The organism is Chlamydia gallinacea 08-1274/3 (assembly GCF_000471025.2).
GTDB classification, from domain to species: Bacteria; Chlamydiota; Chlamydiia; order Chlamydiales; family Chlamydiaceae; genus Chlamydia; species Chlamydia gallinacea.
This window is the reverse complement of the sequence record NZ_CP015840.1, coordinates 634384-692054: the sequence shown is the minus strand read 5'-3', so window position 1 is coordinate 692054 and position 57671 is coordinate 634384. Positions and strand designations below refer to the sequence as shown.

The following is a 57671-nucleotide window of genomic DNA, read 5'->3' as shown; positions in this document are numbered from 1 at the left end:
ACCAGCCTGATGTATCTATTGTTGATCTTTCCATAGGGAACACAACACAACCTTTAGACGGTTCTGTCGTACATGCCTTTACTCAATCTATAAACAAATTAAGCAATCCTAAAACGTATTCGGGTTATGGTCCTGAACTCGGACTTCCCATGTTAAGAGAACACATTGCTCATGTCCTCTACCAAGACAATGTCTCTCCTAAAGAAGTATTCATTTCTGATGGTGCAAAAACAGACATTTTTCGTTTGCTTTCCTTATTTGGTCCTGGGAAAACCGTAGCAATTCAAGATCCTTCCTATCCTGTTTATAGTGACGTAGCCTATTTAACAGGAGCAAGAAAAGTTATCAAATTGCCTTGTACTAAACAGACCAATTTCTTTCCTCAAATTCCTTCTGAAGAATCTATTGATATCTTTTGCCTTTGTTCTCCAAATAATCCTACGGGAACTGTATTAACAAAAGAACAGTTAAGTACCCTGGTAAACTATGCTAACAATCAAGGAAGTATTATCCTTTTTGATGCTGCTTATAGTGCATTTATTTCCAATTCTTCTTTACCAAAAAGTATTTTTGAAATTCCTGGAGCACGTTCTTGCGCTATAGAAGTTAATTCCTTTTCCAAATCCTTAGGATTCTCCGGAGTACGTCTAGGATGGAATGTAGTTCCTGAGCAGCTTACCTACGCTAACGGCTATGAAATTATTCGTGATTGGCAACGTTTCTTATGTACAACATTCAATGGAGCCTCTCTACCTGTACAAGAAGCGGCGATGGCAGGACTCTCTCTCTTCCCTAATATAGAAGCCCTCTCTCATTACCAGAAAAACAGTGCTATTTTATCCCAGGCGCTACAAAAATCCGGGTTCATTGTACACGGAGGTCAACACTCTCCTTATTTATGGGTAGAAATTCCCAACGACATTCCAGATGAAGATATTTTCGACTTTTTCTTACACCAATACCATATTGCCATTACCCCTGGAATAGGTTTTGGAGAATGTGGAAAGGGTTATGTACGTTTTTCTGCTTTAGGAAAAAGGGAAGATATTCTTCTTGCTTGTAAGCGATTGAACCAATCCCCTGTCTGGGCTAGCACGGTGCTATCATTATGATTCTTCATAAAATAACTCGATGTACTTTTTTCTTCGCTATCATTAGTTCCTTCATTGCAGTTATCATGTCCTCTCCTAATACGGAAAAGATATCACCTAAAATTGCCGTATTTCTATCTTTTTCTCATTCTTTACTAGATGACTGCTCTCAAAGCTGTATTGAAGTTCTTCAAACATTGGAGCAAGCTCCTGAAATCTGTATTGTCAATGCTGAGGATAGTGTAGTCAAAGCTAAGAAACTTGCTCGTACACTCCACAATGATCATAATATTATCGCTATTGTCACCTTAGGCTCTATAGCAACAAAAGTGATGAGCCAAATTGAAACAAAAAAACCTATTATTTATGCCGCTGTTCCCGAAGGAGAAACTTTATTATTTCCTAAAAGTCAAATGAATATCTATGGGGTCAACGATACTCTAGACATTAATCAATGCTGCTTTGCTATACAAGCTGTTCGTACAAATGCAGAAACACTAATTTACTTAGCTCCTGTAGAACCTTTCCCCTCAACCCTACAACAAGAAATTACAAAAAAGCTAACTGCATCGGGGATTTCCGTAATAGCTATTCCCATAACAACAACAAATTTTAAAACGCGTATTCAACAAGCAATTGAAAAACGCCCATCAGCTGTTTTCTTACCATTTTCTTCGCTATCTTATAAACAGGGCACTGCTGTGATTGAAGATATTGTCAAAGAGAAAATTCCTGTTATTACAGATGATCTCTCTCTAGTTTCCGAAGGCGCTTGTGTTGGTTGTGGAGTTGATTTCAAAAAATCAGGGAAACAAATAGGGCAAATGGTTAGCTATATTCTTAACTGTGATTTTACTCACGAAGGATTAAGAAAAATTATCGCTGAGCCCTTACCTCAAACAACAATGTTTAACGAAGAAGTTATTCGTCGCTTAGGACTAAAAATTAGCAAAACTGAACGTAAGCAATTTCGTTCAATTATTTTCAAAGATAAAAAAGCTACTGCGAAAAATTCTGAAAAGACAGAAGGAGAAGTTTCGTCTAGTCTTGCTTAAAGCGTTCCTGTTTCCATTGAGAAACAGTACGTTCTACAATTTTGGGTAACAAAAATTTTTTCTTCCGCGAAGTACTTCCTGAAATCAACGTAACATCACGTTTAGGAAGAGAAAGTTCCTTAGCTAACAAAGCAATAACAGCATCATTCGCTTTTCCTTTTTCAGGAGGTTCAGTAATACGTATTTTTAATACATTATTTTCAAACCCTACCAAAGCATTCTCTTTAGACTTAGGGATAACTTTGACCTCCAACATCCAGTACTCTGCAGAATCCAAAGAATTACTCCTGAGGTAGTTTAAGATACCCGTCCGTCTCTTGAATCCAACTAGCTAATGCATGTAAACATACCCGCGGCCCCCAGCTTTGTTTTAAAATAGATTGCCCAAATCCAGGACCAGATATATCACAATTCTTAGTAAAATACTTCGCCATACGCACACGGTCTGAAGCAATGAAAGGTTGACTACTTACAAACAAAATGCGTCCTCTAGAATTACCCCAAGACTTATGAAACAAGGCTAAGGTATCATGACGAGTTGCATAAGGCAAATCAGTAGATGGTTCGGCAACAAGAAATTCCACCTGTACTTCTGAAGAATCTCTCCATGAAGCAGGTATTTCCATTTGCGACCAAACGAATTGAGCAATTTCATGCTCTGAGGAAGGAAGAGGATGATCCTCATTATTCCAAGATTTATCTACAGGAAAAAGATGATTCTGTTGATGATACAATTGCTCTGGAGTTTCAATCTTCTGATAACGATCCCTCTTCCCAGAAAGGAAAATAATCTTCCGAAAACGCACTCCACGGTTCCACTCACGAATCAAAAAATCCAAGCGCTGGCGGATACAAGGAAGAACTCCTCCAAAAATTACAGCACAATCATATGTTGCTGCGTGTGCGGGGACAACCTGGGTCATGCATAATAATGAAAGGTCGTTATACAGCGCATGGCTATCTTCAACTACTAAAGAATCAAAAGTACTATTTTGCTGCTGTTCTCTAGTTATCAACAAGGATTGCACGCTTTCAACTAAATCTTCTCGAGAGTCGACTACTTGCAAATTACAGAGCTGGAAAATACGGTTAATTGTAGGCAAATAAGCTTTGGAAGAATGAAATACCTTATTTGTCAAAGAACAACATCCTACTAAAGCAAGTGCAATGCCGCCACAGACAATGGAAAAGAGTTTTTTTTTCAATTTCATAATCTCTGAAGATTCCTCGAAGATCCCGTAGTCTCAATTAGAGCTAAACATAGTCGAGAATTCAAAAAAAAACAATACGCAAATGTAGGTAAGTTCTACTCGTAAAAATTATTTTTTCCCCTTATTTTTGCCTCTTTTATTTGCAGGAGTTTCTCCTCCTCTAGATTCTTCGTCACTTGATTGCATACTCATAGAGGAAGAATCTGAACGAAGAATTCCTTCCTCATCTCCAAGATCCCCTCTACCAGAAACTGTAGACCTCAATGATGTAGAAGAACTCTGACGTTCTTGATTCTGAATAAAAATCGCCGCATAAGGATTCTCAGTAACATTCTTACTTCCCCCTAAACGATCGCGAACAATCTTTATTAACCAAAGTAGGAAAAAGATCACACGATCCATTAACTCATGAAATAGATTTATTGCAGTTTCCCAAAATGTCATAAATTTATTCAAAACCGTTTGACATACGGATTGTTGTTTTTCACTTATATCCTCAACATGATACTCATCAATACAAGCATGCAAACGAAGGATTAGCTCATGACATTTAAGAACCATTCCATCAGGAGAAATTTTCCATTCTCCCTCATCACCACTATACTCTACCCCCAGCCTAGAAAGAACACCTAACAGTACCTCGCCTTGCTCTCCTAAATAACTACCTACCTCTTCATAAGATTTTCCCATAACTGCTTTATGGCAGTCCGCGATACAAGAAACAAGATAAGCTGATTGGTTTTTCAATTCTTCTGAGCTACTCCGTAAGCGCTGGTATTGTGCTTCTAAACGATTACTGCGGTCAGCTCTCTTTAACTTTCGAGTAGAGGAAGTGCTTGAGGAATGGCGTTGCTCTCGATACGTATTTAATTCTCTACACACCTCATTGAATTTCTCCTCTAAGTTGACAACTAAAGCCATAAACTCTTGATAATTTTGAGGTAGCAGGATAAAGCCATCGATAGCTTCTGCCTCTCCCTGCTCTACATTGGCTAACATAGTCGCAGCTTCTGTCGCCGCACTGGTGCTAGGAGTTAATCCTGACACCAAAGTCCCCTGCTGCATTGCAGATCGAGCAGCATCCTCAACAAGCACTGCCTGAGACTCCTTAGGATCCCTAAGGACAACACTAGTAGAAGATGTTGCTGGACGAACACTTAGACCAGATGACGTAAATCCTACACTCTGTTCTTGAGATGAATTCTCTTGATTTTCAGGAGGAATGAGATTGGGTTCTTCAGGAGATGAAGCACTATTCCCAGAATTTCCGCTTATTGTTGACATAACTTTATTAAAAATAAATTATTTTATAATTGATTCTTATATTTATAACTAAATTAATTTAACAATTCTATTAAATAAATTAATCACATAAATAAAAAAGCTTGTAAATATGGGTAGATTGATCAAGAAAACCCTCTATGTTAAGATACACCCCCTTGATAAGTTACCCCAGGAATTTTCTTAGTATAGACTAAGGACAATTTCCGGTATTTCTCGAGAAAAACTATAACGATACATAAGACAATGGCCATCCCATGAGAACCTCCCAGCTTTTCTATAAGACCTCAAAAAATGCTAATAAGGACGCAGCAGTTCTTTCCTATGAACTTTTAGAAAAAGCGGGGTATATTGTTAAAACTGCTAAGGGCATCTACATCTATACCCCACTATTTTGTCGTGTAGCGCAAAAAATGATGCATATTGTTCGTGAAGAACTCAACGCTATTGGAGGACAAGAACTTGTGCTTCCTATCCTCCATCCCGCAGAATTATGGCAACGAACAGGACGATGGACAGCTTTCTGCTCAGAAGGTCTCCTCTATACTCTTGTTGATAGAGAAGATAGGGAACTCTGTCTTGCTCCAACACATGAAGAAATGATCTCCCTATTTGTTTCCCAATGGCTATCAGGGAAAAAACAACTGCCTCTCCACCTATACCAAATCGCCACAAAATTTCGTGATGAAATTCGTCCACGCTTTGGCTTGATGCGAGCACGAGAATTCCTTATGGAAGATAGCTATACCTTTTCTGACTCTCCAGAACAAATGGAAGAACAGTATGCTCTTGTTAGACAAGCATACCAAAACATCTTCGACAGACTAGGCCTTAAATATGTTATTGTTGAAGCCGATGGGGGAAAAATTGGGAAAGGAAAATCTGAAGAATTCCACATTTTATGCTCTTTAGGAGAGGATACCCTTTGCGTAAGTGGAGATTATGGAGCAAATATTGAAACTGCTGTAGCTTGCCCCCCGGAATATACCTATGATACTTTAGAGTTACCCAAAGAAGAAGTCATCACTCCTAATATACGGACTATTGAACAACTTACAGATTTTTTCTCCCTACCCCCACACAAAATCCTGAAAACCTTGGTATTTAAGCTTTCACACCAAGGAACAGAATCTTTTGTTGCTGTCGGCATACGAGGAGATCGGCAAATCAACCCTACAAAAGTACGCTCTTTCTTTAATGCTGATGAATGTTCTCTTGCCTCCGATGAAGAAATTCAACAACATCTAGGAACAGAAAAAGGTTTTATTGGCCCCCTCAATTGTCCTATTCCTTTTTATGGAGACAAAACCACACAGGTAATGACAAATTTTATTTGTGCAGGGAATGTGCCTGACAAACATTATAAAAACATTAACTGGTCCCGAGATCTTCCCTCCCCTCAATATGCGGACTTTCTCCTTGCTGAAGCAGGTGATGGTTGCCCCGCAAACAACAATGCTCCCTACGAAATTTTTTCAGGAGTTGAAGTTGCTCACATTTTTAATTTAGGCACGCGCTATACAGAATGCTTTGATGTTGGATTTCAGGACAATCATGGAAAAAAACAAATTTGTTGGATGGGAACTTATGGTATTGGTATAGGAAGAACCCTAGCAGCATGTATCGAGCAACTTGCAGATGATCATGGTATTGTTTGGCCTTCAGCTATCGCTCCTTTTGACATCTCCATTCTTTATAACGGAGGTGATCTACACGCTGAGAAAGTTGCTGAACAACTCTACGAACAACTCATACAGTCGGGATACTCTCCTCTATTAGATGACCGTAATGAACGTCTGGGTTTTAAATTAAAAGACAGCGATCTTATCGGTATTCCTTACAAGCTCATTTTAGGAAAGACCTTTCATAATTCCGGAGTTTTAGAACTGGAGTCCCGATTAAAACAGAAATTTTCTATAGAACCAAAAAATTTCTTGAATTGGTGTGAGGCGCATTTTCCTAAGCAGCACTCTTACTCAATTTATTAACTTTGGTTAGCATTCTTTAACTTGGAGTGCTAAATAACCTTGACCTTCGATAGCTGTTTCTCTATAATAGCTAACAGCGAATAACTAACGCGGTTCAGATTTTACTTACATTTGGAAAAGCTAATGTCTAGATCACGGGTATCTAAACGAGATTCTAAGATTCTTTATATACTCTTAACAACAACAGAACTGTATCTCAAAACAGGACAGCCTGTTGGGTCAAAAACACTTAAAGAACACGAATGTTCCAATCTAAGCACGGCTACCATTCGTAATTATTTCTCAGAATTAGAAGCTGAAGGCTTCCTAAAGAAAAATCATGTTTCTGGAGGACGCATCCCCACAGACTTAGCCTTTCGTTACTACGTAGATCACTGTGCAACATGTTGCTCGGAAGAATTGCCTGAAGCCACGACCCAACTGCTCAATCAGCTGCCCGATGAAAGTCGAAATATCGTCAAAGATTTGCAAAAAGCTTCTGAGATATTAGGAGAAGCTCTCCAATTGCCCATCTGTTTTTCTTCCCCAAGGTTTGAAAATGATACGGTAACCAATATTCAATTAACCCAAATCGATGAACAACGTTTGGTGGTTATTCTCTCTACAGAATTTGGACAAGTATTTACCGATACCTTGTGGTTGCCGGAAGTCGTGCCACCTGCTTCTTTAAAACGAATTGAAATTTTTCTACAAACGCATATCCGAAAGCTTCCTTTCCCTAAAGAATCCATATCACAAAAAGAAGAAGATCTCGGAATGATTTTATACAATGAAATTGTCATTCGCTACCTAACACGCCATTGCAATTTTAGTGAGGAAGATCTCTACCAAACAGGATTATCCAAACTTCTCCAATATGAATCCTTCAAAGATCCTGATATGCTTGCCCTGGGGCTATCCTTTTTTGAAAATCGTCGCCACATGAGTAAGCTACTAGATATCGGTATGCACAGAGACCGTCCCACAGCTTTCATAGGCAGCGAACTCTCTGACATTTTTGGGACTCCCAATCCTCAATGCACGGTCATCACGACACCTTACTATATGAATCGCACTCCCTTGGGAGCATTTGGTGTTCTCGGCCCTATGAACCTCCCCTATAAAGAAATTTATGCCACCCTAACTATGTTTGCAGACAAGATCAAAGCTAGCCTAACACAAAGCTTTTACAAATTTAAATTATCCTTTAGAAGACCTTGTCCGTCCGATCCTAAGCTCTCTAATGACCCCATACTATTGGCAAGATATTCTTCTATTAAATTATTACCCCCTAAGGAGACACCATGACAGAAACCTCAAACCAAAATGAGGAGAACAACCCCTCCGATGCACCTACACCAGAAAGTGAGATTCATGACTTGCAGCAAGAAATTGCAGCACTAAAAGCAGAATTAAAAGAAAAAAATGATAAATATTTACTGGTTCTCGCAGAATCAGAAAACACACGGAAGCGCATGCAAAAAGAACGTCAAGAAATGATGCAATACGCTGTAGAAAACGCTCTTTTAGATTTTTTGGTTCCTGTGGAAAATATGGGAAAAGCCTTAGAATTTACCTCACAAATGTCTGATGAAATTAAAAATTGGGCTCTGGGGTTCAATATGATTTTACAACAGTTTAAACAGGTATTTGAGGATAAAGGGATTGTTGAATACTCCTCTCTAGGCCAAAAATTTAATCCTTTTTTACACGAAGCAGTAGAAACAGAAGAAACTACAGCAATTGCAGAAGGGACTATTATAGAAGAATTTGCCAAAGGTTATAAAATTGGAGACCGCCCTATTCGCGTGGCTAAAGTTAAGGTAGCTAAAGCACCCTCGCCTAAAAACACAGAAGAAATAGAAAAATAAAATTTAACCCTAAAGAATTAGGTATTCATCATGAGCGAACAAAAAAAATCTAGTAAAATTATTGGTATTGACCTAGGGACAACGAACTCCTGCGTATCCGTAATGGAAGGAGGACAAGCTAAGGTCATTACATCCTCAGAAGGAACGCGAACAACTCCTTCTATCGTAGCTTTTAAAGGAAATGAAAAATTAGTAGGAATTCCTGCAAAACGTCAAGCAATAACCAATCCTGAGAAAACATTGGCATCGACAAAACGTTTTATTGGAAGAAAATACTCAGAAGTAGAATCCGAAATCAAAACTGTCCCTTACAAAGTAACTTCAGGTAAGCAAGGGGATGCTGTCTTCGATGTGGATGGACGCCTCTACACCCCTGAAGAAATTGGTGCTCAGGTACTCATTAAAATGAAAGAAACTGCTGAAGCCTATCTAGGAGAACCTGTTTCTGAAGCAGTAATTACCGTGCCCGCATATTTCAATGACGCTCAACGAGCCTCTACAAAAGACGCAGGACGTATTGCTGGTCTAGAAGTTAAACGTATCATTCCTGAACCTACAGCAGCGGCCCTTGCTTACGGGATCGATAAAGCAGGAGACAAAAAAATTGCCGTATTTGACTTAGGAGGAGGAACCTTTGATATTTCTATCCTAGAAATCGGCGACGGAGTCTTCGAAGTTCTATCCACAAACGGAGATACCCACTTAGGAGGAGATGACTTTGATAATGTCATTATAAAATGGATGATCTCCGAATTCCAAAAACAAGAAGGTATCGATCTAAGCAAAGACAATATGGCCCTCCAAAGACTCAAAGATGCCGCAGAAAAAGCAAAAATTGAGCTCTCTGGAATGTCTTCAACAGAAATTAACCAACCATTTATTACTATGGATGCGAGCGGACCCAAACACCTCGCCTTAACTCTAACACGAGCACAATTTGAAAAACTTGCTGCAGATCTTATTGAACGAACAAAAGCTCCCTGCATGAAAGCTTTACAGGATGCAAAACTTTCTGCAAGCGACATTGATGATGTTTTACTCGTTGGTGGTATGTCACGCATGCCTGCTGTTCAAGTAGTCGTAAAAGAAATTTTCGGAAAAGAACCGAACAAAAGTGTTAATCCCGATGAAGTCGTAGCTATCGGAGCTGCAATTCAAGGAGGCGTACTCGGTGGGGAAGTCAAAGATGTCCTCCTTTTAGACGTCATTCCTTTATCCTTAGGTATTGAAACTCTGGGCGGAGTCATGACGCCTCTTGTAGAGAGAAATACAACAATTCCTACTCAGAAAAAACAAATTTTCTCTACAGCGACAGATAATCAACCTGCAGTAACTATCGTCGTTCTGCAAGGGGAAAGACCCATGGCAAAAGATAATAAAGAAATCGGAAGATTTGATCTTACCGATATTCCACCAGCACCTCGAGGGCATCCACAAATTGAGGTAACCTTCGATATTGATGCTAACGGAATCCTCCATGTATCTGCAAAAGACGCTGCAAGCGGTCGAGAACAAAAAATCCGTATTGAAGCTAGCTCAGGATTAAAAGAAGATGAAATTCAAAGAATGATCCGTGATGCTGAAATCCATAAAGACGAAGATAAAAAACGACGCGAGGCTTCCGATATAAAAAATGAAGCCGACAGCATGATCTTCAGAGCTGAAAAAGCACTAGCCGATTACAAAGATAAAATCCCAGAGTCCCTCACTCAAGAAATTCAAGAACGCGTAGAAAAAGTGCGTACAGCTCTTAAAGAAGAGGCGCCTATAGAACAAATCAAAGCAGCTTCTGAAGAACTCAGCCGACACATGCAAAAAATTGGAGAAGCTATGCAACCCCAAGCAGCAGCGGCAAATGCCCAAGGAGGACCTAACATTAATACTGAAGACTTGAAAAAGCATAGTTTCAGTACAAAACCTCCTTCAGGAGCCTCTGGATCTTCTAATGACAACATTGAAGAAGCTGATGTAGAAATCGTAGATAAACCCGAAAGTTAATTCTAAGACATGATTCCTCGGTTCCCTATTTCTCTATGAGAAAGAGGGAACTTTCTTATTAACTCTATATCCATAAAAAATATCTTTGCATTAAGAATACCCAATAAAGACAAAGTAAATACATAAATTCTACACTGCAGCTTATGGAGCACAGCTAGTGAAAAAAATAAAAAAAAGAAGATCAAAAAAAATCTTTAAAAAACATACTAAGCAAATCCTAATTTCAGGAACTTTATTCGTTCATGGAAAAAAAGGTTTCGGATTTGTTTCTCCTGACCATCCCGATGAGTATCCCTTTGATATCTTTATTCCCGCAAGAGATCTTAAAGGAGCTCTAGATGGAGACCATGTTATTGTTTCTCTTCTCCCCAGCTCGAAAAAAGGAGAAAAAAGAAAGGGAGTAATTCACGAAGTCCTCTCCAGAGGAAAAACTATTCTCGTGGGGACAATTACTTCTTTACTAAATGCAACAACAGCTCTTGTCTGCGTCAATGCTTTGGGACCAGATACGCCCGTACAAGCTACTCTCCTTCCTAAGCGTTCCTATAAACTTGGAGATCGAATACTTCTCAGCACTCCCGAATGGAAGAAAAAAAACGAATCCAAAGCCAATCCCCCATTAAAAATGCTGGAATTCATTGGAAATATTTCTAATGCAAAATCAGATTTTCTCTGCATCAAAGCAGAATACGGCATCGAAGAAGATTTTCCCGAAGCCGTGATTGAAGAAACTACGCATTTCTCTCAAAAACACATTAGTCAAGCCCTACGATCTAGAAAAGATCTTCGTGATCTTCTATGTTTCACTATCGACTCCATTACTGCTAAAGATTTTGATGACGCCGTCTCCCTAACTTATGACAATAATAATAACTATATCCTCGGTGTACATATTGCTGATGTTTCTCATTATGTCACTCCGCACTCAGCCTTGGATAAAGAAGCTAGTAAGCGATGCAACTCGATTTATTTCCCAGGCAAAGTAGTTCCCATGTTACCCTCAGCTCTTTCTGATAACCTCTGCAGCTTAAAACCGAATGTTGATAGACTTGCCGTCTCAGTATTCATGACATTCACAAAAGCAGGACACCTCTCGAACTATGAGATATTTCGTAGCGTTATCCGTAGCAAATACCGTATGACGTATGACGAAGTTAATGAGATTATCAAGAAAAAACAAGCACATCCCATTTCTAAAACTCTGCAAGAAATGGCAAAACTAAGTAAAAAATTCTCTGATCTCCGAGAACAACGTGGGTGTATCCATCTCGAACTACCGTCATTTACTATCTCCTTAGATAACCTTCAAGAGCCTGTAGCTCTAGTAGAAACGCGACAAACACTAGCACATAAACTCATAGAAGAATTCATGTTAAAAGCTAATGAAGTGATCGCTTATCATATCTCACATCAAGGCGTTCCACTCCCATTTCGAATTCATGAGTCCCCTAATGATGAACACCTTCTCTCCTTCCAAGAAATGGCCAAAGCCATGGGATTTACTATTCCCGTGACCCCCGAACAAGAACCAGATTACCAGTACCTTCTACAAACAATCTCTAAAGGACATCCTTTAGAACCTATCCTTCACTCACAATTTGTACGAAGTATGAAAACAGCTTCTTACTCTACGGAAAATAAAGGACATTACGGACTAAAACTGGACTTCTACACTCACTTCACTAGCCCAATCCGTCGCTATATCGACCTCATTGTCCATCGCCTACTCTTCCATCCCCTATCTATAGAAGAAACACGCTTAGAACATATCGTACGCGCCTGCTCAACACAAGAACGTGTCACAGCGAAAGCCGAATTTGCATTTGAAACTCTAAAAAAAACACGCTTCCTCAGCCAATTTTTAAAAGAACAACCAGACACTACCTATACAGCATATATCATTACAACCAACCCCGAAGGAATTGCATTCACAGTTCCCGAATTTTTCCAAGAAGGCTTTATACCTGCAGCCCAACTACCTAAAGAGTATACCATTAAAAAGAAAACATCCCCCGAGGATCTCCCAAGTAAAATACGTCCAGGAGCCAAAATTTCTGTACGCTTAATATCTGTGGATCTTCTAAGACAAACGATTACCTGGGCTTTAGTTAAAAAAACGACAACGATCATCCCGAAAACACACAAAACAAAAAGTCGAAAAAAGAAAATAAAATAATGCTTCCCAAAAATTTTTTTCTTCACGAGGATGTACTCTACATTGCAAAAGAACTTCTTGGTCATCTTCTTGTCACGAAAATAGCAGGGGAACTTACTTCTGGTTTTATCATAGAAACCGAAGCATACCGAGGCCCCGATGACAAAGCGTGCCACGCCTATAATTACAAAAAAACAGCAAGAAACGCCGCGATGTACTCCGCTGGAGGTATTGCTTACCTTTACCGCTGTTATGGCATACACACATTATTTAATGTAGTGACAGGGAAAAAAGGTTTCCCCCACGCTGTTCTTATTCGTGCTATCCTTCCCTATGAGGGAGAAAATATTATGATCAAAAGAAGACAATGGGAAAACAAACCCCGTCATCTTCTTACCAATGGCCCAGGGAAAGTCTGCCAGGCCTTGAGCTTAACTCTTCATCACAACATGCATCTGCTAACATCTCCTACAATACACATCAGCACAACGAAAATCACAGGAACAATCGTACAAACTCCACGTATAGGCATCGATTATGCTGAAGAATATCGTGATCTTCCGTGGAGATTCGTTCTTACTCACCCAGAAAAAACGACCTAAAAGCTCTTTATTTTAGAAAAGACTTTATAAATTTATAAAAAATGCTAACATGAGAAAAGCTCTGAATTTTTATCTATTTTGATAAAAATTCAACCTAAAAGCAGACATCTTTTATGTAGAAGTAGAGTTATTTCTTCTATTTAAAGAGGGAAATAAAATAAGCTACATTCCATGTAAACTATCTCAAGAACTATTCTACAAACAACAATAGCAGCTTATGAAAAAGTACTTTATCACAGGACTAGTCATCCTTCTACCTTTAGCAATTACTCTCGCTATTGTTGGAATGATTATCAATTTTCTCACACAACCTTTTGTCGGGTTAGTTTCTGATTTTTTTGAACGCATCAGCTTTTACTCCAAACACAAAGCTCTATTAAAAATAGTTCTGCAAATCATCCTACTCTTTGGTTTATTCTTTGCAACAGTCCTTTTAGGATTCCTTGCTCGACTCATGATTTTCAAATCGTTACTCTCTATTTACGATAAAATACTTCATCGCATTCCTATAATAAAAACTGTATACAAAGCTGCTCAACAAGTCATGACCACTATTTTCGGATCGCAATCCCGATCCTTTAAACAAGTTGTCCTTGTCCCCTTCCCTAATCCCCAAGTACACTGCATTGGCTTAGTTGCTGGAGATGCTCCCTATATTTGTTCCGATGATCCCGAAGACCCTATGATTACTGTCTTCATACCCACAACCCCTAACCCTACCTCAGGATTTCTCACTCTATTTAAAAAATCTGATATCACTTTCTTAGATATGAAAATCGAAGATGCATTTAAATATGTGATTTCTTGCGGAGTATTAACTGCAAGCTCGGAAACCCCTTGTTCCCCTATTACCGAAGCGCTTAGTAGCAAATCCTAAGACAAAAACATCACTTTCTCTCCTATTGAAAAAAAACTCTAGTTCCCTTATTCTTTCTCCTAAAGGATTTTCTAGCCTTTTTAATTTTCTTGGAGAATTAAAAAATTAACTATTGAGTTATCTTATGACACGTTTAAGTAAACAAGCCCGAAGAAGAGCAACCTGCCCTAAAAAGCGTAAGCCTGTTTATGCTATTACTCACCCTAAGCCTGCTCCAAGAATTGCTTATAAAGAACACAAAAACGTTGTAAGTAGTGACAGTGTTTTTATTCCCCAAATTAGTTAGTTACTAGAGTAAAGTTATGTCTCGACATCGTAGTTATGGCAAATCTATTAAAGGAGATACTAAAAGAAACGTTCTTAAGCGTTTTGAAAGAATTGAGGTTCTCCGTAAACTTGGTCGATGGAATGATGCTACAGCAAAAAGAGTCACAGGGCTTCCTAAAACTCCTGTGGTTAAATAGCTAAATCGTAGTTTTGAAAAAGTCTGTCACTAAGGTTTATGTGTATAATAGGCAAAGAGATGTACCTATTTGCCTTCGTTCCGTAAAAAAGTTAGTTATTTGTTGTCTACAGTATTGGGGAATTGTTACTAATCAGGTATACATTTATTTTTTAGAAGATAAGGCTTTAGCCCATCTTCATAATGAAATATTTTCCGATCCCTCATTAACAGATACAATTACCTTACCCATGGATGCTCCACAATCACAAGCTAGTCCCCATGTTTTAGGTGAAGCATTTATCAGTCCTAGAGCCGCGCAACGCTTTCTAAAACATCGTGCAAATGATGTAGATATATTATATGAAGAAATTTCCCGCTACGTGGTTCACTCCCTGCTCCATATGATAGGTTATGATGACCAAACTCCCGAGGAACGCAAAAAAATGAGAGTTAAAGAAAATCAAGCCCTATGTATGTTAAGAGAAAAACGCGCCCTTGTGATAAGTTAAAATGCTGTATTATTTATTAGCAATTTGTATCCTTGTTCTTCTTTTTTCTATCTCTCTTTCTGAAGAATCCTTATCCAAAGAACCTGAATATACACCTAAAAAAGAAAAACGCACTCATGTCTCCGCGCTTTCTTCTAATGCCCCTCAACTCCTATCAGCTTTGCTACTAAGCGCTTACGGCATCCTGGGAGTCCTCATATATATTTCTACACCGAAAATACAACGATTCTCCTTAGTTTTCTGGATCACATACATACTAGCAGCGCCACTGGCTTATGGATTTCTTCCCTATGTAATACGACTACCTAACAAAATACACTCTTCCTTATGTGGTCTCTCCCAATTTTTACAAACCCTGTGCTTTCTTTTTTACCGTGCGATTCCTAAAAAGAAATCTATTTCAACAATCTATGTATCCCAAGAAAAAAATCAACTATCCGAAGCTTTACAGTCTTTTGATAAACTCATTGTCCGGGAAATCATGATTCCCAAAGTCGATATTTTCGCTCTTCCAGAAGATACACCGATCCGCAACGTTTTCCCAGCAATTATAGAAGAAGGCTATAGCCGCATCCCCTTATATAAAAAAAATATCGACAATATTACAGGAATCCTATTAGTCAAAGACCTTCTCACTACGGATTCTCTTTTCCTACACTCCTCACAACCTATAGCCTCTGTAGCTAAGCCTCCTCTCTACACTCCAGAAATCAAAAAAGTTTCCTCCCTCTTACAAGATTTTCGTCAAAAACACAGGCATCTTGCAGTCGTAGTCAATGAGTATGGAATTACCGAGGGAATTGTTAGCATGGAAGATATTATCGAAGAAATTTTTGGAGAAATTTCTGATGAATACGATGTACAAGAAGATCTCCCCTACAAAAAAATAGGAAATTCCTGGATCGTAGATGGTCGCATGAATATTTCTGAAGCTGAAGAACATTTTAACCTAAAAATTGATCATGAAAATAGCTATGATACTCTAGGAGGCCATGTATTTCATAAAGTAGGCGCTGTCCCCAAAAAAGGCATGAAAATTCATCATGAAAATTTCGATATTGAAATCATGACCTGCTCGGAACGTAGCGTAGGGAAACTGAAAATTACTCCAAGAAAAAAGAAAGCCTCATCACACTGATGACAGCACACACAATAGAAATGCAAAAATATAAAAAATCTCTTTGCAAAAAACCTAAAGATTTACGAGAGTTAGGTCATTAAATAATGACCATAGGCCCGGAGAAGTAACGATAATGAATAACATCCAAAAAGAAGAACATGGAACAACAACCGTTTTCCATCTTCAGGGAAAACTCGATGGAATTTCCTCCCCAGAAGTACAGGAAATTATTTCACAATCCCTATCTGAAGGAGCAAAAAACATTATCCTCAACTGCTCAAACTTAGACTATATGTCCAGTGCAGGCATCCGTATGCTATTACAAAGTTATCATCAAGTGGGGAAAAATGCAGGGAAAATTGTTTTAACCTCTGTCCCCAAAACTATAGAACAAACCTTATACGTTACAGGATTCCTTTCCTATTTCAAAATGTTTGACAGTGTACAAGAAGCATTACAAACACTAGGCAAAGACGAAGATTGAGAAAAACCTTTTTCTCGTGTATAGTCATACCTTTGATTGACTCCAACCCGCCACATTATTATGCGTAGATCTATTTGTTGTATTCATCCTTCCGTAGCTAGAGCGGGGCAGATATCTACATGGAAGTTTCTTTACTCGCCTGTAGATGACTTACCCAAAGGAACAAAGCTCAAATTTAATTTAGGAAGTCAGGGAAGACCTATAGATTGGGAAGCCCCTTCTGTGGATCTTAAGCAGCCAAAAAATACAATTTATTTAGAAACGCATAGAGGAGATATTCTCACAGCGATTTCCATTCCTCAGCCTAAAAACCCAACACCACAATACGAATTCACCCTACCCTACGAAATGGAAGCTGGAGAAACCCTAACGATTGTTCTCGGGCCTTCACCTGAATATCCTCAATTAGATGAAAATGGCAATGGAGCACAGCTGTTCACCCAACGCCGCAAGTTCTTCTATCTCTACGTAGATCCTACAGGAAAAGGACACTATGATGAACCGGATATTTTCTCCATGGATATTCGAGGTAATGTCTTAAAGCATATTCAAATTTTCACTCCTTCCTACGTAGTGAAAAATAAACGTTTTGATATCACCATACGCTTTGAAGACGAGTTTAACAATTTAACTAATTTTTCTCCTGAAAATACACGTATAGAACTTTCCTATGAACATCTAAGAGAAAATCTCAATTGGCAGCTATTTATTCCAGAAACCGGATTTGTCATTCTACCCAACCTCTACTTTAATGAAGCTGGAATCTATAGAATCCAACTAAAAAATCTACTCACCAAAGAGATTTTTGTTTCTGCCCCCATTAAATGCTTCCCAGAAACGGCTCCTAATCTTATGTGGGGATTACTCCACGGAGAATCAGAACGTATAGACTCTGAAGAAAATATTGAATCTTGCTTACGTCATTTCAGAGATGATTGCGCATTCAATTTTTATGCCTCTTCGTCTTTTGAAAATCAAGAAGGGTTGAATACAGATCTCTGGAAGCTCATTACACAAGCCATCACTGATTTCAATGAAGAAGATCGTTTCGTCACCTTATCCGGTTTACAATATTGGGGAGAAAATCCCCATGAGGGGGTCCGCCATATTCTCTACCTAAAAGAGAGTAAATCCGGATCCAAACATAGGGACTGTAAAATTCCTTCCCTATCTAAGTTATACAAAAGTGTGTCCCCCCACGAAATTATTTCTATTCCCTGCTTCACAGCAGCTGACACCTATGGATACAATTTTGAAAACTTTCATCCTGATTTAGAACGTGTTGTAGAAATTTATAACGCGTGGGGATGCTCGGAAAGAACTGAAAAAGAAGGCAACCCCTTCCCTATTAAAGGAGCCGTTTCTGAAACAGCTTCAGGCACCTTAATCAATGCACTACAAAATAACCGACGTTTTGGCTTTGTTGCGGGAGGATTGGATGATCGAGGAATATATAAAAACTTTTTCGATGCCAACCAACAGCAATATACACCAGGACTTACGGCAATTATATGCAATAAATATAATCGAGAATCCCTAGTCGAAGCTTTATATCATCGTCGTTGTTATGCAACTACAGGAGCACGCATCATTTTAAGCTTTGATATCACCTCAGCTCCTATGGGCTCGGAATTATCTACAGCAGTAAAACCCGGCCTCACTGTCAATCGGCATATCTCTGGCTATGTAGCAGGAACAACGCAAATCAAAACTGTGGAAATTATTCGTAACGGCGAGATACTCAAAACTTTCTATCCTCAAAGCAATAATATTGACTATGAGTATGATGATATGGAACCCCTGGCTACAGTAACTCTTTCCGATCCACAAGGAAAACAGCCTTTTGTTTTCTATTATTTGCGAGTAACGCAAATAGATCAGTCTATGGCATGGAGTTCTCCTATTTGGATTGATCTACATTAACCCAAGGAGCACTTTTCATGGCGGCTCTCTTTCTTTTAATTTGCTGCTCAGCAATACTACTGGGAATTAGTGTTATTGCGATATTCTTAGGCTCCTATTTATTAGGGAGGCCTTTATCTAAAGGATGTGGGAAACCAGATTGTTGCCAGAAAATAACGAAAAACACATGGTCGCAATCCGATTCAAAAACTAAGGCTTCTCCCAATGACGACACACATTCTTCCTAAAAACGCTTGGTTGAAACAATTTTTCCATGATTATGCTGAGGGGAAACGGTGTTCACAAGAATATGCTCTGCGTCTACTCCTATTAAAAGATGAAAATAGCCAACGTTCTCTATGGGAATTCGCTGATACAATAAGAAAAAAACATGTGGGGGATGTCGTATACTATTCTTCTACACTTTATTTATATCCGACAAATTTTTGCGATTTTAACTGTACATTCTGTGCCTTCTATGCAAAACCTGGTGACAGTAAAGGTTGGCTACATACTCCCGATCAATTAATCGAAAAAATTCGTCAAGCTCCTACAATTACTGAAGTACATATTGTTTCGGGATGCTTCCCCAAATGTAATCTAGATTATTACATAGAGTTATTCACGAAGATTAAACAATCTTTCCCTCATGTCCACATTAAAGCCCTCACCGGTATCGAATACGCATACCTTGCTGATCTGCATAACATGCCTGTAAGAGAGGTTTTGCAAACTTTAAAAAATTCTGGTTTAGATTCTATTCCTGGGGGAGGTTTTGAAGTCTTAGTTGACGAAATACGCAAACAACTAGCACCGCAAAGGCTATCCTCCAAAGAATTTTTAGAAATTCATAGAACAGCGCATCAGTTAGGCATCCCGAGCAACAGTACCCTACTTTGTTACCATAAAGAACGTCCTGAAGATATCGTAACTCACATGCAAAAATTACGAGATTTACAAGATGAAACCCAGGGATTTAAAAACTTTATTATGTTAAAATTTGCAGCAGAAAATAACGCTTTGGGAAAACGATTACATAAATGGGGAGGATATTTTCATCATATCCCTCCAGCTTCTATCATTGCTGTTGCTCGGCTATTTTTAGATAACTTTAAAAATATTAAAGCTCTTTGGAACTATTTAGGAATTGATCTCGCGTTGCAGCTGCTTTCCTGTGGAGCAAATGACTTCTCCTCTACTCACCTGGGAGAAAAAGTTTTCACTATGGCTTCTTCCAAACAAAGGATCAAGATGGATATTGCTGGCATGGAAAGCCTCATTAAGCAGCAAGGACGTATACCATGTCTGACCAACTCCAAAAACGTATAGCCATAGGATGTGTAAGTTATATCAATGCCCTGCCTTTTTCTTTAGGGCTCGCAAAAATCCAGGACGTCATTCTCCACACAGCACCCCCTGCGGATCTTATTCCTCAAATCCTAAAAGGAAAATTGCGTTATGCTCTTACATCGTCATTAGGATCTGTCCTTTATCCCCTACACGCATTTTCTAAATTCGGAATAGCTGCATACAAAAAAATCCTCAGTGTCAATCTTTATGCAACGCCAAAGTTCTTCTCCAAGGGAGCGTTACGCATTGGAGTAACCAAAGAAAGCTTATCTTCCCAATATCTTCTGAACATTCTCTGTAAATACTTATGGGAAACTCCTCTTCCTCACACCGTACAGATGACTTCTGATGCTATCCTTACCGCATCTCCTGAAGAGTATGACGGACTACTATTGATTGGAGACCAGGCACTGCATTCTCCACATCTTCCTGGATTTTCCACATATGACCTTGCTCAGGGATGGTATGAACTCACACACTTACCCTTTGTTTTTGCTGCTATCCTGAGCTCTACTCTCCAGGAGAAAGATACCGTGCAAGCTGCCTTCGCACACGCCTTACATCAATACGAAACTTCTCCTCATGCAGTCTTCACTCAAGCCCAACAACAATCCCAACTTTCTAAAAAACAAATTCAAGAATATTATTCACTATGTCGCTACCGATTACAAGAAGACGATATTGAAGGATTCCAAAAGTTCCGAGAATACTATGGTAAAATCGCTCAACACTAAGCCTGACATCCGAGAAATGTTTAACATCTTGGCTCCTAAGTATGATAAAATCAATACGATTCTATCTTTAGGAATGCATCATTATTGGAACCGTATTTTCTCAAAAATGCTTGGACAATCCGAATGGATCCTTGATTTATGCTCTGGTACAGGGAAAGTTGCTTATCAATATACCTGTGACTATCCTCAATCTCAAGCTATCCTCGTCGATTTTTCTCCCAATATGCTCTGCGAAGCAAAAAAACGTTATCCCCAAGCTCCGTTTACTTTTATAGAAAGCGATATCACACAATTACCCTTAAACTCTGAGTCTCATGCATTAGCTTCCCTAGCCTATGGATTACGTAATCTTCCTGATCCCCAACGAGCTCTAAACGAAATTCACCGCATCTTAACAAACAATGGATCCCTAGGAATTCTAGAACTTACCTCCCCTTCACGTAAACATCCTGTATATTGGGGACACCGGCTCTACTTAAACTATATCGTCCCCAAATTAGGGAAATATTATTCTAAAAGTACAGATGCCTATACTTACCTAAGCCAAAGCATCGCACAACTTCCTAAAGATCAACATCTAGAACAACTATTTAGAAATTCACAATTCACTATAACTCAAAAACGCAAACTTATGTATGGAGCTGCAACAATCTGGATTCTTCGAAAAAATAAGCACTAGGATTTTTATTAAGCTTTCTTACGCTTGCGTTTTGAAGCCTTAGGCTTCGACAAAGAAGATTCATCGTTTTCTTCGTCATCATCTTCAAAAAAATCCCCTGTAGATAAAGAATCATAGCCTAACTTGGCAGAGAGCTCTTTTAAAGAGGCAAATCTTTCGGATAGATTAGTAAGATTCAACTGATCTTCTCCTCTTCCCGACCCTCGAAGATTTGCTAAAAATTCTTCTTCAGTATCAAATTTCTCAGAAAATGTAATTGATGATGCTGAGGTAATTTCCGGAAGAAATAGAAAACGCCGTGCAGCAGGAGGAACTTTCGTATAAATATCACTAGATATGGTGGTTTCTGATTCTACCTTAGCTGATTGCTTTGGAGGACGACCTCTCTTTGGACGAGGATTTAGTGCTTCATTGGAATAATAAATTTTTGCTTTATTCACCAATAATTGTCTTGCCTGCCCCAACTCTTTAGACACCTTAGTATCAAAAAGATGAATTTTCAGTTGTTCTAAAATATGCTTACTAAAATCTAGATCTTCTTCAAAAACAAAATGAAACTTATTATTACGCAACCACTCAATAATACGAATCCGCGAACGCTCTACATAAAACTGTTGCCACTTTTCTAACTCGGACTCATGTTCATAAATAAATTCTAGAAACTGCTCGCGAGCATTTTTCGATTGTAGAATCTCAAGAAATTTTTCCTTGGTATCTATATCATAAATTTTTTCATTAATGAACGTTTCCATGATTTTTTTAACTTCATAAAACGTTAGCTTAGGAATAAGACAATACCGCTCAGCATTGACTTCCAACTCTTCATAAATCTTATCAAGATCTTCCTGACTCTTATCTAAATCAATATAAAGAATAAAACCTTCAACACGGTCTAAATAAAAGTCTCTCTCATCATCAGATTTTGAAAAAGCATTCATTAAACGCAAAGCACGTAATAAAAGAGGACTTTGGGGAATAGGATACATTGTCATACATTCTATTTGGATTATAAAGATTCGAGTTAGATGCAAGAAACTTATTCTTTATGCAATAAGCCTCCTATTAAGGATACGCGTAATGCATTTACTTTCTAGATATTTTTGATCTAAAGAGAGAAATTAAACATGCTCTGATCATATTTGGTTAAAATTCTCCTTCTTTTTCTACAGGGCCTTCAAGATATACACGACCTTGATTCAAAAAAATTTTAAGAATAACATCATGCCTGGTGTGAACAATAATCTCTTCACTTTGCCAATCATAGTATTTATCAGCAACAAGAGCCACTGCCGTAGCTCCCGTACCACATGCCGAAGACTCCCTCTCTAATCCTCGTTCGTACGTACGTATCCGTAGCTCCCGATTACTGAGGACTTGAGCAAAGTTCACATTGATACCTTCAGGAGAAAAATCCTCGTGATAACGCAAAAATTGTCCCCATTCCTGTACAGGAATGCGTGTCACATCATCAACAAAAACTACAAGATGTGGAACTCCAGTATGAATACAAAATACTGTCTTGGGCAATCTTGAAATGGTGTGGGATAACTGATGAGAATGATAATTCCAGTGGGAAAGAGTCATGTCCACAAGGACGCGCTGCAAAGAATGGACAATCCCCGAGTACACGCCCATAGCAGTTTCTATACGAATATTTTTCTTAGACATTAGGGCGGAGACATGTGCCATAGCACAGCGTAGGCCATTACCACACATACTGGGGCATGAACCATCTGCATTAAAAATTACTAGCCGAGCATCAGCACACGAAGAGGGAAGAACACATAACACTCCGTCTACTTGATGCTCTTGACATAGAGAACGAATCAAGATTGAATCTAAACAAGCCTCGGTACTAAGAATAAAGCGATTTCCTGCGCCAGAATAAAGAAATTTCTTATAGGTCGTTGAAAGAGAACAAGATACCATCTAACAAACCAAAATCTTTAGCTTCGTCTGCAGTCATCCACATATCTCGATCAATCGCTTTTTCAATTACTTCTCTAGATTGGCCTGTAGCTTCTAAATAAACATCAATAATACGTTTTTTTGTTTTTAAAATTTCTCGCGCATGAATGTCCAAATCTGTAGCCTGGCCTGTAATTGGGCCTCCTATAGAAGGTTGATGTATCATGATACGCGAATGAGGAGTGGCAAAACGCCGCCCCGGAGATGCACATAAACTCAATACAGAGCCCATCGAAGCAGCTAAACCAGTGACAACAGTAGTTACCGGAGAAGTTAACATCTTGATCTGATCCCAAATAGCAAATCCCGCATCAACAGATCCCCCAGGACTATTAATGACAAAGACTATGGGTTGACCAGGATTAGTAAGCTCTAAATACCAAAACTTTTTAATTGCGTCTGCTGCACTTTTATCTGTTACAGGTTCAGAAAAGAATATCCGACGGGACTCTAAAATTCTTTTTTCTATAACATCTTGTAATTTACGGTCTGCTTCCCCATCAGGCATAAAACAACACATCTCCCAGCTAAACTAAAGCTTCCAGATCAATCTCAGGATATAGAGGAAAACGCGCTAACAAGTTAGCAACTCGCTCTCTAGCTTCTTGAGCAATAGTATCTGGTAGCTCCCCTTCATTTTTACTCAAACTACTATCAGCATTACGTCTCAAAGTAATATTTCGCAATACTTTCACAATAATATTTGCAACTTCTTCCATCTCACTACTTCCCATACCAAGAGTAGTTAAAGCTGCTGTTCCTAAACGTATACCTGAAGTTTCCCATTTTCCAACACTATCTGATGGTATAGTATTACGATTCACAGCAATACCTAAAGAGCTTAAAACGTTTTCAGCTAACCTCCCGGAAATGCCAAGAGAACGTAAATCAATAATCATCATGTGATTATCTGTACCTCCAGTAAGAATTCGCAAACCTTGCTTTTGCAAATGTTCAGCTAATACACGCGCATTATCAACAACTTGATGAGCGTATTTTTTAAAATCTACTGTTAACGCTTCCTTCAATGCAACAGCCTTGGCTGCAATCATATGAGGCAAAGGACCTCCCATCATTAAGGGACACGCACGATTTAGCATCTCTTCATATTCTTTGGACGCTAATACGATACCTCCCCGAGGTCCGCGTAATGTTTTATGCGTTGTTGTCGTAATAATATCTGCGAAAGGAATAGGATTTTCTTCTTCAACAAATACTCCACCAGCAACTAGTCCCGCAAAATGGGCCATGTCTACCCATAAGATAGCTCCACTATCATCAGCTATCTGCTTCAAAGTAGAAAAATTCAATCTCCGAGAATAAGAGGAATAACCAGCAATTAAAATCGTTGGTTTATACATGCGTACTAAACGAGCAATTTCCGCATAGTCAAAACGCTCTGTCTTACGATTTACCTCGTACGGTAAACAGCGCATCAATTTCGACATAACATTTAAACGCACCGTGCCGTGTGTGAGATGCCCCCCGGAATTTAATGAAGGCCCCAAGCATACGTGAGAGCCTATTTCCTTTTTTAGTTCTGTATACTCAGCTTCTGTAAGATCATTAATGCTCTTATAGCCTAAACGCTGAACCGCAGGGCCTTGTATCTTATGAGTAATAACCGCCATCATAGCCAATAAATTGGCATCTGACCCGGAATGGGGTTGCACAAACGCACTGTCTGCTCCAAATAACTCCTTAGCTGTTTCTGCGCATTCCCACTCAATCGCATCTATATTTTCACAACAAGAGTAGAACCGTTTAAAAGGACTACCTTCACAATACTTATCCGTCAATAAATTCCCCATAGCCAGCTGTACAGATAATGAGGAATAATTTTCAGAGGCAATCATTTTTAAACAAGAGCGCTGGCTCTTAAGTTCATTAATAATGCCCCTCCCTATAGAAGGAAAAGAGTGCATCAAATGATCTAAAGCAGCTAAATAAGCAGCAGTAGCAAGGTCTTGACTATGTTCCTTAGTGTTCTCTAAAAACTTATGTAATAATGATGCCATTACGGAACCCTACAACAACTGAACGGAAAAAATTAAATGCATTTCCGCGCCCTAAATCTACCGGGGACTCTTGCCCTTTTCCTTTAAAAAAAGGCCCAGATCTAAAAAGACATCCTAGCTAGCATATCGAAAAATGTCAATCTGCTCCTCACCTAACAAAACAAAAATAAAAACACATAATTTCAAATAAATAGAATAGACTGCTAACCTCCGTCTCAATTAAGGAGATTCCATGAATCCACAAATAGACAAACTCTGTGGAAAAATAGCCTACCTAGGACTGAACTCACACACAGCAAAACACTACTCTGCTGACCACATCCCCGTGATAAAAATTGTCCCCTATGCGAAAAGCTCCCCCCAAATACGTCGAGCTATCCAATACGTAAAGTACTCCTCACACGCTATATTGACTAGCCCCTCTTCAACATCTCTTTTCTTTGCTACTATGAGAAAACAACGCTACCTAAACAACCTGCATTATCTATGCGTAGGGAAAGTTACAGCAAAACGTCTTCTTCATTTCCTTCCTCAAGCACGCTATTCTCTTGCTGCAACAGAGACAGGAGAAGGTATCCTTCCTCTTGTAGCTTCTCTCCCCCATACTGCACGCATCCTGTACCCACATTCATCTCTTTCGCGTCCTGTAATTACTGACTTTTTAATTAAAGAAAATAAACAGTTTGTTTCCTACCCCCACTATACGGTCAAGCCCCTCTCTCCCCGTCCGTCTTGTTTTACCCCCTATAAGCACATCATTTTTACGAGTCCCTCGGGAGTTCGCGCCTATGCTCAATTATTCCCCTGCCTTCCTCAAAAAATGTACTGGTGTCTAGGCCCCATCACCCTAAAAGAATTTCAAAAAACTTCTAATATTAAAGCTAACCTTCTACCGAATATTTAAAGAAAATCCCTTGTTGGAAAAATGCTGTAGCCAATAAAATATTAGTTATTTTTAGTAGTTAGCCGGTTACGTTGTAGTTTTGAATCCACTTTCTCCTCAGCCAACTCCTCATTATCAGGATGTTCCTAATATGTTATTGGCTAAGGATTCTCCTACTCGGAAGCACTTTCTAGCTTTTCTTTGCTATTCTGTTATGGCGCTCCCCATATTATTCATCTTTAGCGTGGGCATAATTACTACTAGTTTCTGCCTCGGCCCTTTGGTTCTCCTACTTCTCCCACTTTTAATCCCTATCTATCTGTTTTTAAGAAAACTCATCACCCTACAGCTGCAAAAAACCTATTTCACTCAGGGGTTTTATCCCCCAGAAGCTCTATAAAATTAGATTTAAAATAATATCGAACAACACAATTTTATTAATTTTTTAAATTAATGTCTTACTTAGTTTTCTGAAATGATATAATTAAATTAATGAAAAAATTATAAAACAAAGTTTTATTGTTATGGTTAAGCCAGTTTCACCCAGACAAACTACAAGTCCAGCTCAAAGCAATACAGAGACATTCTCTCCAGAAGAACTTGCCTTGCAAAAACGAAACAGAATACAAATCACCGTGACTTGCTCTGTTCTTTCCTTCTTAGCCCTGGGCATAGGAGTTACAGGAATAACATTAGCTCTCATATTAGGGTCTCCCGTCTTCCTTAGCTTACTCATAGCTTCAGTACTATTTGCAACTGTTGCCGTGATTGCATATAAGCACTTAACAAAAACTCCTGATGGGAACTGGAAGGAATCGTTAAGTCTATACTTTCGAGAGCACCCTTCACAAAAAATAGGACTAACTTTTGATTTACTTTCTGCATGCGCGGTTTCTTATTATCACAATAAAACTAATCCTGGAATAAAACTTATAATCCAGAAAGATCCGAACGTACCTTTCCAACTGCCACTACTAGCTATTCCCAAAAATCATAAATCCGACACGCCTCTTCAAGGAATCGCATTTAATGCTGTAAGCAACGATAGTAAGGGAATGATCTCCACGGAAACAAACCAAGCACGGGCGTTTTTCTCTACTTTCATTGATTGTCACAAAACTTTTGAATGGTACCAATGTCAGTATATTGATGATTCTCAAGATATAATACCCTTTAAACCCACTGAAGTGCGCTCCTGCCCAATAACTTTACACACGACTCCGGGCTTAACCTCCTCTGTACAACAACACATGCCGACACATTTAGGACACGTTCGAGGTCCTACAACAAAAGATTTCAGTAAATACCACCCAGATAAAATGAGGAATTATTATTATGATCGCGCTCTGATTGCCTATGAAAAATGCATCGATAAGGCTCTAGAACATAACTTCTCTATAATCACCCTACCCCTATTTTCCTCTGTCTATGAACTCAATGCAGCCCATCCGAACCTACTACAGCCAACACATTGCCAAGATCTATGTAAACAAGCTCTTATTGAAGCTATTCAAGCTGTTGCACTAAAATATCCAAACGCAAGAACACACCAATTACTCATCATCTTACAGGATCCTTTTTCTTCCATACACACCACACAGATTTCTCCTCCAGCCACGCCTCAATAACAAAACTTGCGCAAAAAATCTTCTCCTAACATATGAACATATGGGAAAGCCAATCCATATATAAGTAGACAATACGTCTACCAGATAGGAAGATAAAAGAGGGAGACAATACTATAAATGGTTTTACATCAACCTATTGCATTATAAAGAATTTTCTTAGAAAAAAACGTTCTTTACTTCTTGCCAAAAAAAAGGTAAACTCATTTTCTTCTTTAGATGTATTCGTTCTTAAATTTCGTGATTTTTCATTCGCGCTTTTAAGAGTCACTAAGCACAAGCAAGGAATAATTTTCATGCATGAAGCCCTTCAAAATATTTTAGCCATTCAAGAGCTAGATATTAAAATGATTCGCTTGACACGAGTCAAAAAAGAACATCAAAAAGAATTAACTAAAGTCCAATCTCTAAAAGCCGATATTCGCCACAAGGTTCGTGAAAAAGAATTAGAGATGGAAAATTTGAAAAATCAAATTAAGCAGGGTGAAAATCGAATTCAAGAGATTTCCGAGCAAATTAATAAATTAGAAAACCAACAAGCTGCTGTAAAAAAAATGGATGAGTTTAATGCTCTTACTCAAGAAATGACAGCAGCGAATAAAGAGCGCCGAGCCTTAGAGCATCAGCTCAGTGATCTCATGGATAAACAAGCTGGTAGTGAGGATCTCATCGTCTCACTAAAGGAAAGTCTTGCTTCCACAGAAAGTAGTAGCCTGGCTATTGAAAAAGAAATTTGTGAAAGCATAAAAAAAATCAATGAAGAAGGGCAGGCGTTATTAAAACAACGCAGCGCACTAAAAGAAGTCACTGATCCCGAAATGTTTCTCATTTACGAGCGCCTACTGAATAATAAAAAAGATCGTGTTATCGTACCTATTGAAAACCGTGTGTGTAGTGGATGTCATATTGTATTAACTCCCCAACATGAAAATTTAGTGCGTAAAAAAGACCGTTTAATTTTTTGTGAACATTGTTCTCGAGTTTTATATTGGCGAGAACCAGAAACTCTTGTTTCTGATGACTCCTCAGTAGTAAAACGTCGACGACGTCGCTCTGCTGTTTAAAATAAGTTCATCGGAAGAGAAAGGCAACCGCTATTTATATTTCCTAATAATTCTATTAGGAAGTCAATGGATAGAGGAAAGTCTGGACTTCATAAGAAAAGATACTGGAGAAAGTCCAGGAGTCGTAAGACTACGGAAAGTGCAACAGAAAACACTCCGCTATAAAATTTAGTTTTATAGACAGGCTGAAAATTCCTACTTAAGGAGTAGGAGCTATTAAGGTGACTTAATAGACATGCAAACCCTATCTGAAGCAAGAGAAAAAGTTTTTGTTTCTGCGTAGTGGAAAGAATTTTTTCCACAAGCTTTTTCATAATCGCTTGAGGGGTATAGTAATATATCCCCTAGATGAATGGTTGCCCACAAAGCGGCTCAGGCCCCTTTGTAGACAGAATCCGGCTTACTCTCTCTTCCGATATTTTTTAGATCAGTCCTGCTTTTGCTAAAGTATGCATATGCAGCAATCCCACGACGTGTTTCTGCTCCTGAGCGTCTACAACAGGAAGAATTGTTACGGGGTTCCCCATTTCCATCATCTGTAAGCCATAAATCACGTCAGCATCCTCACTGATAACCTTGGGGTTCCGTGTCATCACATCTTCTAGTTTCTGCAATAAAATCTCCCCTCCAAAACGAGTTAACTCTCTTCGCAAATCACCATCTGTAAACACTCCAAGAATTTCAAATTGATGGTTCACAACACAAACACACCCACATCCATAAGAAGAGAAAGTATCCAAAGAACTACCTACGGTGTCCTCCGGGAAACAAAAAGGTACTTCAGTTTTAGGAAACATATAATCCCGAATTTTTCCACCTGCCTTCAATCCAATTTGACCACTAGGATGATTCTTACCATAATCAGAAAGAGAAATTCCTCGACTACGCAATAAAGTTATCGCCAGGAGATCTCCAAAGAGCATCTGACATACAGTAGATGTTGTGGGGATGAGGTTAAAAGGATCTAATTCTTCAATCGTAGGAAGTATAACTGTGTGATCGCAAAGAATGGATAAATTCGAATAAGCTGAGGAGGTAACAGCTACTAAAAATACCCCTCGTTCTTTTAAATGGGGAATTCCTTTTAAAAGTTCTTGGGTTTCCCCACTTTTAGAGAATAAACAGACAATATCTCCGGAATGAATGACTCCTAAGTCTCCATGTAAAAGATCCCCAGAAGAAAAGAAAAAAGCCCTTTCTCCACAAGATTGTAGTGTAGCCACAATTTTCCTTGCGACACAACCACTTTTCCCTACACCAGAGAAAAAGATAGCTCCGCGATGTTGCAATATTTTTTGAGCAAATACCCAGGTATCCTCGCATTGAAAAGCTTCAAAAAAACGTTGGAGAGTTTCTTGTTGCTTATGAACAATATCTCGACACAAATCGATGGCTATTCCAGGGAAACCCATCCCAATACCTTAAAATCATAGTGCACTAGCTCATGGTAACAGACTCTAACCGATTTTTCAATGACGTTAAAAACTCACTACCATAAATGCCGTCCAATACACGATGATCGAAAGTAAGAGTGACGTAAACCATTTTTCTAATCATTAAAGAATCATCATCTCGTACCACAACACGTTTTTGTATTGTACCAATACCTAAAATGGCAACTTCAGGATAACGAATAATCGGCATACCTATTAACGCACCTGTCATGCCAAAATTTGTTACTGTAACACTGCCATCTTGTGTTTCCGAAGAATCTAACTTATTTGCCCGAGCTCGTGTCGAAAGATCCGCCAAGGCTTTTGCAATACTGACTAGGCCGCGCTCTTGGCAATTACAAATAACGGGAACAACAACACCCTCTTTATTTAAATTAACAGCAACCCCAACATTAATGGATTTCTTCACAACAATCGTATCCCCATCTAGAGAACCATTAAGAAGGGGAAATTGCTCCAGAGCTTTAGCTAAACATTGGATAATAAAGCTTGTAATAGTCAACTTTACACCATGAGCAGCAAAAAAACGATCCCTCTCCTCAGCAATCAAATTCATTAAATCTGTGACATCAACATCAACAACAAGAGAAGCATGAGGGACCTCGTCCGAAGACTTAGATAGAGAAGAGGCTATAGCCCTCCTTAGTGGAGACATGGGAATACGATTTTCATTAACATTCGTAGCAGACTTAGTACAAGAAAGATCGCGCATTTCACAAATATAGGCCTCGACATCTTTTCGAGTAATGCGCCCTCCACTACCTGTTCCTACGATTCCTTGCAGTTGCTGCATAGTAATCCCTTCCCGGCGTGCTAAACTTAATACTGCAGGAGATAACCACGCAGAGTCTTCTAATTTCTTTTCAGAAGGAGTGAGAGTATCGATTTCAGTAGTCTTTTCCCTAACACAAGCTTCTATATCTATTAAAGCTAAAACTTCTCCTGACTCAACTTCATCTCCCTCGTTTACTAAAATACGTGCAAGCTTTCCTGCTTGAGGGGAGGATAGTTCTGTAGCAATTTTATCTGTAGACACTTCAATCAAAGGCTCATTTTTCGCTACATATTCCCCCGGTTGCTTTAACCAACGAACTACAAATCCCCCAGACGAAGTTTCTCCTATCTTTGGAAAGCAAAATTCAAACATAAAACAACTCACTCTAAACAACTTCTGTTCCTTTCTCCGCTGCTGTTCCTGTGATTTCTTCTGAAGGAGCTAACAACTCTCCCTCTCCAGAAGCAACATAAACAGCAACTACAGCATCACCAAGAATGTTCATTGGAGTCCCTATAATATCTCGCAACCTATCAATTCCTGCCAAAATAGCTATTCCTTGAATGGGAAGACCTACAGAAGCCAAAACGGATCCCAAAGTAATCATACCTCCTCCAGGAACCCCAGCACTACCTACAGCAGAAAAAGTAGCTGCAAGAACAATAAGTAGCAAGCTACTCCAAGACAAAGGGCAGTGATACGCTTGTGCTATAAATACAGCAGCCATGCCCTGAAAGATAGCAGTACCGTTCATATTTACCGTAGCGCCTAGGGGTAAAACAAAACCAGAGACTTCTGAAGAAACACCAAGATTTTTTGAAACACAACGCATGGTTACTGGTAGCGTTGCAGAACTACTTGAAGTCGATATGGCACAGGAAATCGCATCCATCATGGCAGAAAGAAACTGAGAGAAGGATCTCCGACAACCTAAACGAATAATGCCTCCAAAAACTATCGTTGCATGAAAGAAACATGCTAAATAGTAGGCGATAATAAACTTCCCTAGCTGCCACAAAATAACCAAACCATGGTTTCCCGCAATCCAGGCCATACTGGCCCCCACGCCATAGGGGGCAAATGTCATAATCATGTTAATCATACACAACATGATTTCAGAAAAGCCCTCTATTACCCTAGAAACAACACGTCCTTGCTCCCCAGCTAGGCGCATCGCAATGCCTAAAAAAATGGCAAAAACAATGATTTGCAAAATATTGCCTTCAACAAAAGAGCGGACAGGGTTGGAAGGGAATACCTGAGAAATTAAAGACAGAAAATAGGCGCTATCTTTTGTAGGAGATTCCGCGCAAACCTCAAATGTCCCTTGAGAGAGATCACACCCCTCTCCAGGATTAAAAAATTTAGCAAAGCATAAACCAATGATAATTGCCAAACATGTAGTTCCTAAATATAGGGCGACACTTTTCACACCAATACGCCCTAATTTTTTCATATCACTAATAGAGGCAATTCCTAAAACCATTGAGCAGAATACTAAAGGATAGACAACCATACTCAAGAGGTTTAAAAAAATATCTCCTATAGGCTTAAAAAAAATCGCTTTATCCTGTAAAATTAAACCTACGGTAACCCCAACAAACAATCCTATAAAGATTTTCATCCATAGTTTCACTAGTTACCTCTTACTATTGTATATTTGATCAATTTGATTAAGTAAGGAAAGAGTTGTCTCTTCACTATCGATAAAGGAAGGTTGTATACACACTTTCCCTAAAGGAAGCATTCCCGGCTCATACATAGTCGCCCCCAACTTCTCTCCATCTTTCTCTGTATATAATATCCCCTGAGCCTGGCGCATGGCCATTTTGGCACAAAAATAATGCAATTCTTTTTTTGTCATCCCCACATGATCGGGGAGCAAATAAGTTCCCAATATCTTCGCTCCAGCATTCTTTAACATATCAAGAAATCCTTGAGGAAATCCTAAACCACAAAAAACACCGACGGCTAACCCACAAAGATCTTGCATAGGCAAACCTATCCCGCTAGGTTCCCAAATTATCTGAGAAATGCGGGGTTCAACATAAATTTTTGGTGCACACCAAGAATTCAATTGCTGCTGATCCTCAGTAGAACAATGGCCATTCACAATAATAAAATCTGCTTCCTTTAATCTCTTAAGAGAATCTCGCAACCTTCCTCTAGGAAAAAATTCTCCTCCTCCCCAAGGATCTTGACCATTCACTACAACAAGCTCTAGATCTTTGTGTAGCCTGCGATTTTGGAAGCCGTCATCTAAAATTAAAATATCAAAATTCTTCTCTGCCTGCTTCGCAGACACCCTACGATCTTTATGAACAAAAATTGTCCCCGAAGGAAGTTTCTTAGCAAAAAGTAATGGCTCATCTCCTACGTAAGCGGCATCGTGTATGGAGGGATCAACTCGGGTCAGTTTCTTTTGTCGGCTGCATTTACTTTTGTACCCTCGAGAAAGAACAGCACAAGAATACCCTCGTGCTTGCAAAGTTTCTGCCAACCACAAAACCGTAGGCGTTTTCCCAGAACCTCCAAGGACGACATTCCCTACACTAACTACTAAAGAGGATGAACGGTAGGGCATCGAATACGCCCACTTATGTCGCATCCTAACAATAAAAGCAAAAGCCTTAGATAAGATTCGACCCAACCATCCCCAGCTCAAGATCTGCCCAAAGCTGATTGCCACAGTTAAGCGACGAAATAAAATAAAAAATGGCGAGGGGAAACGTCTTTTCATCGAACTTCGTTATTAGCACTCTCACGGATTCACCGACCAACAAAATTACGTTCTTTTGAAAGTCGCAAGCATTCGCCGCATTTTAGAAAAAGAGAGCATCTCATAAAAAACATTAAAAATCAAGTTGACATGCGGAAATTAAAATTTTTACAATAAAGTAAAAATATTTTAATTAGTCCTTTTTATAAATGGAAAAATAATAAATACAAATACCCAATCGGGAGATTGAAAAGACAAAAAATTTTCAAAGAGAAGAATTCCAGCGTTGCCGAACAATTTCATACACAATAGCAGAGACTGCTGTAGACAAATTTAAAGAATCTACTTTCCCCTGCATAGGAAGAGTAATCTTAGTAAAATCACCTTGCAGCCACGATGTAGACACTCCATCTTTTTCTGAACCAAACACACACACTAGAGGTTGTTGGTAATTTTCATAAAAATACGGCGTGTGTGCATAAGGAGAGGTGACAAATACCTGCCACCCCTCTTCGGCAATCATTTGCAAGACTTTTTCTAAAGGAGCTAGCCAAAGAGGAAGAGAAAAAACTGTGCCCAAAGAAGCGCGGATAACATTCGGATTATAAAGATCTACCACGGAGTCACATAAAATTACTCCATCAACGCCCACCGCGTCGGCTATTCTTAAAATAGATCCTAAATTCCCTGGTTTTTCTACCTGTTCGATAATGATATAAAATGGTGTGGAATTTTTCTTTGCGTTTAAAAAACTTTCCTTCGACCACCAGCGCTTTCTCATGACAGCAACAAAATGATCAGGATGTTCTTTATAAGACAATTTTGCTAAAGTCGCCTCCTCACAATAAAATTTCTCTACTGTAGACGCGAGTAAATCATCAAAGAATGATTGTTCTTTTTCTAAAAGAGTTTCACTGCAAAAAATGCGCAAACATTCATATCCTGCATCCAAAGCTTTCTGAATTTCCCGAAATCCCTCTAATAAGAACCACTCCCCCTTTTTAGAATGATTCCTCCTTAATGCTATAGCTTCCTTAACCTTAAGATTATTTTTCCCTATAAACTCCATTGAGCAAATACTCCTGAAGGTAAAACCTGATCTCCAGAACCACAAAAACTTTCTCCTACTCGCCATAAACTGTAGTCTAAAGGCAAAGCACGTTTGACCAAGTTATGCAATAATGCGGGCGTATGTCCAGGAGTATGTGAAGTAAGTAAGACGTACGAACACTGATGGGAAAGTATGTGGGAACATAAAACTAATAAATTAAAAAGATCTCGATCTATTTTAAAAATTTCCCCCTGAGTCCCTCTTCCATAGCTCGGGGGATCTAGTAAAAGAACATCATATTTCTTTTTTCTACGAATTTCTCGTTTTAAAAAAGAAAAGACATCTTCTATTATCCAAAAGATTCTTTTTTCAGGAAGTGAGTTATTCTCTACATTCTTCTGCGCCCATCGGACTGCTGCCCTGGAAGAATCTACATGGCACACATACGCTCCACATTGAGCAGCAAAAATAGAGGTGGCTCCTGTATAAGCAAAAAGATTGAGCACACGACATGTTTTATGGCTATCTATTGCCGTTTTCAACCATGGCCAAAAACCACTATGCTCTGGAAACACACCTAAATGGCCAAAAGATGTTGGTTTTAAAGTGCAGTCAATACCTTTGAAAGAAATCCGCCATTCTTGAGGTAGAGAAGAACGTGGGGAATACCACTCTCCCTCTTCCCCTCTCCGCCTATACTCAGCATTAGCACCTTCCCATAAATTAGGGAAACTTTTAGGCCAAATTGCTGCATAGGAAGGTCGGATAAGAGTGATGGGGCCAAAACTCTCTAACTTTTTTCCTTCTCCACTATCTAATAATGTATAATCCATAGAGCACATTGTTAATCAGATACAATGTAGACGCCGTAAGACATCTACCTGTGTTTTCGTTGACATGTCGGGTTCAAGATTTACTTTAGCTCCCTCACGCTTATATCCCAAAGTTGTTCGCATCAAAGTTTCGGGAATCAACCCAATAGAAATGATACGGTCCTCTATAGCAAAGACAGTCAAACTCACTCCATCTAGAGAAACAAATCCTTTAGAAAATAAATAATAGGATAACTCCTGGGGAACTAGAAAATCATAGCGATTCTTTTCTATACGGATAATCTCCGCCACCCCGCAAACATGGCCTGAGACCATGTGGCCTCCAATCTCATCACCAGATTTTAAAGAGCGTTCAATATTTACTCTTCTTCCCAGGATATACTCCCCGATAGTTGTGCTTTCCAGAGTTTCAGGAATAATATCAAAAAATATCTTACCCGAGGGGTCATAATCTATGACAGTAAGACACACCCCATCAATGGCTACGCTATACCCGGCCTGCAGTCCCAAAAGACATTGAGGAGAGCAACCGATTCCTAAAACTAGCCCTTGATGGCCCGGCTTCTCTTGAAGAGCCGTCACAATTCCGAGTTCTTGAACAATCCCAGAAAACATACTTCCATCCTAAATAACTAGGATTTACAATAAAACATTCTTCCTATAAAGTAACGCCTTTAGCAAAAAAAGCGTTTCTTCTCTCGTTGACCCACTCGCTGCACGCCCTGTTTTCAATGAATTAAGAAAAAAAATTTGCAACTTATAATTGTATACGTTTATTTTGGCCTAAGGTTTTTTGCTTTCTTAGACTGCCTTAACCTAAGGAGGTAGCTCCCATGCGATGTCCTTTTTGCAATCATGGGGAGTTAAAAGTTATCGATTCAAGAAATTCTCCAGAAGCCAATGCAATTAAACGTCGTCGTGAATGTTTAAATTGCGGACAGAGATTTACAACCTTTGAAACTGTAGAGCTTACTCTCCAAGTGTTAAAACGTGACGGTAGATATGAAAATTTTCAAGAGTCCAAACTCATTAATGGACTTAATGCAGCTTCTAGTCATACCCGTATAGGACAGGATCAAGTACACGCAATTGCTGCCAATGTAAAATCAGAGCTTCTAGGAAAACAAAATAGGGAAATCTCTACCAAAGAAATAGGCGAATTAGTAATGAAATATCTAAAAAAGGCGGATATGATTGCCTATATTCGATTTGCTTGTGTCTACAGGAGATTTAAAGACGTTGGCGAATTAATGGAAGTTCTGCTATCTGCAACTCCGGATATGGAAAAATAGTAGCATTTTAAAGTTAAGGAGAAAAATACCATGCCCTTGTCTGAGGACGAAATAGCTAATTTTAAACAAAGACTCTTAGAAATGAAGTCTAAACTTTCTCATACTCTAGAAGGCAACGCGCAAGAAGTAAAAAAACCTAATGAAGCTACCGGATATTCTCAACACCAGGCCGATCAAGGAACAGATACCTTTGATCGTACGATTAGTCTAGAAGTAACAACTAAAGAATATGAGTTATTACGCCAAATTAATCGTGCCCTAGAAAAAATTGAAGAGGCTTCTTACGGCATTTGCGATGTCAGTGGAGAAGAGATTCCTTTAGCACGCCTCATGGCTATTCCTTATGCTACAATGACTGTGAAAGCACAAACGCAATTTGAAAAAGGTTTGCTTTACGGGAATTAACTCTTTATGTCTAATCGCTCTCGCCTTACTTTTTATCTAATCTCTCTCTTCATTCTCATCGATTGGATTACTAAGTTTGCTATTATGCTACATAAAGAGGATGTTCTTACAAATTACCCCATACTATACCAATATAGTTGGGGTAAGTTTTTCCTTTGTATTGCTCCTACATTCAATGAAGGTGCGGCATTTGGGCTCTTTGCACAATATAAAGCTTTTTTATTTATTATTCGCGTAGCAATCATTATCTTTCTTCTTTCTTACCTCTTTTTTAAAAAAAATATTTCCCCCACCCTGCGGCTCGCATTTATTCTCCTTTGTGCAGGAGCGATAGGTAACCTTGGAGACATGATATTCTATAAACATGTTATAGATTTTATCTCTATTGGCTACAAGCACTGGGTCTTTCCCACATTTAATCTTGCAGACATTTTTATTTCCTTAGGAACACTAATTTTTGTGGGTAAACTTTATTTTCCTTCTAAACAAAAGATAAAATAAAGATAATATTTAGTGTTTTCCTCAATTGAGGTACTATTAGCCATTTTTACTGTTATGAATACTTTCCTATCCTTACTTATAACTTTTGACGACTTTTTCTGGTCCTCTATAGCATTTCTCTTGATTCTATTTCTCGGTTTGGGGTTCTCTTGGAAGTCTCGCTTTTCCCAATTTACACAATTTTTACAATTCTGTCGGGTCTTCCATCACTACTCACAAGACTCTTCCGTCACTTCTTCTGAAGAATCTCAAGGAGTTCATCCTTTAAAAGTATTTTTTGCCTCCGCAGGTGGAAATATCGGCATTGGTAATGTGGTAGGAATTGCTACTGCTGTATGTATTGGTGGTCCGGGAGCCCTATTTTGGGTATGGATAGCAGGAATTTTCGGTTCCATAGTCAAGTATGCTGAAGTCTATCTTGGGATTAAGTTCCGTAAAATAGATAAAGATGGGGTCTACCAAGGGGGCCCCATGTATTTCTTAGATAAAGCTTATGGAACACGCCTTATTCCGGGCATTGTCGCTGTACTTCTCTGTATTTATGGTGTGGAAATTTACCAATTTTCCGTCATTGCAGACAGCCTAGCTCATTGCTGGAATCTCCCTAAACTCCTAACTATCTTTGGCTTACTTTTTCTCATTCTCTATGCTGTAAGAGGAGGCTTACAACGCGTAGGCAAAATTTGTTCCTTCATTCTCCCCTTCTTTCTCCTAGTCTATTGTAGCTTAGCTCTTTATATACTTATTAAAGAGTTCCACCACCTACCCTCTCTATTTGTCTCTGTATTTTCCTCAGCTTTTTCAGGACACGGTGCTCTTGGAGGATTTGCTGGTTGCACAGTAGCAACAACCATACATCAAGGAATTTCTCGTGCTGCCTATTCTGGAGATATCGGTATCGGGTTTGATTCCATTATTCAAAGTGAAAGCTCAGTAAAAGATCCACGAATTCAAGCGCAACTAAGTATTATTGGCATAGCTGTAGATAATTTGATCTGCACCTTAAGTCTGTTGATGGTACTTGCTTCTGGATCCTGGTCTATAGGGTTTAGCAATGCATCCGAGGCTATTGAACATGCTCTATCTACGTATTTTCCTCTGGTAAAATTCTTCTTGCCTACCTTCTTTTTCGTTACCGGCTATACAACAATTATCTCTTACTTCCTCGTGGGGAAAAAATGTGCTAAGTTTCTCTGTGGCAACTTAGGAGAAAAAATGTATATGGTTTACGGAGCTGCTATTCTTCCCTCATTTTGCTTCCTATCCCAAAACATTGCCCTACTGGTCATGTCGATTTCAGGAGCTCTTCTCCTTTGTTTCAACCTCTTTGGGGTGTTTCTTATGAGAAAAGAAATCGTCTTCCCCCAACAACCTATGGAGACTTTAGAAGCTTCCTCTTCAGCAAAATAAAGCACATTATATTTATATGCCTGATTCTTAAACGCTTGCCTCTCATTACATTCTATGAGGCAAGCGTGTTTTCTATGCTTTTATAAAAACTTAAAAGTATTATCTTTAATTTATTTAAAAATAAACAGAAAATAGTAAGTGAAATTAAAATAATAAAAAAAACAAATGTTTATTCACTCAATATGAATAATTACCTTTCAGGATCTTTAATTATCTGCTGTATACTATTTTCCCTGTGTATGATCACAGCAAGTATTTTCACAATTAGCCTTTTATATAGATTAAATAAAATCCTGAAAAATGTAAGTAAACTAACGACAATTTTAAGCTTCGAGTCCAAGATTTTAGCCCCACTCCTGTTGTGTAAAAAGCTTATTTGCCATTGGTTACGCAAAAAAAACCAACGACTATCTCAAGAGATTGAAGGATGTTTTCAAAATGATAACTCGGAGAAAAATTGTATAAGCAAAATCTTTCGATGTATGAAGTGGATAGCTGCTGCTCTGATTCTTTGGGGTGTATTTCATAAAAAAGATTAAATTCTTGAGGGGGAAATAGTTATGTTGAAGAACTACAAATCTAAGAGGAAATCTTCATGCAAACGTTGGCGTTGGCTACGCGGAGTCATATTTGGTAGCTTCATCGCTACAGTACTTACCTGCCTTTTCACTCCGAAAAGTGGGGAACAACTAAGAAAAAAACTCTTGAGAGTCAAAACATCAGGAACGAAAAAAGGAAAAACACTGTTAAAAAATTCTAAACAGCACACACGTGCTTTTGCTCAACAAACAAAACTACTTGCTAAAAACATTTCCAAAGAAATTCAAGATTTTACAAAAGCCATGATTAATGAAAGTAAAGATTAATTCTTTCTCTTTCCCTCTACTGCATACCTCTAGAGAGAACAGCTAAATTCTACCTAGAGGTATTTCTCGATATTGTTACTACAAAATACCTATAGACTTTAACTCCCCACTTACTATTAACATAGGCCTAGATCTCTTCTTATTTCCGTGTATTTATTTTCTCCTCCTAGTGTAAGTTATAGATCTCTTAATTCAAGGCCATGAAATAACTGGGATTACGAAACATGCAGCGTATGTCTTTTGGAAAATTTCTCCTTTTTTCTTTGCTTGCTCAAATTATTCACTTATCAGCAACAGCAGAGGTTATCCTTCCCTTATCCGGAGAACATTCTGGTGAAGACCCAGAATTATTTACTATGCTTACCACCTCCCCACAAGGAACAAATTACACATTGCGTGGAGAATTTGTACTTCGAGATTTTTCAGGATCTGATATTCATAAATCCGGAGGAGCTTTCTGTAACTTAGAAGGTTCTCTTATATTTTCTGCTAGCTCCCCTCTAGCTGTATTAAAATTCAAAAATTTACAACTCGGAGGTTTGGGCACGGGGGTTTTCTCTAAATCCCTTGTGTCTTTTGAAAATTTAAAAGGTCTTTATGTAGAAAATAACCATAGTGCAGGAGGTATTTTTACCTCTACACAAGATATATTTTTTACTAAAAACCTAAATATCTTCTTTCAAAATAACATTAGCCACGGAGCAGGGGGAGCAATTCTCCTCACCGGCAACCAGCCGAATCGGCTTATATTTAATGAGCAACGGGGAACAATTGCATTTATTAAAAATCATTCGGAGTACATCCCCTCTTTTGTCCACTCGGGTCATGGTGGTGCCATTAGCAGCAATATCGCAGGCTCGATGATTCTTTTTGATAACAATCAGAGCATTCTCTTTCAAGAAAACTCCTCAATGCAGGGGGGAGGGGTTTTTAATGGCCAAGGTTCAGTAGAATTTACTAAAAATCAACGTACTTTAACCTTCGTAAAAAACACGGCTTCTGACTCGGGAGGTGCTATTTATACTAGGACATGTAGCATAAATAAGCACACCGCTCCCATTGTGTTTTCTAACAACCAGGCGAACCACTTGGGGGGTGCAATCTATGCGCAACATGTGGTCTTAAAGCAAAACGAGAATATTACTCTCTTCAGTGAAAATAATGCAGGAGGGGGCGGAGCCATTACAGCAACAACGTGCCATCTTATTGCCTCTAAACCAATTATCTTTGCAAATAATTCCGCAAATAAATTGGGAGGAGGTGCTCTATACTTAAGTGGTTCACAACTTAATTTACACTTACATGCACAAAATGGTGATATTCTTTTCTACGGTAATACCGTTACTAACCCTAAGAACACTACCGTTATGCACAATGCCATTACAATAAAAGGATCTCCTATAGAGATCAATTTCCTGGCTAATGAAAATCAAGCCATCATTTTTTATGATCCTATTCTTGCAACAACTCCAAGTTCTGTTCCTGTAAATATTAACTCTACAGACAACATATTCCAATGTGGTTCAATCGTGTTCTCAGGAGAGAAGATTTCCCCAGAACGTCAACATAAAAATAACTTCACTTCTATTTTTAACCAACCGGTGCATTTAAATAATGGGACCCTGTCCATTCAACATGGAGCTATCCTTGCAGTTCAAGAATTTAAACAAATGGGCGGAGTTCTGAATCTCTCTCCTGGATCGATGTTAACCAGTTATAATAGCCAAGGAAAAGATATCATTATTTCAAATATCAGCTTGGGCTTGGATACAACAAATTCTCCTCTTCCTGCAGAAATACGTGCTACAGGAGGCTCAGGAATCCAGTTATCTGGATCTCCTAAAATTCATGATCCCGAACATTCTTTCTACGATAACCATGATTTAGCTTCTCGTCCCTACACTATGGAAATTATCTTCAAATCAGACAAAGGAGTCTATACAGAAGAATTTATCCCTCAAGAGATTGCTGTTCAACAAAATGCCTACGGCTATCAAGGTAGTTGGAAGTTCTATTGGTCTAAAGAAGACTCTAAAAAACATAAAACACTTAAGGCTACGTGGCTGCCCACAGGAACTTTTATTCTTAATCCAGAAAAACAAGGGACTCTTATTCCTTCCTCGGTATGGACAACGTTCACAGGAATGCATTCAGCTGATGATGCTATTCTGGATAATTACATAAATAACAATATGTTGTTCCCCATAAATCATCTATGTATCTTTGGTGGTCCTGTTTCTTCTGGTATGGAACAAAATTCTGAACACCAGAACCTTTCTATAATGCATGCTGGTTACAATCTAGGAATAAAAATCCCTCTTTCTCCCAATACGGTGATTTGTTCTGCATTTACCCAACTCCAAAGTTCCTACCATCAAGAAACGCGACCAGGAAAAAGCCACTCCCATATGCTTTTAGGAACAATAGCAGCATTCAAGAACTGGAAAGCCTTATCTCTCAGATCTTCTGTAAGCTACGCAGAAGAATCTCATGTCATGAAACATGTATTTTCTAAGAAAGATATCACAAGAGGTTCTTGGAAAAATCAAGGATTTCGTGGTACTGCAGGAATATCTTATGCCTATCCTAAAGGTATTCGCTGTTTAAAAATCACTCCTTTTATTGATCTTGAGTACACTATAATTACACAAAATCCTTTTATAGAAACAGGTTACGATCCCCGATATTTCTCCTCTTCACATCTAAATAACCTTGCTTTGCCTACAGGAGTCTCTTTAGAAATGCGCTTATTTGGGGTGAATTACTCTCTATTTACACAATTTAGCATGGCGTACATTAAAGATCTGTATCGAGAAAATCCATTAGTCACGGCTTCGTTAATCCTAAATCAATACACATGGGAAACCCCTGGGATCTCCATAGGCCAAGAGGCTATGAACTTAAAGTTCCGCTCTACTTGGCGATATAAACTAGCTACCGTCTATCTGGGGATCTCAACAACACAACGTGAAGGAAATAACATTTCTGGAGATGCCTTTGGTGGTTTCTCTCTGAGTTTCTAACTTTTTCTTGCACACAAATCTTCGTCTTCTTATGTAGAAGGCGTTATAAAAATATTAGAGATGAGACCCTTCCCCTCCTCGGAGCTTATCTCTAATATTCCTTTCCTTTTCTCCTTGCCTAATTTACCCTTCTGATTTATCTAAACGATCTAGTCAGTGAATGTTCTCAGTAGGTTATTGTTCTATGAAGTGGCTATCAGCTACAGCTGTTTTTACTGCCTTACTCCCTTCTATCACAGTATTTAGCGATCCAATTTCTAAAGAGTTGAATTCAACGTATTTTGGCATCAGTGGGGGAAGCTCAGGAAGCCAATTCACTCAAGTCACGGAAAGTGACTCAGGAAATATTTATTCCATTACTGGGGATGTTATCTTCTCAAGATTTTCCAATCTGACAACATCAACGACGACGACAGTAACAGCACAAACACCACTCTATCACTCTATATTCAACGTCTTACTGCCTTATGTAGGCTCCTCACTGACCCCAAATTCTCTCTCTCTCCTCCCTGTAATTTCCTCTTCCTCAACAACACAAACGACGACGACAACACAAACAGCCAAGGGAGGAGGAGCATTTTATAATGATAAAAGTGGTCCCATGATCTTCATCACCAACACAGGGAATCCGGGATCATTAACCTGTTCTCAAATTACAATGACAGGACAAGGAGGAGCTGTTTATTCCACAGGTCCTGTAACTTTCGAAGGCCTTGAAAATCTTACCTTCCAAAACAACCTATCCCAACAAGCCGGGGGAGCGATCTTTACAACATCCACAGTAACCATTACCAACATTGCAGATACTATAGATTTTTCCAATAACTCTGCCAATGTTCCTATCCCTTTAATCCCTCTAACCCCAGCTACGTCTTCAACCCCCGGTAATGGTGGAACATCTGTTGTTACAAAAATCCCCCTTCCTCATGTCATCTCATCATCAAGTAGCAGTGGCACAGATTCCAGTGGTTCGACATCCTCACTTCCTACATATACTACAGAAACTGCAGGAAACGGTGGTGCAATCTTTGCTTCCAATGCAATAACAATCAGTAACTACCAAAACATGAACTTCAGAAGCAATAATGCGATATTCCCTAGTATTATTGATCAAATCATTCAGAATTCTAAAAAAACTGATACAAGCCCTCCCCAGGGAAAAGCTGCAGCATCTCTAGTTACTTACATGAGTGCAACCTCAGCTGATGCTTCTACTGATGTTGATGTGATTAAAGGTTCGGGAGGTGCACTATTTACTTTAGATAAGTTAGCTATCTCTCAAGGAACAGGAGAAACTCTATTTATTCTAAATACCGCCACGGGATCTGGAGGGGCTATTTACAGCGGGAAATCTATAGACCTCAACAACATAGCGACTCTAAAATTTCAAAGCAATTCTTGTGATCAACAAGGAGGAGGCATTTACTCCAAAGAAGACCTAACTATAAATACGTCGAATACTCTGGTACAGTTCAATGGCAATTCGGGAAAAACTGGAGGAGGAGGAATTTATTGTTTAGGAGCTATTTCCCTTTCTAACATAGAAAAAGTAAGCTTCGGAGCCAATAAAGCAGGCGACTTCTCTATCACTTCCAGCCAAAAAACGGAAGCTAGTGAGAAAGAAGTGACAGAAACTGAAACAACTCTATTAGGAAAAGGTGGAGGATTGTATGTTGAAAAAACCTTTACGACATCCAACATTACCTCGAGTCTCGATTTTATTAGTAATCAGGCCAAAGATTGTGGCGGTGGTATTTATGCTAAAGGTGCTTATACATGCTCAGACTGCCATCGGTTACAAATAGCTAAAAATATCTCCCAAAAATCTGGGGGTGGATTATATTGTGAAGATGACGTTAATTTTACTAATCTTACTGGACAAACCCTGGTCCAAAGCAATCAAGCAGAGGAAAACGGTGGCGGGATTTGCTTAGCAGATAGCAAATCATTAACTCTTTCGGGGCTTACCAACTTCTTACTCGATAGTAATAGTGCTAAGAAGAATGGTGGGGGAGTTCATATTCCCCAAACTTTGACAATTACTTTCAATAATACACCTACAGAATCAGATAATGCTCCTATAGTTTTACCAGTGCTCGGTAAAATAACCATCTCCTCAAACACAGCTACAGAAAATGGTGGGGGTGTTTATACTACAAAAGCCCTCTTAACAAATCTCGAATCTATCACCATAAATCAAAATTCTGCCAAAAATGGTGGTGGTCTCTGCACACAGACAATTAGTGACACATCATCATCAGCTTCTTCTTTACCAAAAGCAACAATACCTATCTCTGAATTGATCACAAGTAATAAATATACCGCACAAACAGCTGAGGCAACAGCAACAGCTGATGTCACTCCTGAAGAAACAGCAGATTTTAAAATTAACTATGTGATTAGCACTAGCATCACTAATAATACTGCTCAGGAAAATGGAGGCGGTGTTTACGGAAAACAAGGAAAGCTTTCTCAGATTGATACCTTAGATATTTCTGGGAATTCTTCTCAAACAGGAGGAGGACTATACTTTACAGAATCGCTGACTGTAGAAAATGTTGGCGCAACAACCCTCTCAGGGAATCAAGCTAAGTACTCTGGTGGTGCTCTATATGCCAAAACTCTAACCTTAACTCAACTACCACAAGGAATTACTTTCAGCAATAACAAAGCTGAAACTTATGCTACTACAGGAACAAGCAGTCCCTCGTCTCCTTCACCTACTGAAATTAGTGGCGGTGCTATTTATGGAGAAACTATAACGTTATCTAATATCCAAAAAGAATGTGTATTTTCAGGAAATACTGCTTCTAATACAAACAATACAAATACAAGTGCAAGTAATTCTGGAACTACTGATCCCAATGTACAAGGAGGAGCTATTTATGCGAAAACCTCCCTAAAACTAGAAAACTTAACAAACGTGAGCTTTACAGGGAACAGTGCAATCACTAAACAAGCAACAACTACAGGACAAATCGCTGGAGGCGCTATCTATGCCCCTACAATCACTATTCAGAATTGTTCGGGAGTAAATTTTTCCAATAACTCAGCCTCTTGTACACCAGCGACTTCAGAAGCAGTAACTACTACTGTTTCAGCTCAAGGACAAACAACACAAGAGACTTTTGGAGGTGCCATTGCTGCTACTACAACCATTACATTTTCACAGCAAACATTAAGCTTCACGAATAACTCTGCTGATATCGGATCTGCTATTGCATGCAAGTCTTCAAATGGAAACGGTTCTAGTGGAACTATTACCTTAGACAATTCTTCAACATGCATATTTGAAAGTAACGTTGCTAAGAATCGCGGAGCTATTTATGCCACTACTTTAACTTCTAATGGTGGTATGCGATTTGAAAATAATATCTCTGCCAACGATGGAAGTGCTATATACTTCACAAAACAAGCGGATATCGTTGCAAATAATTCCGTTCTTTTTCTTGGGAACCAAGTACAATTAGCACAAACACCTACCAAATCAAACTCTGCAGCTGTGAATAATTTAGGAGCAGCAATTTTTGGAGAGCCTACTAATGGTACTGGTAGTTCGGATGCTGTGTTGAACCTTAAAGCATTGAAAGGAAGCATTACCTTTAAAAACAATGCTTGCCTAGCAAACTCGGGGACAAAACAACAAACTGATACTCCCTCATCTTTCTGTAGTATAGCAGGAAAAATACAGCTATCGCTAGCTGCTGCACAAAACCAATCGATTAATTTCTATGATGCAATTAGAACAAGTACATCTCAAACAAGTAACTATACTACGTTAGATATTAATAAAACTGAAAACGGAAACACAAACCAACAATACGCAGGGACAATCCTCTTTTCTGGAGAGCTACATGAAAATCGTTCCTTTATTCCCCAAAGAACTGTTTTACACAATGGAACTTTAGTTCTAGGGAAAAATGCAGAACTCAATGTAATTTCCTTTGATCAGCAGCCAGGATCTCTTCTTGTGATGGGCCCGGGGTCTGTACTTGCTACACAAAAACCCGAGTCAAGCACCAAAGGAGGCATCTCGATTAATAATTTGACAATTGATTGTAGTGGCATGATATCAGAAAATGGCGATTTTCTAGCTCCTACACTAAAAATTGGTAATTATAGCACAAAAGTGACTGCAAAATCACGAACTCCAAGCAATCCTCAGCTCCCCTCTCCTTTACCTAAATCAAATAACCCTTCAGAAGATATTAAGACAGAAGATAAAATCTACTTAACTGGAACAATTACCCTGATTGATCCCGAAGGAGTTTTCTATCAAAATCCTTCCCTAGGAAAAGATCAAGAAATTGTGTTATTAAATCTCCCAAGTACAAATGTAGATATTTCAGACCTCACTCTTAAAGGAACCTCCCCTGCAAAAGGATACATTGGAACATGGACATTGAATTCCACAGATAATGGTAAAATCCAAGCCAATTGGAAGTTCCAAGAATATCGTCGTTGGGTATATATTCCTCGTGATAACTATTTCTACATCAATTCCATACTAGGCTCACAAAACTCCTTGATTGCTGTAAAGCAAGGTGTTGTTAATAACATGATGAACAGCGCACGTTTTGACGACGCTGCTTATAATAATCTCTGGCTATCCGGAATCGGTTCATTCCTTCAAAATAATTCTGACGCAAATGGAAGGGACTTTACTTATCACGCTCGTGGTTACTCCCTAGCTATAGATGCTAAACCTCATCCTGACTTTATCTTAGGAGCTGCGTTTAGCCAAGTCTTTGGACATGCTAAATCTGAAAAAAGTATAAACAATTACAGACATAAAGGTTCCGACCACTCCTTCCAAGCAACTTTATATACAGGAAAATCCTTCTTCCTACCGTATAGGCATTCTCGTGCCTTACGTCCTATTTTATTCCAAGGAGTAGTAACTTACGGCTATATGAAACATGATACCACGACCTACTACCCTTCAATTCATGAACGTAATCTAGGAAATTGGGAGGATTTAGGCTGGTTATTTGATTTACGTATATCTTTAGATATACGCGAACCTTCTCAAAACTCAACAATGCGATGTTCTTTCTACTCAGAACTAGAATATACAGGAGTACGACAAAAACAATTCACAGAACTTGACTATGACCCTAGAGAGTTCGATTCCACAGCCTATAGAAACCTAGCAACTCCTCTAGGACTCTCCTTTGAAGGTGCCATGCTATATTATAACATCCTTATGTATAATAAGTTCTCTTGTGCTTATTCTCCTGTTATCTACAGAAATAAACCTGTATGTCGCTATAAAGTCATTGCCTCGGGAGCTACAAATACTGTTTCCGGTGTTATTCCTTCACGCAATTCTGTACGAGGAGAATACAGCACTCAACTGTACTTCAACCCCTATTGGACTTTTTACGGAACTTATACTATAGATGCGGGAATTTCTTCTCTCGTGCAATTAGTCAACTGCGGTGCACGCATGATATTCTAAACTAAAAAGGAAGCATCAAACACATGGCAACTACCTACTTGCCATAAAGTCATCTAGTGTAGTCTACAAAAAATAGCGCTTTATGACTTGCTTCCATTTTGTTTGATTAAAAGATTGTTACTCTTTTATCTAGGCCTTGCTTAAGGGAGACATTCTTCCAGATACTTCTATTGAGCTTACGATGTCTAAGGATGTATTGGTATTTAAACAAATAGAAGCGCAATCATAAGAAAGTAAACCCCACTCCCGTGAGGGAGTAGGGGAGGTGAAGTAAAATTAGAACTGGAATTTTGTTCCAAGGTCTACGGTGTAATTTCGAGAAGAACCTCGCAACTCGAAACCAAATTGAGAGAAAATTTCCATGCTAGGTGTTGGAGCTAGATGTGTTCCTGCCTGGACAATGAAGGCTTGTCTTGCAAGATTCGTTCCATAAGTTGTCCACACGCCTGTTGTAGGACTGACCAACAACGACACTAAACAATCAGGATTGCTTCTTACAAGGTCGGGAGAATACGCAAGAGTAAGGTCATACGATGCTTGATTTTCATCTGAAAATCTCTCAAATTTCACACCTAAAGGCATAGCTAAATTCGTCAGATGACTACTCTCAAAATACCTACCCTCAGAACTATTGTTCTCCTTAAAGTCTTCTTGATGAGCATATACCAACTGGAACTTCAGGAAAGGAGAATAACTGTCGAAAAATCTCCATGTCTGGAATTCTATAGGTGTCTTAGCTCCTAGCTCAACAGCAAAGCAGTCATTGCCCCACTCTCCACGAATCTCTGGAAAGACTGTATTAGGGGGGGCGTATGTCGTTGTCATGTTGGTTTTCATGTCGTTGGACGCATGACTATAAGCCAACTGGGCATTAAGAACTAAAGGCGCCTGTGTCCCTAACATATTCTGAAGCAGTTGGTTCCACACATCCCAGAAAGAAATGTGTTGGTAGTAAACAGATCCTGCATATACATCCGATTTATTCTTAGAGACTAAGTAATCTTTATCTCTTCCGAATAATTGGCAGAAGGCTGCTGAGAAGATATCTTCTGTAGGGGTTGTTGCTAAGACTCCTAAAGCATAACCTGCACCTGAATGGCGGAATTTCCTTTGTGTGGGTGTTCCACTACGATGGAGGAAACTTGCGATTCCTGATACCCAGAAGCCTCTATGGTAATCCGCACCTTGGATACTCATTTCCATAAGGTTTTGTAAAGCACGGATGTCGGCAAAAGCTCCCCAAAGGGTATTAGGAACTAAGGCACCTACACGCTCAGGGTTAGGGTTGTAGCCTGTTTGTTGCCAAGAAAGCGTAGTAGAGTTTGTGGCAGCGTTCGCTGCTTGAGACCAAGTTACCGTCCAATTTCCCTGATAACCATAATGTGCCGAAGGAATAAAATCTGTCAGGTTATCCGTAGGAATAGTTATTTGGCCGCTATTTGTCGATACTGATAATGCTGAGAAAGGAGTCGTTGTAGAAAAGACTGGTTGCTCGTAAGCGTTGCCGTCAGAATCAACTAAATTAACATTATTGATAGTGACGTTTTGACTTGCTGTCTGTGAAGAGATCTTGGCAGGAGTACCCCCCCCCCCCCCAGAGATGCTACGTTAATCTCGAGGTTTTCTAAAGTAATTGTTTCTCCTCCAGAATTTGGAGTCTGTAGTGTCGTGCCTACATCCATAACCACCGCTGAACCCGCTGTCTGCTCAACTTTATTCGCTTCTAAAGTCACTCCATCACGAAGAACTAAAGAACCCGCTCCAACCTTAATCGGCTGCTTAAAGTAAGATTTTAAGTTATCAGCTTCTGCTTTCTCAGACGCAGATAACCTCTCCCCTGAAAAAACAATTTGTCCTGTATAAGTGTCAGAACCACTCGCTTTGTTTAACTCAAGAGCATCTGATCCACCCTGATTAGCAATAGGATCATAAAAGTAGATCCCATAACCTTCACGAGCATTTAGCTTGGTAAACTTCCCATTCGTACCCAAGTCAATCGCATTCCTTTTCGTAGTCGTAGATCCGCCTGTAGTGATAATAGTATTCCCATCAAATATTAAATCACCAAGCTCCGCTGTCAAACTACATTCACCACCAGAAGTTCCATTGATACAAATAGCCCCTCCTGTAGGCGACGATGACGATGAAACTGAGTTCCTCGTAAACAAAGTCGGGCCTCCCGTCACTATCGTCAGCTTATTAGTATATATCGCTCCTCCGCTCGTCGTAGAACTATTCCCTGAAAATATCAGCTCTTTATTTCCCTCAAACTTTAGATCTACAGGAGTTGTTGTATCAGCCGCATAGATCGCTCCCCCCGAAGAGCTTGAACCTCCCGTCGTAGAGTTCCCAGAAAACATCACTTGATTGTTAGAAGATATCGTCGTTGCACTGGTAGAATATATTGCTCCCCCACTTTGAGCCGAACTGTTGTTAATAAAAATCGCAGATCCTGAAGTATTCTGAATCGTACAACCTTTACAAGTAATCGCTCCTCCATTATCCGTAGAGCAGTTCCTATCAAACATAAGCTTCGCATCATTACTCAAAGTCGTAGATCCTGACGATGAAATAGCTCCGTTCCCCGTAGTCCCCGGAGGACACGAAGTACATGAAAATAAAGAAAATCCAGATAAAGATAAATTCTTATTAGTGTTACCTACTTTAATAACGGAAGGGGTTGATGTTGTTGCTATAACATTATCAAAACATAAGGAATACCCGTTACCCACAAAAGAAAGATCACCTGCGGACTGATTAAAACAGCTATTAGTTAAAGGAGTTTGTTTCCCTGCATAGGAAATACACACGTCTCCCATGCATGTATAGTTTGTCCCGTTGGAACTTGTGTTATCCTGTGTCTGAAATTCTGCTGAAGCAGTATTTCCATCATAACTATTAGCCGACGTCAGGGTTTTTTCCTCAGCAGCTGAAAATCCTAAAGAAGAGGTACCTACTATCCCCGAAGACAGCAAAAACCAATAAATCGAATGTTTCATTGTCATTTTCTTAAAGTAAATTAAAGATAATTCAAGAAAAATCACAAAAATTATTAAAAGTAAAGGTAACTAAAACCATTAAAAATGGCTTTAACATAGAAGAAAGAAAAGGTGGGAAATTGAAATAAACTTATAAAAGACAACCGGAGAGAGTGGGATTCGAACCCACGGTACGCGTTAACGCACACACGCTTTCCAAGCGTGCTCCTTAAGCCTCTCGGACATCTCTCCTTATCAGCCATTCAAAAGAAAAGCCTGACCAGAAGATATCCGAATATCTCCATTTTTATCAAGATTCGTCTAAATACAACAAATTTTTACAGAAATATTGAAAGAGAGTTCGAATTCACTCTTTATAAAAATTATCGGTCAATAAGATAATGTCCTTCTTCATACAAACTACCTAGTTTATGCGTAAACTGTTCTTTATCTCATTCTTATTCTTATACGCTCCTACAATAATAGTATGGGGAAGCTCAGCAACCAAACACCTTGTGCTTGTTAGCATTGCTCCCTATAAATTTTTAGTAGAACAAATTGCTGAAAATACCTGTGATGTATTTTCCATAGTAACGAATAACCATGATCCTCATACGTATGAACTTCCTCCACGGCACATGGAAAAATTGCTTCAAGCACAACTGTGGTTTCGCATGGGAGAAGCATTTGAAAAAGCATGTGCAACAAATCTTTCTTGCCCCCAAATTGATTTAACACAGGGCATCCAAGTCATTCCCACCTATACAGGGTGCTCCCATAGCTTCCAAAGTTTTGATACCCATACCTGGCTGAGTCCGAAAAATCTTAAAATCCAAGTATCTACTATTGTCCAAGCCCTAAGCACATATTTCCCCGAGCATGCGGCCCTGTATCAAAGTAATGGAGATAAATTACTCAAATCTCTTACAATTTTAGACGAAGAAATCCAACAAATCACTCTGCAAGCAAAACAACGCCATATCCTAGTAACTCATGGAGCTTTTGCTTATTTCTGTCGAGATTATAACTTTTCCCAACATGTCTTAGAAAAAAAATCTCATGCTGAACCCTCTCCAAAAGATATAATAAAAGCTGCTCAGGATATCCGCCAATACGGTATTTCATCGATTATTCTTCTACGTCATGGAGGTAAACGCAGCAGCACACTACTTGCTGAACGTTTCAAAATAAATACTATCTTGATCGACCCCTACGAAGAAAATGTAATTAATAACCTCAAAACCATAGCGACAACGTTTACGAATCTATGACAATACAAATGCGTGTTAAAGAACTGTCTTTTCGCTATGAATCCCAAAATTCGTGGATCATCGATAATGTTTCTTTTACTATTCATAAAAGAGATTTTATCGGAATTATTGGCCCTAATGGAGGGGGAAAGACAACATTAGCCCTACTCATGCTCAAATTATTTTCTCCAACTAGAGGAACTATAGAAACTTTCCCAGACACACCTCATTCTAAAGACTTAACTATTGGGTGGGTACCCCAACACTTTTCTTATGATTTCGATTTTCCCATCTCCGTCAAAGATGTTGTCTTATCAGGAAGGCTTTCTTTTCTCCCCTGGCATGGAAGATATTCTAAATTGGATCTCCAAGCTGCTGAATCGGCTCTAGAGACTGTAGATCTCCTGTCATACAAGGACCGGTGCTTCTCCCACCTATCTGGAGGACAAATTCAACGTGTTTTACTTGCACGAGCCCTGGCTTCCCAACCCCAATTCCTCATTCTTGATGAACCTACAGCAAATATTGATCCTGAAAACCAACAGCGTATTTTACAAATCCTCCAAAAGCTGAATTCTTCCTGCACTATTCTGATGATTACTCATGATTTGCACCATACAACAAGTCATTTTAATAAAGTATTTTATATGAATCGCACACTAACTACACTGACAAATTCCCCAAATATCCCTCAAAAATTTTGTTGTCATTCCTTTAAAAATAAGGCAGATGTATGATTTTTCTCCCTGCTCTACTTTTTCCTGCTTTACTTGCAGCTTTAGAAGCCTCTATTGTGGGAGGTGTTGTTGGAACTTACATTGTTGTAAAACGCATTGTTTCTATCAGCGGGAGTATTTCTCATTCCATCTTGGGAGGGATTGGATTTACCCTCTGGATTCAATACAAATATAATCTGTCATTTTCTCCCTTATACGGCGCTATACTAGGAGCTATTCTCCTTGCTGTGTGTATTGGGAAAATTCATCTTAAATATCGAGAACGCGAGGATGCGCTTATTTCCATGATTTGGTCCCTAGGCATGGCTATAGGCATCATATTTATTACACAACTCCCTAGCTATAATGCAGAGTTAGTGAACTTCTTATTTGGGAATATTCTTTGGGTAACTACCCGAGACCTCTATAGTTTAGGTATCCTAGCTATTCTTGTGTTGACCCTAGCAGCGATTTGTCACACACGTTTTCTTGCTCTCTGTTTTGATGAAAAATATATGACACTTAGCCGTTATTCAGTACAAACATGGTACTTACTCTTACTAATTCTCACAGCAATTACTATCGTTATGTTAGTTTATGTTATGGGGGTCATTTTAATGCTAAGTATGCTGGTACTCCCCATATCTATAGCATGCAAATTTTCGTATAAAATGACGCAGATTATGCTCATCTCTACGATACTCAATATTATCTGCTCTTATTCCGGAATCATTTTAGCTTACATTTTAGATTTCCCCGTAGGGGCGACAATTACCCTTGTTATGGGACTAGCCTATACAGTAAGTCTCTTGGCAAAAAGATTGTGTACTAGATGCACTCCTTCTCCAGAAAGTCCGGAAAGTAGGACAAAAGTCTCTTCAGGAAATAATCTTTGAAATTTTTGTAACTGTTCTCGTCTTTCCTCAGGGAGGAGATCATCAATTTTATTCAAAGCTACGATTCTTTCTTTCCCAAGGAGATCCTTACGGTAGTGAAGTAATTCATCTATAAGGATGCGTAAATCATCCTCAGGACAAGAACGTTCGCGACAAGAAATATCAACGACAAACAACAGTAGTCTTGTTCTCTCAATATGTTTAAGAAAATTTAATCCCAAACCCCGATTCGTATGGGCTCCTTCAATAATTCCTGGGATATCTGCAAGAATCCAGGGTTTGCGGTACTTCTCTTGATGAGGAATCAAACCCAATACAGGATGCAATGTTGTGAAAGGATACGCACCTACCTTAACTTCAGCAGAAGCTAGAGTATTAAATAAAGTAGACTTTCCTGCATTAGGAAAACCTACTAACCCAATATCTGCAATTAATTTAAGTTCCAACTCTACACGTCGAATCTCTCCTGGTCTCCCAGGAGTTGCCTTCGTTGGCGCACGATTTGTAGAAGTCTTAAAAAAAGTATTCCCTTTTCCTCCCTTACCTCCACGACAAATGACAAGGCGTTCACCGTGTTGAGTAAAGTCATGAAGAATTTCTCGAGTTTCCACATCACGTAACAAGGTCCCTTCAGGAACTGTAAGCACTAAATCTTTCCCATTCTTACCCGAGCGATTATTCGATGATCCGGACTGGCCATCCTCGGCTTTCAAAAAACGCAAGTTTCTATAAGATTCAAAAGAATACACATGTGTTGCAGACTCAATAATAATAGATCCTCCAACCCCACCATTACCTCCGTAAGGGCCGCCTTTGGGTAAATACTTTTCCTTCCTCCAAGCAACAACGCCGTTGCCTCCCTTTCCAGCACGCAATTCTAAAGTAATTTGATCTACAAACATGGAGAGATCTCCTAAACTGCAATAAAAACAAAAAGCTCTATTCCTTGCGTAAGCAAAAATAGAGCTTCCCAAACAAAGTTATCTGCACTTAAAGGCTTACTATTCTGGTAAAACAGAAATATAGGTACGTTTTGTTTTTCTAGTAGAAACAATACCGTCAATTAAAGCAAATAGAGTATCGTCACTCCCTCTACCTACATTCTTAGCAGGATGCCACTTTGTTCCCCTCTGTCTTACAAGAATACTTCCTGTGGAAACTCTTTGCCCAACACCAACTTTCATTCCGAGACGCTTTGACTCAGAATCACGACCATTACGGCTTGCTCCCTGACCTTTCTTATGTGCCATTTCAAAAATCCTTTCAGTTTTCCACGAACTAACTATTAAATAGTTACATTACTAAACTATTAATTTTCACTCTAAGATAGTTTTGACGATGACCAACCTTACGGTGATAATTTTTTCTACGTTTGTACTTATAAGCAACGACTTTCTCTCCACGAACTCGAGCTAATAATTCTCCCTTAACCAAAGCGTTAACCACCGTAGGAGTACCTAAAGAAGCCTTAGAGCCATCGAAAGTAAATAATACGTGTTCAAAAATAATTTCTCCCCCTTCGGAGACACCATCTAAAAGCTCAACGTCAATTACATCTCCTTGACGCACTTGATACTGCTTATTCCCTGTTTGAATTATCGCGTAAGGCTCCATGCATTCTTTCCTTATCATTTTTTGCTTAGGACTTCACGTGCTTGCCTGAGTGTTTTAGCAAACCTTAAAAACAATAAAAATACTAAGTCCCTAATTTTAACTTCAAGACAACAAACACGCGAAATGTTAATCGCGTATGGCCAGAGCCGGGATCGAACCGACGACACAAGGATCTTCAGTCCTCTGCTCTACCAGCTGAGCTATCTAGCCATTTATTTTCACAGGTCATTGTAGAGAAACATTTGCTTTAAAGCAATGTATTTCTAAGAATAGGCGGGCAATTCCTGCTGTAAAATATAAGAGTATCTTTCCATGTAACTCGACTACTTTTCTAAGAAAAATTTTACTCTAAACGCAACTAAAAAAATTTAAACACCATCTTCGTACATTTTCCTTTATAATTTTCACACAAAGATAGCAAATTTTTAGTATGAAAACCAAGATACCAAGACCTACGAATTCTAGCATACCTATAGCAGTGTAATAAACAACGCGTTGCCAAGAATCTTCCGTAGAATACGCTACCCAAACGCTAAATAATTTAGCTAATCCTATTGCAGATCCCACAATAGGAATAACTGCAAGTAAAGAAGTTCGCAAAGCCTGATGTTTACGCAAATCTGCATCGACATCAATAGGCCAAATACCCTCATCATCTCTAGGAAACATAGAATCCAGTTGAGAAGGAACCATTTTCCCTACCCAAAGATCAAAATCAAAATTGGATAATCTTAGCATATAATATTCCTAAGCTTCTTCTAGTAAGCATCAATTATAAACACTTAAGTTAAATGTGAAAATTTAATTGGGGACGAACAATTTATTTCAAAAAAAATTTATTCTAAACGACAAAACGTAAGGTAAAGAAATTTTTCTATGTATTGATGCAGAAATTCTACATATTCTGTATATTGAGTAACTCGAAAAGTAACTTGCGCAATAATACTTACACTTATATTTCTTAGAATAGAGTAATTTGGTCGAACAGCTAAACATGAGTAAGCTTAAGTATGAATTCAGAGCACTCCTCCTTGCCTAAGCCACAATGGATCTATCGTGTAGGCCTAGGACAAGATAGTCATCGTTTCCTATCTGAAAGTTCGGCTAAACCCTGTATTCTTGGTGGCGTGATTTTTGAAAATTATCCTGGTTTTCAAGCTAATTCTGATGGTGACGTTATTTTTCACGCTATCTGTAATGCCTTTTCTTCTATCACCCATAGGATTATTCTCGGAGAAGTGGCTGACGAACTTCTACATACACGGGGAATTACAGATAGTGGTGTATATTTGTCCGAAGCAGTGAAATCATTAAAACCTAATCAACTCATTTCCCATGTAGCCATTACCATTGAAGGCAATCGTCCTCATTTCCTACCTAAACTTTCTCTTATGCGTCAAAGTATTGCCTCTATTTTACACATTCCTTCCAGCTCTGTTGGCATTACGGCTACTTCTGGCGAGGGGTTAAGTGACTTTGGTTGTGGCGATGGAGTCCAGTGTTTTTGTGTCCTTACAGTAATGGAATATTGTGGTTAA

55 protein-coding genes, 2 tRNA genes, 1 other RNA gene and 1 pseudogene (2 of these 59 only partly in view) are annotated in these 57671 nt (G+C 39.0%); 35 read left to right on the top strand and 24 right to left on the bottom strand.

What is annotated here, in order from left to right; translation table 11 throughout:
- Together M787_RS03170 and M787_RS03165 are read left to right on the top strand one after the other, a co-directional pair.
- Positions 1-1112, top strand: the 3' portion of a protein-coding gene (locus tag M787_RS03170) for an LL-diaminopimelate aminotransferase (protein WP_021828125.1). The gene continues 85 nt to the left of window position 1, outside the view; 1112 of the gene's 1197 nt are visible here — the last part of the coding sequence; its start codon lies off the left edge, out of view; the stop codon is at positions 1110-1112.
- A complete protein-coding gene (locus M787_RS03165) occupies positions 1109-2146 on the top strand; it encodes an ABC transporter substrate-binding protein (RefSeq protein ID WP_021828124.1) in 1038 nt (345 codons plus the stop codon). The genes M787_RS03170 and M787_RS03165 overlap by 4 nt, the downstream gene beginning before the upstream one ends.
- On the opposite strand, the gene M787_RS03160 is transcribed toward M787_RS03165, so the two are convergent.
- From M787_RS03160 to M787_RS03150, 3 genes are all read right to left on the bottom strand, one after another.
- Positions 2133-2402 (bottom strand): DUF167 family protein, encoded by a 270-nt coding sequence (locus M787_RS03160; RefSeq protein WP_034734200.1) that lies wholly within the window; start codon positions 2400-2402, stop codon positions 2133-2135. The two genes, M787_RS03165 and M787_RS03160, sit on opposite strands and share 14 nt — an antisense overlap.
- Before the next feature lie 25 nt (positions 2403-2427).
- Complete coding sequence (locus tag M787_RS03155) at positions 2428-3357, bottom strand: hypothetical protein (RefSeq protein WP_021828122.1); 930 nt, start codon at positions 3355-3357, stop codon at positions 2428-2430.
- Positions 3358-3465: 108 nt separating this feature from the next.
- Positions 3466-4641 carry a CT392 family protein gene (locus M787_RS03150; protein WP_021828121.1) on the bottom strand — a complete coding sequence of 392 codons (1176 nt, stop codon included), beginning with the start codon at positions 4639-4641 and terminating at the stop codon, positions 3466-3468.
- 254 nt (positions 4642-4895) lie between these two features.
- Between M787_RS03150 and M787_RS03145 the strand changes: the two genes are divergently transcribed.
- The 17 genes from M787_RS03145 to ubiE all read left to right on the top strand — a co-directional run bounded on the left by M787_RS03145 (position 4896) and on the right by ubiE (position 21331).
- Positions 4896-6626, top strand: coding sequence for a proline--tRNA ligase (locus M787_RS03145; protein ID WP_021828120.1), 1731 nt, complete (start codon positions 4896-4898; stop codon positions 6624-6626).
- 123 nt (positions 6627-6749) lie between these two features.
- Entirely contained in the window at positions 6750-7913 is a 1164-nt protein-coding gene (hrcA, locus tag M787_RS03140; protein ID WP_021828119.1) for a heat-inducible transcriptional repressor HrcA, read from the top strand.
- Positions 7910-8476: a nucleotide exchange factor GrpE gene (locus M787_RS03135; protein ID WP_021828118.1), complete on the top strand. Its 567-nt coding sequence runs from the start codon at positions 7910-7912 to the stop codon at positions 8474-8476. The genes hrcA and M787_RS03135 overlap by 4 nt, the downstream gene beginning before the upstream one ends.
- A gap of 30 nt (positions 8477-8506) precedes the next feature.
- Positions 8507-10474: a molecular chaperone DnaK gene (gene dnaK / locus M787_RS03130; protein WP_021828117.1), complete on the top strand. Its 1968-nt coding sequence runs from the start codon at positions 8507-8509 to the stop codon at positions 10472-10474.
- A 166-nt stretch (positions 10475-10640) separates the two neighbouring features.
- A complete protein-coding gene (locus M787_RS03120; protein ID WP_238582555.1) occupies positions 10641-12650 on the top strand; it encodes a ribonuclease R family protein in 2010 nt (669 codons plus the stop codon).
- Entirely contained in the window at positions 12650-13231 is a 582-nt protein-coding gene (locus tag M787_RS03115) for a DNA-3-methyladenine glycosylase (protein ID WP_021828115.1), read from the top strand. The genes M787_RS03120 and M787_RS03115 overlap by 1 nt, the downstream gene beginning before the upstream one ends.
- Positions 13232-13448: 217 nt before the next feature.
- Positions 13449-14108, top strand: a complete 660-nt coding sequence (locus M787_RS03110) for a DUF502 domain-containing protein (protein WP_021828114.1) — start codon at positions 13449-13451, stop codon at positions 14106-14108.
- A gap of 124 nt (positions 14109-14232) precedes the next feature.
- Positions 14233-14394, top strand: a complete 162-nt coding sequence (locus M787_RS04875) for a hypothetical protein (RefSeq protein ID WP_021828113.1) — start codon at positions 14233-14235, stop codon at positions 14392-14394.
- A 16-nt stretch (positions 14395-14410) separates the two neighbouring features.
- On the top strand, positions 14411-14572 hold the full coding sequence (locus M787_RS04830) for a small basic protein (RefSeq protein WP_021828112.1): 162 nt from the start codon (positions 14411-14413) through the stop codon (positions 14570-14572).
- Positions 14573-14585: 13 nt separating this feature from the next.
- The gene (gene ybeY / locus M787_RS03105; RefSeq protein ID WP_034734192.1) at positions 14586-15062 is read left to right on the top strand and encodes an rRNA maturation RNase YbeY; all 477 of its coding nucleotides are present in this window, start codon (positions 14586-14588) and stop codon (positions 15060-15062) included.
- Position 15063: 1 nt separating this feature from the next.
- Complete coding sequence (locus M787_RS03100) at positions 15064-16200, top strand: hemolysin family protein (RefSeq protein WP_021828110.1); 1137 nt, start codon at positions 15064-15066, stop codon at positions 16198-16200.
- Positions 16201-16315: 115 nt separating this feature from the next.
- The gene (locus M787_RS03095) at positions 16316-16666 is read left to right on the top strand and encodes an anti-sigma factor antagonist (protein WP_021828109.1); all 351 of its coding nucleotides are present in this window, start codon (positions 16316-16318) and stop codon (positions 16664-16666) included.
- A gap of 60 nt (positions 16667-16726) precedes the next feature.
- Positions 16727-18589 (top strand): CehA/McbA family metallohydrolase domain-containing protein, encoded by a 1863-nt coding sequence (locus M787_RS03090; protein WP_021828108.1) that lies wholly within the window; start codon positions 16727-16729, stop codon positions 18587-18589.
- Between the two features lie 17 nt (positions 18590-18606).
- A complete protein-coding gene (locus M787_RS04825) occupies positions 18607-18816 on the top strand; it encodes a hypothetical protein (RefSeq protein ID WP_021828107.1) in 210 nt (69 codons plus the stop codon).
- Positions 18794-19897: a CofH family radical SAM protein gene (locus tag M787_RS03085; RefSeq protein ID WP_021828106.1), complete on the top strand. Its 1104-nt coding sequence runs from the start codon at positions 18794-18796 to the stop codon at positions 19895-19897. Before M787_RS04825 ends, M787_RS03085 begins: the two co-directional genes overlap by 23 nt.
- On the top strand, positions 19870-20652 hold the full coding sequence (locus M787_RS03080; RefSeq protein ID WP_021828105.1) for an MqnA/MqnD/SBP family protein: 783 nt from the start codon (positions 19870-19872) through the stop codon (positions 20650-20652). The genes M787_RS03085 and M787_RS03080 overlap by 28 nt, the downstream gene beginning before the upstream one ends.
- Positions 20630-21331, top strand: coding sequence for a bifunctional demethylmenaquinone methyltransferase/2-methoxy-6-polyprenyl-1,4-benzoquinol methylase UbiE (ubiE, locus tag M787_RS03075; protein ID WP_021828104.1), 702 nt, complete (start codon positions 20630-20632; stop codon positions 21329-21331). Before M787_RS03080 ends, ubiE begins: the two co-directional genes overlap by 23 nt.
- An 8-nt stretch (positions 21332-21339) precedes the next feature.
- Here the strand turns inward: ubiE and M787_RS03070 are convergent, their stop codons facing one another.
- The 4 genes from M787_RS03070 to M787_RS03055 all read right to left on the bottom strand — a co-directional run bounded on the left by M787_RS03070 (position 21340) and on the right by M787_RS03055 (position 25317).
- Positions 21340-22323, bottom strand: a complete 984-nt coding sequence (locus M787_RS03070; RefSeq protein ID WP_021828103.1) for a UPF0158 family protein — start codon at positions 22321-22323, stop codon at positions 21340-21342.
- A 151-nt stretch (positions 22324-22474) separates the two neighbouring features.
- A complete protein-coding gene (gene dapF, locus M787_RS03065; protein WP_021828102.1) occupies positions 22475-23260 on the bottom strand; it encodes a bifunctional diaminopimelate epimerase/glutamate racemase in 786 nt (261 codons plus the stop codon).
- Positions 23229-23807, bottom strand: a complete 579-nt coding sequence (locus M787_RS03060; RefSeq protein ID WP_021828101.1) for an ATP-dependent Clp protease proteolytic subunit — start codon at positions 23805-23807, stop codon at positions 23229-23231. Before M787_RS03060 ends, dapF begins: the two co-directional genes overlap by 32 nt.
- 19 nt (positions 23808-23826) lie before the next feature.
- Positions 23827-25317: a glycine hydroxymethyltransferase gene (locus tag M787_RS03055; RefSeq protein ID WP_021828100.1), complete on the bottom strand. Its 1491-nt coding sequence runs from the start codon at positions 25315-25317 to the stop codon at positions 23827-23829.
- Between the two features lie 232 nt (positions 25318-25549).
- Between M787_RS03055 and M787_RS03050 the strand changes: the two genes are divergently transcribed.
- The 5 genes from M787_RS03050 (at position 25550) to rnpB (ending at position 29308) form a co-directional block, all read left to right on the top strand.
- Entirely contained in the window at positions 25550-26221 is a 672-nt protein-coding gene (locus tag M787_RS03050; RefSeq protein ID WP_021828099.1) for a uroporphyrinogen-III synthase, read from the top strand.
- Positions 26222-26300: 79 nt separating this feature from the next.
- Complete coding sequence (locus M787_RS03045) at positions 26301-26600, top strand: hypothetical protein (RefSeq protein WP_148660155.1); 300 nt, start codon at positions 26301-26303, stop codon at positions 26598-26600.
- Between the two features lie 124 nt (positions 26601-26724).
- Positions 26725-27828, top strand: a complete 1104-nt coding sequence (locus tag M787_RS03040) for an EI24 domain-containing protein (RefSeq protein WP_021828098.1) — start codon at positions 26725-26727, stop codon at positions 27826-27828.
- 293 nt (positions 27829-28121) lie between these two features.
- Positions 28122-28889, top strand: coding sequence for a zinc ribbon domain regulatory protein CdsZ (cdsZ, locus tag M787_RS03035; RefSeq protein ID WP_021828097.1), 768 nt, complete (start codon positions 28122-28124; stop codon positions 28887-28889).
- 11 nt (positions 28890-28900) lie between these two features.
- Positions 28901-29308, top strand: an RNA gene (rnpB, locus tag M787_RS03030) — RNase P RNA component class A.
- 3 nt (positions 29309-29311) lie between these two features.
- On the opposite strand, the gene M787_RS03025 is transcribed toward rnpB, so the two are convergent.
- From M787_RS03025 to M787_RS02995, 7 genes are all read right to left on the bottom strand, one after another.
- Positions 29312-30301, bottom strand: a complete 990-nt coding sequence (locus M787_RS03025; protein WP_021828096.1) for a KpsF/GutQ family sugar-phosphate isomerase — start codon at positions 30299-30301, stop codon at positions 29312-29314.
- Between the two features lie 25 nt (positions 30302-30326).
- The gene (locus M787_RS03020; protein WP_021828095.1) at positions 30327-31490 is read right to left on the bottom strand and encodes a dihydrolipoamide acetyltransferase family protein; all 1164 of its coding nucleotides are present in this window, start codon (positions 31488-31490) and stop codon (positions 30327-30329) included.
- A 13-nt stretch (positions 31491-31503) separates the two neighbouring features.
- Complete coding sequence (locus M787_RS03015; protein ID WP_021828094.1) at positions 31504-32754, bottom strand: dicarboxylate/amino acid:cation symporter; 1251 nt, start codon at positions 32752-32754, stop codon at positions 31504-31506.
- Between the two features lie 3 nt (positions 32755-32757).
- Complete coding sequence (lpxK, locus tag M787_RS03010; RefSeq protein WP_021828093.1) at positions 32758-33858, bottom strand: tetraacyldisaccharide 4'-kinase; 1101 nt, start codon at positions 33856-33858, stop codon at positions 32758-32760.
- A gap of 244 nt (positions 33859-34102) precedes the next feature.
- A complete protein-coding gene (locus M787_RS03005; RefSeq protein ID WP_021828092.1) occupies positions 34103-34906 on the bottom strand; it encodes a TrmH family RNA methyltransferase in 804 nt (267 codons plus the stop codon).
- Entirely contained in the window at positions 34894-35721 is an 828-nt protein-coding gene (locus M787_RS03000) for an RsmD family RNA methyltransferase (protein WP_021828091.1), read from the bottom strand. The genes M787_RS03005 and M787_RS03000 overlap by 13 nt, the downstream gene beginning before the upstream one ends.
- Before the next feature lie 15 nt (positions 35722-35736).
- A complete protein-coding gene (locus tag M787_RS02995; RefSeq protein WP_021828090.1) occupies positions 35737-36336 on the bottom strand; it encodes a riboflavin synthase in 600 nt (199 codons plus the stop codon).
- 218 nt (positions 36337-36554) lie between these two features.
- Here M787_RS02995 and nrdR point away from each other — a divergent pair, with 218 nt between their 5' ends.
- From nrdR to M787_RS02955, 7 genes are all read left to right on the top strand, one after another.
- Positions 36555-37013: a transcriptional regulator NrdR gene (gene nrdR / locus M787_RS02990; protein ID WP_021828089.1), complete on the top strand. Its 459-nt coding sequence runs from the start codon at positions 36555-36557 to the stop codon at positions 37011-37013.
- 30 nt (positions 37014-37043) lie between these two features.
- Complete coding sequence (locus M787_RS02985; protein WP_021828088.1) at positions 37044-37418, top strand: TraR/DksA family transcriptional regulator; 375 nt, start codon at positions 37044-37046, stop codon at positions 37416-37418.
- 6 nt (positions 37419-37424) lie between these two features.
- Positions 37425-37919, top strand: coding sequence for a signal peptidase II (gene lspA, locus M787_RS02980; protein WP_021828087.1), 495 nt, complete (start codon positions 37425-37427; stop codon positions 37917-37919).
- Positions 37920-37973: 54 nt separating this feature from the next.
- Complete coding sequence (locus tag M787_RS02975) at positions 37974-39329, top strand: amino acid carrier protein (RefSeq protein ID WP_021828086.1); 1356 nt, start codon at positions 37974-37976, stop codon at positions 39327-39329.
- A 560-nt stretch (positions 39330-39889) separates the two neighbouring features.
- On the top strand, positions 39890-40195 hold the full coding sequence (locus M787_RS02965) for a YtxH domain-containing protein (protein WP_021828085.1): 306 nt from the start codon (positions 39890-39892) through the stop codon (positions 40193-40195).
- Positions 40196-40419: 224 nt separating this feature from the next.
- Positions 40420-43218, top strand: coding sequence for a polymorphic outer membrane protein middle domain-containing protein (locus tag M787_RS02960; RefSeq protein ID WP_021828084.1), 2799 nt, complete (start codon positions 40420-40422; stop codon positions 43216-43218).
- Between the two features lie 184 nt (positions 43219-43402).
- Complete coding sequence (locus tag M787_RS02955; protein WP_021828083.1) at positions 43403-48679, top strand: autotransporter domain-containing protein; 5277 nt, start codon at positions 43403-43405, stop codon at positions 48677-48679.
- 276 nt (positions 48680-48955) lie between these two features.
- On the opposite strand, the gene M787_RS04925 is transcribed toward M787_RS02955, so the two are convergent.
- The 4 genes and pseudogenes from M787_RS04925 to M787_RS02945 form a co-directional block, all read right to left on the bottom strand.
- Positions 48956-49882: an autotransporter outer membrane beta-barrel domain-containing protein gene (locus tag M787_RS04925; protein ID WP_221078823.1), complete on the bottom strand. Its 927-nt coding sequence runs from the start codon at positions 49880-49882 to the stop codon at positions 48956-48958.
- Positions 49883-50038: 156 nt separating this feature from the next.
- Positions 50039-50215: pseudogene (locus M787_RS04945) on the bottom strand (autotransporter subunit beta); the annotation flags it as partial.
- Positions 50197-51678 carry a polymorphic outer membrane protein middle domain-containing protein gene (locus M787_RS04920; RefSeq protein ID WP_274519003.1) on the bottom strand — a complete coding sequence of 494 codons (1482 nt, stop codon included), beginning with the start codon at positions 51676-51678 and terminating at the stop codon, positions 50197-50199. The pseudogene M787_RS04945 and the gene M787_RS04920, both read right to left, overlap by 19 nt.
- Positions 51679-51822: 144 nt before the next feature.
- Positions 51823-51909 (bottom strand) — tRNA-Ser (locus M787_RS02945).
- Positions 51910-52088: 179 nt separating this feature from the next.
- Between M787_RS02945 and M787_RS02940 the strand changes: the two genes are divergently transcribed.
- From M787_RS02940 to M787_RS04820, 3 genes are read left to right on the top strand one after another with little or no spacing between them, the layout of a single operon-like run.
- Positions 52089-52928 (top strand): metal ABC transporter solute-binding protein, Zn/Mn family, encoded by an 840-nt coding sequence (locus M787_RS02940; protein WP_021828971.1) that lies wholly within the window; start codon positions 52089-52091, stop codon positions 52926-52928.
- The gene (locus M787_RS02935) at positions 52925-53644 is read left to right on the top strand and encodes a metal ABC transporter ATP-binding protein (RefSeq protein ID WP_021828970.1); all 720 of its coding nucleotides are present in this window, start codon (positions 52925-52927) and stop codon (positions 53642-53644) included. The genes M787_RS02940 and M787_RS02935 overlap by 4 nt, the downstream gene beginning before the upstream one ends.
- Positions 53641-54519 (top strand): metal ABC transporter permease, encoded by an 879-nt coding sequence (locus M787_RS04820; protein WP_021828969.1) that lies wholly within the window; start codon positions 53641-53643, stop codon positions 54517-54519. The genes M787_RS02935 and M787_RS04820 overlap by 4 nt, the downstream gene beginning before the upstream one ends.
- Here the strand turns inward: M787_RS04820 and obgE are convergent.
- The 5 genes from obgE to M787_RS02910 form a co-directional block, all read right to left on the bottom strand.
- Entirely contained in the window at positions 54417-55421 is a 1005-nt protein-coding gene (gene obgE, locus M787_RS02930) for a GTPase ObgE (protein ID WP_021828968.1), read from the bottom strand. The two genes, M787_RS04820 and obgE, sit on opposite strands and share 103 nt — an antisense overlap.
- 99 nt (positions 55422-55520) lie before the next feature.
- Entirely contained in the window at positions 55521-55769 is a 249-nt protein-coding gene (gene rpmA / locus M787_RS02925) for a 50S ribosomal protein L27 (RefSeq protein ID WP_021828967.1), read from the bottom strand.
- 43 nt (positions 55770-55812) lie between these two features.
- Positions 55813-56133 carry a 50S ribosomal protein L21 gene (rplU, locus tag M787_RS02920; protein ID WP_021828966.1) on the bottom strand — a complete coding sequence of 107 codons (321 nt, stop codon included), beginning with the start codon at positions 56131-56133 and terminating at the stop codon, positions 55813-55815.
- 137 nt (positions 56134-56270) lie between these two features.
- Positions 56271-56343 (bottom strand) — tRNA-Phe (locus tag M787_RS02915).
- Positions 56344-56481: 138 nt separating this feature from the next.
- Complete coding sequence (locus M787_RS02910) at positions 56482-56871, bottom strand: hypothetical protein (RefSeq protein WP_021828965.1); 390 nt, start codon at positions 56869-56871, stop codon at positions 56482-56484.
- Positions 56872-57143: 272 nt separating this feature from the next.
- On the opposite strand from M787_RS02910, the gene ispF reads away from it, so the two are divergent.
- Positions 57144-57671 carry a 2-C-methyl-D-erythritol 2,4-cyclodiphosphate synthase gene (gene ispF / locus M787_RS02905; protein ID WP_034734529.1) on the top strand — a complete coding sequence of 176 codons (528 nt, stop codon included), beginning with the start codon at positions 57144-57146 and terminating at the stop codon, positions 57669-57671.
- On the bottom strand, positions 57668-57671 hold the 3' portion of the coding sequence (locus M787_RS02900; RefSeq protein ID WP_021828963.1) for a ferredoxin reductase domain-containing protein. Its footprint extends 1049 nt past the window's final position; 4 of the gene's 1053 nt are visible here — the last part of the coding sequence; its start codon lies off the right edge, out of view; its stop codon occupies positions 57668-57670. The two genes, ispF and M787_RS02900, sit on opposite strands and share 4 nt — an antisense overlap.

Excerpts from the sequence above, each read along its gene's own strand:
- M787_RS03165 (WP_021828124.1), top strand. The coding sequence starts at position 1,109 with ATGATTCTTCATAAAATAACTCGATGTACTTTTTTCTTCGCTATCATT.
- M787_RS03160 (WP_034734200.1), bottom strand. The coding sequence starts at position 2,402 with ATGTTGGAGGTCAAAGTTATCCCTAAGTCTAAAGAGAATGCTTTGGTA.
- M787_RS03155 (WP_021828122.1), bottom strand. The coding sequence starts at position 3,357 with ATGAAATTGAAAAAAAAACTCTTTTCCATTGTCTGTGGCGGCATTGCA.
- M787_RS03150 (WP_021828121.1), bottom strand. The coding sequence starts at position 4,641 with ATGTCAACAATAAGCGGAAATTCTGGGAATAGTGCTTCATCTCCTGAA.
- M787_RS03145 (WP_021828120.1), top strand. The coding sequence starts at position 4,896 with ATGAGAACCTCCCAGCTTTTCTATAAGACCTCAAAAAATGCTAATAAG.
- hrcA (WP_021828119.1), top strand. The coding sequence starts at position 6,750 with ATGTCTAGATCACGGGTATCTAAACGAGATTCTAAGATTCTTTATATA.
- M787_RS03135 (WP_021828118.1), top strand. The coding sequence starts at position 7,910 with ATGACAGAAACCTCAAACCAAAATGAGGAGAACAACCCCTCCGATGCA.
- dnaK (WP_021828117.1), top strand. The coding sequence starts at position 8,507 with ATGAGCGAACAAAAAAAATCTAGTAAAATTATTGGTATTGACCTAGGG.
- M787_RS03115 (WP_021828115.1), top strand. The coding sequence starts at position 12,650 with ATGCTTCCCAAAAATTTTTTTCTTCACGAGGATGTACTCTACATTGCA.
- M787_RS03110 (WP_021828114.1), top strand. The coding sequence starts at position 13,449 with ATGAAAAAGTACTTTATCACAGGACTAGTCATCCTTCTACCTTTAGCA.
- M787_RS04875 (WP_021828113.1), top strand. The coding sequence starts at position 14,233 with ATGACACGTTTAAGTAAACAAGCCCGAAGAAGAGCAACCTGCCCTAAA.
- M787_RS04830 (WP_021828112.1), top strand. The coding sequence starts at position 14,411 with ATGTCTCGACATCGTAGTTATGGCAAATCTATTAAAGGAGATACTAAA.
- M787_RS03100 (WP_021828110.1), top strand. The coding sequence starts at position 15,064 with ATGCTGTATTATTTATTAGCAATTTGTATCCTTGTTCTTCTTTTTTCT.
- M787_RS03095 (WP_021828109.1), top strand. The coding sequence starts at position 16,316 with ATGAATAACATCCAAAAAGAAGAACATGGAACAACAACCGTTTTCCAT.
- M787_RS03090 (WP_021828108.1), top strand. The coding sequence starts at position 16,727 with ATGCGTAGATCTATTTGTTGTATTCATCCTTCCGTAGCTAGAGCGGGG.
- M787_RS04825 (WP_021828107.1), top strand. The coding sequence starts at position 18,607 with ATGGCGGCTCTCTTTCTTTTAATTTGCTGCTCAGCAATACTACTGGGA.
- M787_RS03085 (WP_021828106.1), top strand. The coding sequence starts at position 18,794 with ATGACGACACACATTCTTCCTAAAAACGCTTGGTTGAAACAATTTTTC.
- M787_RS03080 (WP_021828105.1), top strand. The coding sequence starts at position 19,870 with ATGTCTGACCAACTCCAAAAACGTATAGCCATAGGATGTGTAAGTTAT.
- ubiE (WP_021828104.1), top strand. The coding sequence starts at position 20,630 with ATGGTAAAATCGCTCAACACTAAGCCTGACATCCGAGAAATGTTTAAC.
- M787_RS03070 (WP_021828103.1), bottom strand. The coding sequence starts at position 22,323 with ATGACAATGTATCCTATTCCCCAAAGTCCTCTTTTATTACGTGCTTTG.
- dapF (WP_021828102.1), bottom strand. The coding sequence starts at position 23,260 with ATGGTATCTTGTTCTCTTTCAACGACCTATAAGAAATTTCTTTATTCT.
- M787_RS03060 (WP_021828101.1), bottom strand. The coding sequence starts at position 23,807 with ATGCCTGATGGGGAAGCAGACCGTAAATTACAAGATGTTATAGAAAAA.
- M787_RS03055 (WP_021828100.1), bottom strand. The coding sequence starts at position 25,317 with ATGGCATCATTATTACATAAGTTTTTAGAGAACACTAAGGAACATAGT.
- M787_RS03050 (WP_021828099.1), top strand. The coding sequence starts at position 25,550 with ATGAATCCACAAATAGACAAACTCTGTGGAAAAATAGCCTACCTAGGA.
- M787_RS03040 (WP_021828098.1), top strand. The coding sequence starts at position 26,725 with ATGGTTAAGCCAGTTTCACCCAGACAAACTACAAGTCCAGCTCAAAGC.
- cdsZ (WP_021828097.1), top strand. The coding sequence starts at position 28,122 with ATGCATGAAGCCCTTCAAAATATTTTAGCCATTCAAGAGCTAGATATT.
- M787_RS03025 (WP_021828096.1), bottom strand. The coding sequence starts at position 30,301 with ATGGGTTTCCCTGGAATAGCCATCGATTTGTGTCGAGATATTGTTCAT.
- M787_RS03020 (WP_021828095.1), bottom strand. The coding sequence starts at position 31,490 with ATGTTTGAATTTTGCTTTCCAAAGATAGGAGAAACTTCGTCTGGGGGA.
- lpxK (WP_021828093.1), bottom strand. The coding sequence starts at position 33,858 with ATGAAAAGACGTTTCCCCTCGCCATTTTTTATTTTATTTCGTCGCTTA.
- M787_RS03005 (WP_021828092.1), bottom strand. The coding sequence starts at position 34,906 with ATGGAGTTTATAGGGAAAAATAATCTTAAGGTTAAGGAAGCTATAGCA.
- M787_RS03000 (WP_021828091.1), bottom strand. The coding sequence starts at position 35,721 with ATGGATTATACATTATTAGATAGTGGAGAAGGAAAAAAGTTAGAGAGT.
- M787_RS02995 (WP_021828090.1), bottom strand. The coding sequence starts at position 36,336 with ATGTTTTCTGGGATTGTTCAAGAACTCGGAATTGTGACGGCTCTTCAA.
- nrdR (WP_021828089.1), top strand. The coding sequence starts at position 36,555 with ATGCGATGTCCTTTTTGCAATCATGGGGAGTTAAAAGTTATCGATTCA.
- M787_RS02985 (WP_021828088.1), top strand. The coding sequence starts at position 37,044 with ATGCCCTTGTCTGAGGACGAAATAGCTAATTTTAAACAAAGACTCTTA.
- lspA (WP_021828087.1), top strand. The coding sequence starts at position 37,425 with ATGTCTAATCGCTCTCGCCTTACTTTTTATCTAATCTCTCTCTTCATT.
- M787_RS02975 (WP_021828086.1), top strand. The coding sequence starts at position 37,974 with ATGAATACTTTCCTATCCTTACTTATAACTTTTGACGACTTTTTCTGG.
- M787_RS02965 (WP_021828085.1), top strand. The coding sequence starts at position 39,890 with ATGTTGAAGAACTACAAATCTAAGAGGAAATCTTCATGCAAACGTTGG.
- M787_RS02960 (WP_021828084.1), top strand. The coding sequence starts at position 40,420 with ATGCAGCGTATGTCTTTTGGAAAATTTCTCCTTTTTTCTTTGCTTGCT.
- M787_RS02955 (WP_021828083.1), top strand. The coding sequence starts at position 43,403 with ATGAAGTGGCTATCAGCTACAGCTGTTTTTACTGCCTTACTCCCTTCT.
- M787_RS04925 (WP_221078823.1), bottom strand. The coding sequence starts at position 49,882 with ATGGAAATGAGTATCCAAGGTGCGGATTACCATAGAGGCTTCTGGGTA.
- M787_RS04920 (WP_274519003.1), bottom strand. The coding sequence starts at position 51,678 with ATGAAACATTCGATTTATTGGTTTTTGCTGTCTTCGGGGATAGTAGGT.
- M787_RS02940 (WP_021828971.1), top strand. The coding sequence starts at position 52,089 with ATGCGTAAACTGTTCTTTATCTCATTCTTATTCTTATACGCTCCTACA.
- M787_RS02935 (WP_021828970.1), top strand. The coding sequence starts at position 52,925 with ATGACAATACAAATGCGTGTTAAAGAACTGTCTTTTCGCTATGAATCC.
- M787_RS04820 (WP_021828969.1), top strand. The coding sequence starts at position 53,641 with ATGATTTTTCTCCCTGCTCTACTTTTTCCTGCTTTACTTGCAGCTTTA.
- obgE (WP_021828968.1), bottom strand. The coding sequence starts at position 55,421 with ATGTTTGTAGATCAAATTACTTTAGAATTGCGTGCTGGAAAGGGAGGC.
- rpmA (WP_021828967.1), bottom strand. The coding sequence starts at position 55,769 with ATGGCACATAAGAAAGGTCAGGGAGCAAGCCGTAATGGTCGTGATTCT.
- rplU (WP_021828966.1), bottom strand. The coding sequence starts at position 56,133 with ATGGAGCCTTACGCGATAATTCAAACAGGGAATAAGCAGTATCAAGTG.
- M787_RS02910 (WP_021828965.1), bottom strand. The coding sequence starts at position 56,871 with ATGCTAAGATTATCCAATTTTGATTTTGATCTTTGGGTAGGGAAAATG.
- ispF (WP_034734529.1), top strand. The coding sequence starts at position 57,144 with ATGAATTCAGAGCACTCCTCCTTGCCTAAGCCACAATGGATCTATCGT.